Source organism: Cellulosimicrobium sp. CUA-896 (assembly GCF_001942335.1).
In the GTDB taxonomy this organism is placed as follows: domain Bacteria; phylum Actinomycetota; class Actinomycetes; order Actinomycetales; family Cellulomonadaceae; genus Cellulosimicrobium.
In genome coordinates this window covers 57,186-114,524 of the sequence record NZ_MKKH01000055.1, presented here as the reverse complement: position 1 = coordinate 114,524, position 57,339 = coordinate 57,186, and the positions used below count along the sequence as shown (strand labels likewise).

Below are 57,339 nucleotides of genomic sequence, written 5' to 3'. Positions count from 1 at the left end.
CCGGCCGACGTACTTCACCGTCAGCTACGAGATCAACCCGTGGATGGACCGCAGCAGCCCGGTCGACACGCCCCACGCCGTCGCGCAGTGGGAGCGCCTGCGCGACACGTTCCGCGACCTCGGGCACGTGGTCGAGACGATCACCCCGCTGCCCGGCCTGCCGGACATGGTGTACGCGGCGAACGGGGCCACCGTCGTCGACGGCCTGGTCTACTCCGCCCGTTTCCACCACGCTGAGCGCGGACCCGAGGGCCCGGCCTACCTCAAGTGGTTCGCCGACCACGGGTACGTCACGCACCTCGCCGAGCACGTCAACGAGGGCGAGGGGGACCTGCTCGTCGCGGGCGACGTCGTGCTCGCCGGCACCGGCTTCCGCACGACGCGCGCGGCGCACGCCGAGGCCGCGGCGCTCTGGGGCCGCGAGGTCGTCACGCTCGAGCTGGTCGACCCGCGCTTCTACCACCTCGACACCGCGCTCACCGTGCTGCGCGGCAACGGCCCGGGCGCCGCCACGTCAGGCACCGAGCGCCCCGAGGGGCGCCGCGGCGCACGCACGGGCGAGGCCCTCGGGGCCGGCGTCGACGTCGTCTACTACCCGGCCGCGTTCTCGGCGGCGTCGCAGGAGGTGCTCCGCGAGCGGTTCCCGGACGCGCTGCAGGCACGGGAGGAGGACGCCGTCGTGCTCGGCCTCAACGCCGTGAGCGACGGCCACCACGTCGTGCTCAACCCGCGGGCCGAGCATCTCGCCGGCGCCCTGCGCGAGCGCGGCTACGAGCCCGTGCCGGTGGACACCTCCGAGCTGCTGCGCGGCGGCGGCGGCGCGAAGTGCTGCACGCTCGAGATCCGACCTCCGCACCGCGGCGGTGCGTCATGACCGCGCAGGGGCTGCGGTCCGGGACGCCCCGGGCCGACAGCCTCGCGCACAACTACCACCCGCTGCCCGTCACGGTCGCGACGGCCGAGGGTGCATGGGTGACCGACGTCGCGGGCCGCCGCTACCTCGACCTGCTCGCCGGCTACTCCGCGCTGAACTTCGGGCACCGCCACCCCGCCCTCGTCGACGCCGCCGTCCGCCAGCTCGGCCGCGTCACCCTGACGTCGCGGGCGTTCGACCACGACCTGCTGCACCCGTTCGCGGACGCCCTCGCCCGGCTCGTCGGGCCGCTGACCGCCGGCGGCGGGCCCGAGGGGCGCGGCGCGATGGTCCTGCCGATGAACACGGGCGCCGAGGCCGTCGAGACCGCGATCAAGACCGCGCGCAAGTGGGGCTACGACGTGCGCGGCGTGCCGCCCGGCGAGGCGACGATCGTCGTCGCCACCGGAAACTTCCACGGCCGGACCACGACGATCGTGTCGTTCTCCGACGACCCCGACGCGCTGCGCGGCTTCGACCCGTACACGCCCGGCTTCCGCACGGTGCCCTACGGCGACGTCGACGCCGTGGCGGACGCGGTCGACGACACCACGGTGGCGGTGCTCATGGAGCCGGTCCAGGGCGAGTCGGGCGTCGTCGTGCCGCCGGACGGGTTCTGGCCCGCGCTGCGCGAGCTCACGGCGGCGCGGGACGTGCTGCTCGTCGCGGACGAGGTCCAGTCCGGGCTCGGCCGGACCGGCACCACCCTCGCGTGCGAGCTGTGGGGCGTGCGGCCGGACCTCGTGACGCTCGGCAAGGCGCTCGGCGGGGGCATCCTGCCGGTGTCCGCGGTCGTCGGGCGTCGCGACGTCCTCGAGGTCCTCACCCCGGGCACGCACGGCAGCACGTTCGGCGGCAACCCGCTCGCGTGCGCCGTCGGGCTCGCGGTCGTCGACCTGCTCGCCACGGGCGAGCCGCAGGCGCGCGCCCGCGCGCTCGGCGAGACCTTCCACGCCCGGCTCGCCGCGCTCGTGGGTGCCGGGCTGCTCGACGGCGCGCGCGGCGTCGGGCTCTGGGCGGGCCTCGACCTCGATCCGGCCCGCGGCACCGGCCGCGACCTGTGCGAGGCGCTGCTCGCGCGCGGCGTGCTCGCCAAGGACACGCACGGCTCGACCATCCGGATCGCCCCGCCGCTGACCGTCTCCGCCGAGGACCTCGACCTCGGGCTGTCCGCGCTCGAGGACGCCCTGACGTGGCTGGCGAGCCCTCGGTAGAGTCCTGGGGATGACCACCGCGCAGCCGTCCCAGCCCCACGTCCCCGCCGCCGCGCCGAGCGGGACGGGCGAGCGCCCGGAGCTCGCCGCGTCCCTCGACGACCTGCGCCGCGCCTACGCCGAGCTGCAGTCCCTCGGGCTGCGGCTCGACCTCACGCGCGGCAAGCCGTCGGCCGCGCAGCTCGACCTGTCCGAGGCGCTGCTCGCGCTGCCGGGCGAGGGCGTGCACACGGACGACACCGGGACGGACGTGCGCAACTACGGTGGCCTCGACGGCCTGCCGCAGCTGCGGCGGATCTTCGCCGAGCTCCTCGGGCTGCCCGTCGAGCAGCTCCTCGCGGGCGGCAACGCGAGCCTGACGCTCATGTACGACACGCTCGTGTACGCCATGCTCTTCGGCGTCCCGGGCTCCGAGTGGCCGTGGGGCCGCGAGGAGCGCGTGCGCTGGATCTGCCCCGTGCCGGGCTACGACCGCCACTTCACGGTGTGCGAGGAGCTCGGCATCGAGATGGTCCCGGTCCCGATGACGCCCGCCGGGCCCGACGTCGACGCCGTCGCCGCGCTCGTGGCGGACGACCCGAGCATCAAGGGCATGTGGGTCGTGCCCACCTACGCCAACCCCGACGGCTCCGTCGTCTCCGAGGACGTCGCGCGCCGCCTGGTGTCGATGCCGACGGCCGCGCCCGACTTCCGGATCCTGTGGGACAACGCGTACGCGCTGCACCACCTCACCGAGGAGGAGGTCACGAGCGCCGACGCGATCCGCATGGCCGCCGAGGCCGGGAACCCGGACCGCGTGGTGCTGTTCGCCTCGACGTCGAAGATCACGTTCGCCGGTGCCGGCGTCGCGTTCCTCGGCTCCTCCCCCGCGAACGTCGCCTGGTTCCGCAAGCACCTGTCCGCCCAGTCCATCGGCCCGGACAAGGTCAACCAGCTGCGCCACGCCCTGTTCTTCGGCGACGCCGACGGCGTGCGCGCCCACATGCGCGAGCACCGCCGCATCCTCGCGCCCAAGTTCCAGGCGGTCACCGACACGCTCGCCGAGCGCCTCGGGCCGTGGGACGTCGCGTCGTGGAACGCGCCCCGCGGCGGCTACTTCGTCAGCCTCGTCGTGCCGTCGGGGACGGCGTCGCGCGTCGTGGAGCTCGCGAAGGGCGCGGGCATCGCCCTGACCCCGGCCGGCGCCGCCTACCCGTACGGCAAGGACCCGGAGGACAAGGTGCTGCGCCTGGCGCCGTCGCTCCCGCCGCTGGAGGAGGTGCGGGTCGCGATGGACGGCGTCGCGACGTGCGTGCTGCTCGCCGCCGCGGAGCAGGCCGCGGCCCGGTGACCCGTCGGCGCCGCACGTCCTGAGAAAACTCACTGGTCCCGTGTCACCCCCGGGGAGCACGATGGGGTGCGGGCACCCCGATGAGTTCTCCGCCCCGTCGCGGTCGGAGCGTGGGTGTGCAGCCACGTGAGCGCGACGACCCGCGCTCCGCGACCAGAGGAGGGGACATGAGCTCATCGCCGAGCGGCGGCCTGGCGATCGAGGCCCGCGGGCTCGTCAAGCACTTCACGTCCGGCAAGTCGGTGACCAAGGCGGTCGACGGCGTCGACCTGGCCGTTCCGGAGGGCACGGTGCTCGGGGTGCTCGGGCCGAACGGCGCCGGGAAGACCACCGCGGTCCGCATGCTGGCCACGCTCCTGCAGCCCGACGCGGGCAGCGCGACCGTGCTCGGCCACGACGTGGTGCACGACGCCGACAAGGTGCGTTCCGTCGTCGGGCTGACCGGGCAGTACGCGTCCGTGGACGAGGACCTCACCGGTACCGAGAACCTCGTCATGCTCGCGCGGCTCTACGGGTTCCTCGGCGGCACCGCGCGGCGGCGGTCGCAGGAGCTCCTGGAGGCGTTCGGCCTCGGCGACGCGGGCGGCCGGCAGGTCAAGACGTACTCCGGCGGCATGCGCCGCCGCATCGACCTCGCGGCGAGCCTCGTCATGAGCCCGCGCGTGCTGTTCCTCGACGAGCCGACGACGGGCCTCGACCCCCGCAGCCGCAACCAGGTCTGGGACATCGTGCGCGTCCTCGTGGCCGACGGCGCCACGGTGCTCCTCACGACGCAGTACCTGGAGGAGGCCGACCAGCTCGCGGACAAGATCGCGGTCATCGACCACGGCAAGGTCATCGCGGAGGGCACCGCGACCGAGCTCAAGCGGTCCGTCGGGGAGGGGTCGGTGCAGCTGCGGCTCGCCGACTCCGCGCAGCGCGCCCGCGCCGCGGAGCTCGTCGGGGTGCTGCTCGGCACGGAGGTCGCCCTCGCGAACGACCCGTACGCGTTCTCGGCCCGCGTGCCGGACGACGGCGGCCCGGCCGTCGCGCGCATCCTGCCCGCGCTCGCGGACGAGGGCATCACGGTCCCGGAGTTCACCCTCGGCCAGCCGAGCCTCGACGAGGTGTTCCTGGCCCTCACCGGCCAGCCCGTCGAGGACGCCGACGAGACGATCGAGGAGGTGGCCTGATGGCGACCGAACCCACCACCGCCGCCGAGCTGCGCGCGCCCGAGGCGAGCGCGCTCCGCGAGGCCGTCGCGCTCGAGCACCGCCCGAGCCGGCCGTCGCCGGTCTCGGCGACCCTCACGTACACGTGGCGCGCGCTGCTGAAGATCAAGCACGTGCCCGAGCAGCTGTTCGACGTCACGGTGTCGCCGATCATCTTCACCCTGATGTTCACGTACCTGTTCGGCGGTGCGCTGGCCGGCGACGTGCAGAGCTACCTGCAGTTCCTCCTGCCCGGCATCCTCGTGCAGGCGGTGCTCTTCACGACGATCTACACCGGCTACACGATGAACACCGACATCTCGAAGGGCGTCTTCGACCGCTTCCGGTCGCTGCCCGTGTGGCGGCCCGCGCCGATCGTCGGCGCGCTCTTCGGCGACACGGTGCGCTACACCATCGCGTCGCTCGTCACCCTCGCACTCGGGCTGGTCCTCGGCTTCCGGCCGCCGGGCGGCGTCGTCGGCGTCGCGCTCGGGATCGTGCTGCTGCTCGTCTTCGCCTTCGCGCTCAGCTGGGTCTTCACGGCGCTCGGGCTCGTGCTGCGCTCCCCCAACGCCGTCATGGGCACGTCGATGCTCGTCCTCATGCCGCTGACGTTCGCGTCGAACATCTTCGTCGACCCGTCGACGATGCCGTGGTGCTCCAGCGCTTCGTCGACGTCAACCCGGTCACGCACCTGGTCACGGCCGTCCGCAGCCTCATGGGAGGCGACCCGGACCTCACCGGCATCATGTGGGTGCTCGTCGCGTCCGTGGTCCTCACAGCCGTGCTCGCACCGATCACCATGCGGCTGTACCGCAACCGGAGCTGACCCGGCCTCTCCTGCTCGGCGAGACGGTGCACCAGGCGGGCGGACCGGGGGCGGCGGCGGGTCGTGGCGGGTCTGGCGGGAGGACCCGAGGGACGAGGGTCCGGATGGTAGGCCCGCCGCCGCCCCGGTCCGCCCGCCGCCACGCCCGACCCGCGTCAGCTCGCCTGCGCCGACTCCTCCGCGTCGTCGTCGCACTTCTTCGTCACGACCATCACGGGGCACGCCGAGTGGTGCAGGACGGCCTGGCTCGTCGACCCGAGCAGCAGCCCGCGGAACCCGCCGCGGCCGCGCGAGCCGACCACGACGAGGTCGGACGCGATCGAGAACTCCGTGAGGAGCTCGGCCCCGGTGCCGTCGAGCACGATGCGCTTGATCGTCAGGCCGGGGTTGTCCGCCTCGTGCCGGTCGATGATGACGTTCAGCCCCTCGGTGACGTCGGCGAGGACCTGCTCGTGGTCGATCGACGCCGGGAGCCACGCGAGCAGCCCCGCGCCCGCCCCGACCGGGACGCCCGCGACGGCGACGAGCTCGGCGTCCCACGCCCGCGCCTGCCGGATCGCGTGGCGCACCGCGATCTCCGCGGACGGGGAGCCGTCGACGCCGACGACGATGCGCCGCAGCGGCCGCACCGGCGGCAGCTCCGCGCCCGCGTCGGCACCGGCGTCGGCACGAAACGGCACGACGACGGTGGGGCAGTGGGCGTGCGCGGGCAGGGCGGAGGAGACCGTGCCGAGCAGACGCTCGGTGAAGCCGCCGCGACCGCGCGTGCCGACCACCACGAGCGAGTGCTCGCGGGACATCTCGACCAGGACTCCGGCGGCGTCGCCCGTCGTCACCGTCGCCGTCGTGCGCACCCCGGCGGCCTCGGCACGCGCCCGCGCCTCCTCGAGCACGGCGCGCGCGCCCTCCTGGATCGCCGAGTCGTCGAGAGCGGCGTACCCACCGTCGAGGGAGGCAGCCGTGAACGACGGCAGCGAGTACGTGCACACCACGTGCAGCGGCCACCCGACCCGCCGGGCGTAGGCGGCCGCCCAGTCGAGGGCGTGCAGGCTGGGCGCCGACCCGTCCACACCGACGAGGACCGTTTCCGTGCGGGTCATCGTTGACTCTCCTCTCGACGGCCGGGTGCCGTCCGGCGACCAACCTAGCCGAGGTGTACACGGCGCCATGCCCACGGCAGGTCACGAACAAGTCAAGAATGCCACGGACCGCCCATCCGCGACGATGTCGCGGGGGACGGGGTCCGAGGTGAGCCGTGGTCGCGCGACCCGGAGGACGCGCGGCGTGGCGTGGATCAGGCGACGCGGATGAACGTCGGGTTGGACTGCCAGATCTGACGGAACTGGATGGTCTTGCCCGGACGCGGGGCGTCGATCTGCATGTTGTCGCCGGCGTAGATGGCGATGTGGCCGGGGGTCCAGATGAGGTCGCCGGGCTGCGCCTGCGAGCGCGGGACCTTCGTGCCGACCGAGCCCTGCGCACCCGAGGTGCGGGGCAGGTTGATGCCGACCTGGGCGTAGACGTAGCTCGTGAAGCCGGAGCAGTCGAAGCCGTCGGGGGTCGTGCCGCCGTAGACGTAGGGGACGCCGACGTAACGGGCGGCGATCGAGACGATCGTGCTGCCGTACGCCGAGGCGGGGACGGAGACCGGGGCCTCCTCCTGCGCGGGCGCCTCGGCCTGCGCGGGCGCCTCGGCCTGCGTCGCCTGGCGCTCCTGCGAGCGGCTGGTGCTCTGCGAGCGCTCGACCACGGGCTCCGGCTCGGGCTCCGGCTCGGGAGCCGGGGTCACCGTCACGGGGGCGGCCTCGATCGTGAAGGCGGCGTCCGCGGCGACCGTCACGGCCGGGGCGGCCTCGAGCGCCTGGCGCGCCTGCGCCGTCACGGCGCTGAGGTCGACGGAGTTGAGCTTGTTGGACTCGTTGTCGACGGGGGCGGCGTTCGCCGGGGCGGCCGCGCCGATCATCGAGACCACGAGGCCGGAGGACGCGGCGACGACGGCGGTCCGACGACCGACGGTCGACATCTGGTCCGACGCGGCCTGGGCGATGGTGCTGAGTGGCGTCACGGGACGCCGCGCCGCGCGGTGGCGGGCGCGAGTCGAGCTCACGGTCACTGTTTGCCTCTCCTGGACGCCTGCGAAGTCAGCTGTCGGGTTCGGGTGGGAGAAACACCCGGCCCCGCGGACCGAGGTCCGCCGGGCTTCACCCCGAGGACGCTGTCTCCAGCGCCCGGAAGTGGGTCCCCCGCCCCTGTCGTCGGGTCGTCGTGAACCTCGTGCGGTGACAGGGTTAGGCGTCCGCTCGAGGGCTCCACCGGACGGAAGTTCCGGTCGAGCAGCACTGACCGTACATGAGCCCTCGGCAAAAGTCACGTTCCCATTACGATCCGTGGCCCTCGGACGTGTCGCTGCAGGTCAGCCCGCGTTTTCCGGCTCGTGACCCGGGTCACGGCGCGCCACGAAGAGGTGCCGGGCGATGCCGTCCGGCAGGTCGAGGACCGCCGTCGCGTCTTGCTCGCGCACCGCGACGCCGCGCTCGGAGCGCCGCGCCACGAGCGTCCGCCCGGGCAGCACGCCGGCCCCGGCGAGCCGCGCGAGCAGCTCGTCGTCGACCTGCACCGGCTCGGCGATGCGGCACAGCACCACCTCGACCTCCTCCCCCGCCGCCGCGCCCGCCAGGTGTGCGGGCAGCGCGACGACCCCGTCCAGGAAGCCCACGCCGTCCTCCGGCTCCCCGAGCTCGGACAGGCCCGGGATCGGGTTGCCGTACGGGTCGGAGTGCGGGTGGTCGAGCAGCGCGACGAGCCGCTCCTCGACACGCTCGCTCATCACGTGCTCCCAGCGGCACGCCTCGTTGTGCACGTGCTCCCAGTCGAGCCGGACGACGTCCGTGAGGAGCCGTTCGGCGAGCCGATGCTTGCGCATGACCCGCATCGCCTTGTCGTGCCCGGCCTGCGTGAGCTCGAGGTGACGGTCGCCGGTGACGACGACGAGGCCGTCGCGCTCCATCCGCGCGACGGTCTGCGACACGGTCGGGCCCGAGTGCCCGAGCCGCTCCGCGATCCGGGCCCGCAGCGGGACGACGCCCTCCTCGACGAGCTCGTAGATCGTCTTCAGGTACATCTCGGTGGTGTCGATCAGGTCCGTCACGCCGCGCTCCTGCCCTCGTCGGCCAGCGGCGCCCCCGACGGCGGGCGCACCGGGGCGACCGCGCCTGCGCCGGCGGACCGCCGTCGGCCAGTCTATGGCGCTCGCGTGACGCGTTCCGGGGACGATCCCGGCGCGGGGCGGGCCCGCCCGTGACGCTCCGGCGCCGGCCGTGCGGCGGACGGGGCCTCTCGCGCGCGTCGCGCGCGTATGGTGACGGCGTGAGCGAGACCAACCCGACCCACCTGACGATCCCGGCCGACCTGCTGCCGTCCGACGGGCGCTTCGGCTCCGGACCGAGCAAGGTGCGCCCCGCGCAGGTGCGCGCCCTGGCGGACGCCGGCGTCTCGCTCCTCGGCACCTCGCACCGCCAGGCCCCGGTCCGGTCGCTCGTGCGCCGCACGCGCGAAGGGCTCACGGCGCTGTTCGACCTGCCCGACGGCTACGAGGTGGTGCTCGGCAACGGCGGCTCGACCGCGTTCTGGGACGTCGCGACCGCGTGCCTCGTGCGCCGCAGGGCGCAGCACGCGGCGTTCGGCGAGTTCGGCGCGAAGTTCGCCGCCGCGACCTCGGCGGCGCCGTTCCTCGAGCCGTCGCAGGTCCTCACGGCGCCGCCCGGGTCCGTCGCGCACCCCGAGCCGGCCGACGACGTCGACGTCCACGCCTGGCCGCACAACGAGACCTCGACCGGGGCCATGGCGCCCGTGCGCCGTGTCGCGGGCTCGCGCGAGCGCGGTGCGCTCACCCTCGTCGACGCGACGTCGGGCGCGGGGGCGCTGCCCGTCGACGTGTCCGAGACGGACGTCTACTACTTCGCCCCGCAGAAGGTCTTCGGGTCGGACGGCGGCCTGTGGCTCGCGCTGTGCTCGCCCGACGCGCTCGCCCGCGCCGACGAGGTCGAGTCGAGCGGCACGCGCTGGGTGCCGGAGTCGCTGTCGCTGCGCACGGCCGCCGCGAACTCGCGGCAGGACCAGACGCTCAACACGCCCGCGATCGCGACGCTCGTCATGCTCGCCCAGCAGGTCGAGTGGCTCCTGGAGAACGGCGGCCTGCCCTGGGCGTCGGCCCGCTCCGCCGAGTCCGCGGCGCACCTGTACGGCTGGGCGGAGGCGCGCGCGTGGGCGACGCCGTTCGTCGCCGACCCGGCGGACCGCTCGACCGTCGTCGGCACGATCGACCTCGACGCCTCCGTCGACGCGACGCAGGTCATCGCCGCGCTGCGCGCGAACGGCATCCGCGACGTGTTCCCGTACCGCAAGCTCGGCCGCAACCAGCTCCGCGTCGCGATGTTCCCCGCGATCGAGCCCGACGACGTCCGCGCCCTCACCGCCTGCGTCGACCACGTCGTCGACCGCCTGGCCTGAGCCGTACCGCGGTGCGCTCAGGCCGCGTGGTCAGATCCGCGTGCGGGGCGCCCCCGACCGCCTCCCTACCCGGCCACGGATCGTCGGCTCAGGCCGCGCGCGCGGCATCCTCCGCGTCGTCGGACCGCAGCCGGCGTCGCGTCTCGGCGCGCGCCTCGTCCTCGGCCGGCGTACCGGCGTCGAGGTACCGCACGAGCAGGTGGGGACGCTGCAGCACGCGGTACCGCACCTGCAAGTTCCAGCTCCGCACCGCCCACGCCGCGGCGCCCACGGCGACGAGCGCGGCGCTGATGGACCCGATCCCGATGGCCCACCGCGGTCCGAGCGCTCGGCGACCCAGCCGACGAGGGGCGACCCGACCGGCGTCGCGCCGAGGAAGACGATCATGTAGAGCGACATGACGCGGCCGCGCATGACGGGGTCGACGGACATCTGGATGGTGGAGTTCGCGGCGGTCATCATCGTCAGGGACGCGAGACCGACGGGGATGCACGCGACGGCGAAGCTCTCGTACGTCGGCATGAGCGCCATGACGCCGGTCGCGACGGCGAACCCGAACGCGGACCCGATGACGAGCCGCACGCGCGGGCGTTCGCGCCGGGCGGCGAGCAGGGCGCCGGTGAGCGAGCCGATCGCGAGGACGGACCCGAGGACGCCGTACTCCTCCGGGCCCTTGCCGTACTCGACCCGCGCCATCATCGCGGACGTCAGCTGGAAGTTGAGGCCGAACGTCGACACGACGCCGACGACGACCATGATGACGACGATGTCGGACCGCCGGCGCACGTACCGGATGCCCTCGCGGATCTGCCCCTTGCTCCGGGGCGCGCTGGGCATGGTGTGCAGCTCGCGCGCGCGCATGAACCCGAGCGCGGCGATGGTCGCGGCGAACGTCACGCCGTTGATGACGAAGATCCAGCCGGTGCCGACGACGGCGATGAGCAGGCCGGCGCGCCCGGGCCGATGAGCCGCGCGGCGTTGAACGACGCGCTGTTGAGCCCGACGGCGTTGGAGAGCCGGTCGGACGGCACCATCTCGGCGACGAACGTCTGGCGCACGGGGTTGTCGAACGCCGTCACGACGCCGAGGAGCGCGGCGAAGAGGTAGACGTGCCACAGCTGCACGTGCCCGGAGAGCACGAGCGCCCCGAGGCCGAGCGCGAGCAGGCCCATGGCGCCCTGCGTGACCATGAGGAGCCGGCGGCGCGGGAGCCGGTCGGCGAGCAGCCCCGCCCAGGCGGACAGCGCGATGACGGGGGCGAACTGAAGCGCGGTGACGACGCCGACGGCGATGCCCGAGTCGTCGGTGAGGTCGGTGAGGACGAGCCAGTCCTGGGCGATGCGCTGCATCCACGTGCCGATGTTGGCGACGAGGGCGGCACCGAACCAGACGCGGTAGTTGAAGTAGCGCAGGGAGGAGAAGGTCGCGCTCATCGGGCGGCGATCCTGATCATCAGCTCGCTGGCGCGGGCCAAGGTCTCCCTCTCGTCCGGGGTCAGGGCGGTCAGCTGCTGCGTGAGCCACGCGTCGCGGCGGCGCCGGGTCTCGGTCACCTCGTCCTCGCCGGCGGCGGTGAGCCGCACGACGACCTGGCGGCGGTCCGTCGCGTGCTCGACCTTCTCGACGAGGCCGAGCTCGACGAGCCGGTTGACGGCGCGCGTCATCGACGGCGGCCGGACGCGCTCGTGCGCGGCGAGCTCGCCGGGCGACATGGCGCCCTCCTTGTGCAGGACGGTGAGGACGCCGAACTGCCCCTCGGGCAGGTCGGCCTCGCCGCGCTGGGCACGCAGGCGGCGGGAGATCCGGGTGAGCGCGACGCGCAGCTCGCCGCCGAGCGTCGCGGGCCGGCACCGGTCACGATCGGGCGTGGGTTCCGCAACGGGCATGATGATTACCCTAACTCATTACCCGGGGTAATGAAGGGTCGGGATCGCCGCCGTCAGTGGTGCAGGGACAGCTTGAGCACGATCATCGCGACGCCCAGCAGCCCGGCGCCCGCCGTCGTCAGGACGCGCCGGGCGCCTCGCAGCCCACCCGCCGTGCTCATGCGCCACCCGACGACCACGAGCAGTCCGACGTTGACCGTCAGCGCGACGTCGACCGCGAGGGAGGGCTCGACCTGCAGCAGCGCCTCGACGAGCAGGACGACGACGGGTACGGCGCACGCCGCGACGAGCGGCAGCCCCCCGGTCGCGACCTCGCGGCGTTCCGTCCCGGTCAGCGCCCGGCCGGCCAGCGTCCGCGCGGCGATGAGGTGCGCGTAGGTCTCGGCGCACCAGTAGACGACGAGCGTGCCGCCCAGCAGCGCCGCGACCCGCACCAGCCCGAGCCCTGTGGGGGCGGCCGCGAGGACGGAGCCGGTGATCACGAGACCGTACAGGTAGGCCGAGCGCCGTCGGACGGTCTCGCTCGGGGCGTGGTGCAGGTCGCTGTGGTGCCCCGCGCTCCCGTCCGGCCTCCCGGTCGTCGCCTCCTGCGGCGTGCTCATCGTGCCTGCCCGCCGTCGGGGTCGACCGGACGCTCGCCGGGATCGACCGGACGCTCGCCGCCGGGCACCGCCGGTGTCGACGAGCGCTCCCAGGCCGTGGCGAGGAGCCGCGCCAGGTCGGCGCCCTCCACCGGTCCGGCGGACAGGGTCCCCGGGGTGGAGCGGCCGTCGCCGACGACCACGCCGCGGGCGAGGGCGCCGACGGGGCCGCGGACGAGGATCGCGACCTCGGGCGGGTCGCCGGCGTGCGCGGTGCGCAGCTCCAGGAGCTCCAGCCCGAGCGCGGAGAGGCGCTGGAGGAGGCCGTACAGGGCGGCCTGGTCGCGGACCGTCGTCTCGAGGAGGGTGCACGCGACCGTCCGGTGCACGCCCATCTCCGCGAGCTCGAGGTCGAGGGCGTCGACGGGCCCGAGGACCACCAGCTCGACCGCCGTCGTCCGAGCCACGCCGCCTCCCTCCGCCACGTCCGGACCGCCCGCTCCGGGCATCCCGCCCAGCATGCGCGGGCGGCGGGACCGGGAGATCACCCGGCGCGGGTAGCGTCCGCGGCTCGCACCGTCTACCGGTCGACGACCACCCGCGGCGGGTGAGGACCCGCCACGGCTCCGGGCCGACCGTGGAACCGTCACGGACGGCAGTGGCCCGAGACGGAGGTGCGCCCGATGGACTCGTTCTGGGAGTGGTTCTGGCTCGTGGTGTGGTGGTTCTTCGTCGTCGCGTACCTCGTCGTGCTGTTCCAGATCGTGGCCGACCTGTTCCGCGACAGGCAGCTGAACGGCTGGTGGAAGGCCGCGTGGGTGGTCGCTCTCGTCGTCGTGCCCTACCTCTCCGCCCTCGTGTACGTGATCGCCCGCGGTCGCGGCATGGCCGAGCGCCACGCCGTGGAGGCCCGCCAGCGGCGCGAGATCATGGACGACTACGTGCGCGCCACCGCCGGCGGCGGCCGGTCGCCCTCGTCCGAGATCGCGGACGCGAAGGCGCTCCACGACGCGGGGACGATCGACGCCGACGAGTTCCGCCGCCTCAAGGCGAGGGCGCTCGCCTAAGCATGCGGCGGTCGACACCTGCCTCGCACGGCTCGCCCCGCGCGCGTAGCCTGCCGCCATGGCCTCGGTCGAGGAGCGAGCCGAGCCGGAGGTGCTCGTCCGCGCGCCGGGTGCCCCCGCATCGGTCCACGCCCGGACGACGGTGCCGCGGATGCGCGGTCCGACGGTCGCGCGACCCGGGGTCGAGGCACTCCTCGCCGGGTCGGCCTCCCGGCGGCTCACGCTCGTGTCCGCCGGACCCGGGTGGGGCAAGACCACCGCGGTCGCGCGGTGGGCGCGGTCCTCGGCGGGACCGCGGACCGCGTGGCTGACTCTCGAGCCCTCCGACGAGCGCCCCGCCGTCTTCTGGTCCGACCTGGTGACGGCCCTGCGGGACGCCGGCGCCGTGCCCCGCGGTCACCCGCTGGACTCGATCCGCGTCTCGGGACGGCTCCAGCCGGGGGTGCTGCGTCGCGCCCTCGCGGCGCTCGAGGCGCTCCCCGCGCCGTCCGTCCTCGTGCTCGACGACGTCCACCACGTCGGGCCGGACGTCGCCGCGACGATCGACGACCTCCTGCGCTACCCGCTGCCCCTCCACCTCGTGGTGCTCACCCGCGCCGACCCCCCGCTCGCTCTCCACCGGCTCCGCGGACAGGGCGAGGTGGCCGAGATCGGAGCCGCCGAGCTCGCGTTCGACGCGACCGAGGTCGAGTCGCTCGCGACGGCGCACGGGCGGTCGCTGCACGGCGCGGAGCTGGGCCGGCTCCTCGACGAGACCGGCGGCTGGGCGGCCGGGGTCCGGCTCCGGATCGAGGCGGCGGCCGACCTGCTCGAGCGCGTCCGTGCGGACCGGTCCGCCGCGGAGTTCCTGCTCGCCGAGGTGCTCGACCTGCAGCCCCCGCCCGTGCGCCGGTTCCTGCTGCGCACGAGCGTCGTGCCGACGCTGTGCACCGGGCTCGCGTCCGCGCTGGACGCGGAGACCCCTGCCGCGCACCTGCTGCCGGCGCTCGCCGCCGCCGACGGGTTCGTGACGAGCTCGGGCGAGGACGGCGTCTGGTACCGCTACCACCCGCTGCTGCGCCAGATGCTCGAGGCGGAGCTCGGCGCGCAGGACCCCGTGGCGCTGCGCGAGGCGCACCGGGCGGCCGCACGGTGGTACGCCGCGCACGACGAGCCGCTGCAGGCGCTCGACCACGCCGCCACCGCCCGCGACTGGCACCTCGTCGGCGACGTGCTCGTCGAGGGTGCCGCGGCCGAGCTCGCGGGCCCGCACCGGGAGGCGATCGCCGCCGTCCTGGCGACGGTGCCCTACGAGCGCCTCGACGCGGACGTCCGGCTGCACCTGTGCGCCGGGGCGCTCGCGATCGTCGACGAGCGGTACGACGCGGCGCGCGAGCACGTCGCCCGGGCCCGGGCGCTCCTCACCGGGCACGACGGACGCACCCCCGACCGCGTGCTCCTTGAGCTGCTCGACGCGTCGGTCGCCCGCGCGACGGGCGACGTGGGGGCGCTGGCGACCGCCGCCGGCGCGGCGCTCGCCCTCGCCGACGGCGCCGCGTACCCGTTCCCCGCGCTCGGCGTGTACCGCGCGGTAGCCTCGGCGCAGCGCGCGACCGGGCTGGCCTGGTGCGACGCCGGGGCGGGCGACGGCGGCGGCGGGGCTTCCCCGGCCCGCGAGGTCCGCGCGAGCGCGACAGGTGCCGCGCTGGTCGACCTGGGCGCGCGGGCCGCGGCGGCGCTGCGCTCCGTCGCCGACGGCCGCCTCGACGGGGCCGCCGCATCGGCCCGGGACGTCGTCGCGCTCGCCGAGGCCCGCGGCTGGGACACGTACCCGCCCGCGCGCGCGGCTCACGCGGCTCTCGCCTGGGTGGACCACCTGCGCGCCACGGACGACGGTCCCGACCGTCGGCTCGCCCTGGCGCTCGCGGCCGACGCCGGTGGCCGGGAGCCGGCCGCGGAGGCCACCGTCCGGGTGCTGCAGGCGCACGCCGCGGCAGCCCGGGGGCACGCCCGCACGGCGGTCCGGGCGCTCGCGGCCGCGGACCGCGCGCTCGGCCCCGCCGGGGTGCCGCCCCTGCTCGCCGACCTCTGGCTCCGCGCGGCCACGGAGGTGCGGCTGCTCGGCGCCGCGGCGGACACCTCACCGACGCGTGCGGACCGGGAGCCGCTCGGGTCGCCCGCCGTCGTCGCGGTGCAGCGCGCCCGCGAGCTGCTCGCGGCCGACGACCGGGGCCGCGCTGCACGCCGTGGCGGGCTCGCGGCGGCGGGCGACGACGAGACCGACGACCTCGTGCGCGTCGAGGCGGCGCTCGTCGAGGCGTCCGCGTCCGCGCGGAGCGACGCCCGCCGCGTCGGCGCCCTCCTGGCGCGTGCACTCGACCTCGCGTCCGCCGAGCAGCTCGCGCGCCCGTTCCTCACGATCCCCGTCCCGGCGCTGCGGCCCGCCCTGGTGCGGGCGGTCGCCACCCGGGGCGACGCGATCGCCCTCCGGCTGCGCGCGCACCTCGAGGGAGCGGTCCCGTCCCCCGAGCCCGCGCCGCTCGTGGAGCCGCTCACCGACCGTGAGCTCGCCGTCCTCGCCGTCCTGCCGACCATGGAGAGCAACGCCGAGATCGCGGCGGACCTCTTCGTGTCGGTCAACACGGTCAAGGCGCACCTGAAGTCGGCCTACCGCAAGCTCGGCGTCGGGACGCGACGCGACGCGGTCCGGCGCGGGCGCGAGCTCGGCCTTCTCCCGTAGCGGGGGCCGCCGACGCGATCCTCACAGTCAACCGAGCGACGGCGCGGCCGCTCCCTGCGGCGGGTCCGGGAGCCGGCGCATCCTCAGGGCCTGCCCGACGCCGAGCAGCCCCGCGACGAGCGGCACGAGCAGCGCGACCTGGAGCGCCCGGGCGCGGACCTCGTCGTTGATCCGCAGGACCTCCGCACGCACGTCGGGCGGCTCGTCGACGAGCAGCGTCTCGAGCTGGGCGTCGCTCATCACCTCGGCGTCGTCCTCGAGGACCTCGCTCACCCGTGCCTTGTCCTCGGGCGGCAGGACCGTGCTGGCCTGCGCGTCCGCCGTGAAGCCGGCCGCGAGCGACGCGAGCATGACGGCGCCCGCGAGCGCCAGGCCGAACGACAGCCCGAACGACCCTGCCGCCGAGTTCACGCCCGCGGCCTCGCCCACCCGCTCCTCAGCGACCGGCGAGAGCGTGTACGCGTTGAGCTGGCTGACGAGAAGGCCCAGCCCGCACCCCGCGACGACGAGCGGTGCGGCGAGGTACCAGCCGGACGTCGCGCGCGGGACCACGGGCAGGAGCAGCAGCACGCCGACCACGAGGAGGGCGAAGCCCGCGAGCACGAGGGACGCGGGCCGCCGTCGGCCTGCCCGCCGTCCCGCGACGACCGCGGCGGCGAACATGCTCAGCGACAGCGGTGCGAGGGACAGGCCCGCGAGCATCGCGTCGTAGCCGAGCGCCATCTGGAGGTACACGGGCAGCGCGATCATCGCGCCCCCGAGCGCGACCTGCTGCAGCGTCTGCTGGGACACCCCGACGCGGAAGGGGGGCGAGCGGAACAGGTCGGGCTCGAGGAGACGCGCGGCACCGCGCCGCTCGCGCACGACGACCCAGCGTGCGAGGCCGACGAGCGCGACGACGCCGACCGCGACCGTCAGGCCCACGGCCTCGCCGCCCTCCTGCCACACGAGCACCCCCAGGACGACGCCGCCCATGCCGAGCACGGACAGCACCGCCCCGACGACGTCGACGGCGCGGTCCCCGGTGAAGGGCACGTCGCGCACGAGCCGTACCCCCAGGAGGACGACGAGGACCACCACGGCCTCCAGCCCGAACGCGACGCGCCAGGAGAGGGAGGTCGTGATGAACCCGCCGAGCAGCGGTCCGACGGCGGCCGCGACGGACGCGGACGCCCCGACGAGGGCGTAGACCTTGGTCCGCGCCGCGCCCTCGAAGCTGCCGTGGACGAGCGCCTGCATCGACGGCAGGAGCAGCGCCGCGCCGAGGCCCCCGACGACCGACCAGAGCACGACGACGGCGGCGAGGCTCTGCGCGAGCGTCATCGCGACGGCCCCCACGCCGTAGCCGAGCAGGCCGAGCACGTAGCCACGCCGCCGGCCGACGAGGTCGCTCACCCGGCTGCCGATGAGGATGAACGCCGCCGACACGAGCGCCTCGAGCGCGATCGCGGTCTGGACGCCGCTCACCGTGGTCCCGAGGTCCTGGACCACCGCCGAGATCGACACGTTCATGAACGACGTGTCGACCACGAGGACGAACATCGCCATCGCGAGGAGCACCGCGAGGCGGCGGTCGACGCCCGCCGGCGCGTCACCGTGGGCGCCGCCCGCCGCGGTGCCGGCCGCTCCGCGGCGCGCCACGGTCAGGCTCGCGGGTCGTGCGCGGTGTCGTGCTCGTCGGCGGACCACCGCGCCGGGAGGTGGCGCAGGAGGAGCTTGCCGAGCTCGACGAGCACGAGGAACGCGAGCGCGACGAGCGCGCACACGCCCCACTGCGGGCCGTCGAGGCTCACCGTGCCGAAGATCCGCTCGAGCCCGTCGAGGGTCGTGACGAGGAACGTCAGGCCCAGCGAGGCGAGGAGGAGCACGACGAACCGCCCGTTCGCGAGCGTCTCGTACGACAGGACGCTCGCCCGCGGGTCGCGCCACTCGAGCGCGGCGACGACGTGCAGCAGGGACATCGTCGTGAGACCCATCGTCGTCGCGACGACGAGGTCGGCGTTCGCCTCGCCCCACGCGACGGCCACGAGGGTCCCGACGGCGATGAGCACGCCGCCGACCGCGAGCCGGACCCCGAGGGCACGCCCGATCACCGGCTGCGACGGCGGCCGGGGCCGCCGGCGCATGAGCCCGGCTGTGGCGGCGTCGAACCCGAGCCCGATCGCGAGCAGCACGTCGATCGCGAAGTTGATCCACAGGATCTGCAGCGGCGTGAGCGGCGTCCCGGCCGCGATCATGAAGACCCCCGCGCCGACGAACGTGAGGACGAAGCCGACGAGCACCACCATCTGGAAGCGGATGTACTTCATGAGGTTGTCGTAGAGCCCGCGGCCGCCCTCGACGGCGGCCACGATCGTCGCGAAGTTGTCGTCCGTGAGGATCATCTCGGCGGCGTCCTTGGTGACCTCGGTCCCGGTGATCCCCATGGCGACACCGATGTCGGCGCGCGCGAGGGCGGGTGCGTCGTTGACGCCGTCACCCGTCATCGCGACGATCTCGCCCCGCCGCTTGAGCACGTCGACGAGGCGCACCTTGTCCTCGGGGGCCACGCGCGCGACGACGCCGATGCCGTCGACCTCCGCCTCGAGCTGCTCGTCGGGCATCGCGGCGAACTCCGCGCCGGTGAGCGCCCGGCCCTCGATCCCGAGCTGCCCGGCGATCGCGGCCGCCGTCGTCACGTGGTCGCCCGTGATCATGCGCACCCGGATGCCGGCCTCCTTGCACTCGGCGATCGCGTCCCGCGCCTCGCGCCTCGGCGGGTCCACGATGCCGACGAGCGCCAGCAGCTCGAGGTCGCGCACGAGCGCCAGGAGGTCGCCCCCGAGGTCGGCGCGCGCCACGTCGCGCTGCGCGACCGCGAGGACGCGCATCCCCTCCCCCGCGAGCGCGTCGTTCTCCCGCGCGACGAGCGCCCGCGCGTCGTCGTCGAGCGGGGCGGGGTGGCCGTCGGCCGTGCGGTACGACGTCGACCGGGCGAGCAGGACGTCGGGCGCACCCTTGACGTAGCAACGGACCACGCCGTCGATCTCGTGGAACGTCGCCATGAGCTTGTACTCGGCGTCGAACGGCACCTCGGCGACGCGCGGGTGCTCCCGTCGCGTCTCCTCGACGTCGAGCCCGGCCTTGGCGGCGAGCACGACGAGAGCGCCCTCGGTCGGGTCTCCGAGGCACTCGCCGTCGCGCACCACGGCGTCGCTCGCGAGGGCCATGGGCAGCGCGAACGGTGCGAGCGGGATGTCGGTCGAGCCCGCGGCGGCGAGGACCCGGCCCGTCGTCGAGTAGCCCTCGCCGTCGACCGAGAACCTCCGGCCCGCGAGCACGAGGCGCCGCGCCGTCATCTGGTTGAGCGTGAGGGTCCCGGTCTTGTCCGAGCAGATCGCGGACGTCGAGCCGAGCGTCTCGACCGACTTCAGGCGCTTGACGATCGCGCCCTCGTCGGCGAGCCGGCGCGTGCCGAGAGAGAGCAGCATCGTCACGACCGCGGGCAGGCCCGTCGGGATGGCGGCGATCGCGAGGCTGATGCCGACGACGAACAGGCTGTCGAAGTCCTCGCCGCGCGCGAGGCCGAGCACCACGACGACGACGAGCGCGACCGCCGCCATCACCGTGATGATCACGGTGATGCGGTCGAGCTGGCGCGTGAGCGGCGTCCTGTCCTGCTCGACGCCGCTGAGCATGCCCGAGATGCGTCCGACCTCGGTCGTCATGCCGGTCGCGGTGACCACCATCTCGCCGCGCCCGCGCGTGACCTGCGAGTTCATGTAGGCCATGTCGGTGCGGTCGCCGAGCGGGGCGTCGTCGGCCGCGACCGCCTCGACGCTCTTCGCCACGGGCGTGCTCTCGCCCGTCAGGCCCGCCTCCTCGATCTCGAGCGACGCCGCGACGAGCAGACGGCCGTCGGCCGGGATCTTGTCGCCCGCCTCGAAGCCCACGACGTCGCCCGGGACGAGCTCCTCCGCCGGCACCTGCACCTCGCGGCCGTCGCGCCGCACGCGCGCCGTCATGACGAGCATCTCCCGCAGCGCCGCGACGCTCTGCGCCGCCTTGCCCTCCTGGTGCAGGCCCATCAGCGCGTTGAGCACCGTCAGCGCGAGCACGACGACGCCCGTCGTCACGTCGCCCAACGCGACGATGCTCACGACCGCCGCCCCGACGAGCACGAGCTGCATGAGGTCCCGGTACTGCCGCAGGAACGCCTGCCAGGGCCGCTCCGTGCGCTCCTCGGCGAGCGCGTTCGGCCCGTACCGGGCGAGCCGCTGCGCCACCTCCTGCGACGTCAGCCCGACGTCCGGGTCGACCCCCAGCCCCGCGCACACCGCCCCTGCCGTCGCCGTGTGCCACGCCCCGGCGTCGGGAGGGACCTGCTGCCGTGCGACCTGCGCAGCCGTCATCGTGGGCTCCTCTCCGGTGCTCCCGCTCCACGGTCACAGCCCGAGAGGCCAGTGGCCTCACCCCCGGCGGGTGAGGGTCACGGCACGTACGCCACGACGACGTGCCCGTCGCCCCGCGCGGACAACGGCCCCGCCGCGTGCGGGACGAACACCGACTCGCCCTGCTGCAGCCGCACCTCGCCGTCGGCGCCGGCGGCGAGCACGAGCCGACCGGTCCGGCACAGCACGACGCGGGGGCCGACGTCGGGCAGGTCCACCGCCGCGCCGGGCCGCACGTCCCCGGCCCGCAGCGCGAACTCGGCGACGGGGGGCCGGTACGTCGTCAGCCCGGACGCGGGGTCGACCGTGACGCGCGGGCGCGCCGCCGGCCCCGGCGTGCACGTCGCGCACTCGAGCAGCGCGTCGACGTCGACGAGCTTGCTCGTCAGGCCCGCGCGCAGCACGTTGTCCGAGCTGGCCATGACCTCGACCGCGCACCCCGACAGGTAGGCGTGCACGTGCCCCGACGGGACGAACATGGCCTCGCCGGGCTCGAGCGTCACGCGGTTGAGCATGAGCGAGACGACGGCGCCCGGGTCGCCCGGGTGCTGCTCCGCGAGGGCGAGGACGGTCGCGTCGGCGCGACGGGACCGGGCGCCCGGGCCTGCGGCAGCCCCCGCGCCGTGGCGAGCGCGCACCGACGCGACGGTCCGCGCGAGGTCCGCCGCGACGTCGGGCTCGGTGCGGGCGTGGAGCACGAGCGTCAACGCCTCGCGCACGCCCGCCTCGGTGGGGCTCGCGGCGAGCACGGCGCGCACGCGGGCGACCAGGTCGCCGTCGAGGCCGTCCAGGAGCTCGAGGACCCGCGCCGGGCGCGGAAGCCGGACAGCCCCTCGAACCGCGAGACGGCGACGACCATCTCCGGCTTGTGTTGGTCGTCGTGGAAGCTGCGCAGCGGCGAGTCGCGCGGCACACCCTCCCGGTTCTCGCGGTTGAAGCCCGCGCGGGCGCGGTGCGGGTGCGGGTGCACCTGCAGCGAGAGCGCCCGCTCGGCCGCGAGCACCTTGAGCAGGAACGGCAGCCGCGGCCCGTACGCGTCGAGCACCCGCGCGCCCAGCACGGCCTCGGGCTCGGACCGGACGAGGTCGAGGAGCGTGCCCGACGGCGCGTCCGCACCGTCCGGGGCGCCGTCGACGGGCACGACGACGGAGGGCGCGAGCGGGTGGGCACCCATCCACAGCTCGGCCGCCGGGCGTCCGTCCGCCTCCACGCCCAGGAGCTCCTGGATGGCCGACGTCGAGCCCCAGTCGTAGCGCTGGACGGTGTTGCGCAGGCGGAAGAAGGCCGCCGCCGCCCCGACCGTCGTCATCCCCGTGCCGCGCGCGGCCCTACAGGCCGAGCGCCTCCTGGATCGGGCCGAGCAGGAAGTACACGACGAACATCGCCGAGGCGACCCACATGAGCGGGTGGATCGCGCGCACCTTGCCCAGCGCGAGCTTGATGAGGACGAACGCGAGGAACCCGGCGCCGATGCCGTCGGCGATCGAGTACGTGAACGGCATGACGACGATCGTGAGGAAGGCCGGGATCGAGATCTCCACGTCGCGCCACGAGATGCCCGCGATCTGCGTCATCATGAGGAACCCGACGAACACGAGCGCGGGCGCGGCCGCCTCGTACGGCACGAGCGCGACGAGCGGCGACAGGAACGTGGCGAGCAGGAACGCCACACCGGTCACCACGGACGCGAGGCCCGTGCGGGCGCCCTCGCCGGCTCCCGTCGTCGACTCCACGAAGCTCGTGTTCGACGAGACCGAGCCCGCACCACCGGCGGCGGCGGCGATCGAGTCGACGACGAGGATCGCGCGCGAGCGCGGCGGGGTGCCCTCGGCGTCGAGCAGCCGGGCCTCTGCGCCGACGGCGACCATCGTGCCCATCGTGTCGAAGAAGTCGGCGAGCAGCAGCGAGAACACGAGCAGGACCACGGTGACGGTCGCGATGCTCTCGAACGAGCCCAGCAGCGAGAACTGCCCGATCAGGCCGAAGTCCGGCACCTGCGCGACGCCGTCGAACGTCGGCGCGTTGAGGTTGAAGCCGTTCGGGTTCGAGCCGTCGGGCGCCTTGGCGCCGATGTTCAGCGTGTTCTCCAGCACGACGGCGAGCGCCGTGGCCGTGAGGATCGCGATGAGGAGCGCGCCCTTGATCTTGCGCACCCACAGCACGATCGTCAGCACGAGACCGACGACGAACACGAGGATCGGCCACGTGCCGAGGTTGCCGAGCGCGAGGAGCGTGCCGCTGCCGGCGGTGACGAAGCCGGCGTTGACGAGGCCGATGAGCGCGATGAACAGGCCGATGCCGACGCTGATCGCCGTCTTGAGCTCGACCGGGACCGCGCGGAACACGGCCTCGCGGAAGCCGGTGAGCACGAGGACGAGGATGATGAGGCCCTCGATGACGACGAGGCCCATCGCGTCGGCCCAGGTGACGCCGGGCAGCGACGCGATCGAGTACGCGACGACGGCGTTGAGCCCCAGCCCCGCCGCGAGGCCGAGCGGGAAGTTGGCGAACACGCCCATCGCGATCGTCATGACCCCGGCCACGAGCGCCGTCGCCGCGGCGACCTTGCCGAAGTCCGGCTCGGCGCCGCCCCCGAGGAACGCGCCCGTGCCGTCCTGGACCGTGCCGATGATCAGCGGGTTCAGCACGACGATGTACGCCATCGCGAAGAACGTGACGAGGCCGCCGCGGACCTCGGTGCCGATCGTCGAGCCACGCTCGGTGATCTTGAAGAAGCGGTCGATCGCGTTCGGGGCGGGCGAGGACGCGCGCGTGTCCTGGACCGAGCTCGGGGAGGCCATGGGGAGAATGCTGCCAGAGACGCGTGTCGGCGACGTAACGCGGTCCACCTCAGGCGACCCCGGCGGTCGCGACGGAACGGCCGGCAGTGCCGGCACCGGGCGACGGGAGCGGCGGCGCGGCGGCGCCGCCGAGGCGCTCGGCGGTCGCGAGGTCCGTCGTCGTCCGGGGCGTACCCGCCGCGAGCTGGACGACGTGCAGGGCGTCGAGGATCCCCGTCGCCCGCTCGCCGCGCTCCCCCGCGGGCACGCCGTAGAGGAGGCGCGCGGGACGCAGGGTGTCGAGGACGGCGTGGCCCGGACGGTGCTCGTCCGGCACCCAGACGAGGCCCGCCGGCACGCCGTCGGCGGCGAGCGTCGCCGCGAGCCACGCCGCCGTCCCGGGCGAGACGCGCTCGCGTCCCACGACGAGGTCGCCGGGACCGAGGTGCGGCGCGAGGGCGTCCAGCGCCGCGAGGAGCGCCTGCGACCGCAGGGCGTCCCGCACCTCGGCGTCGGCGGCCGTCCGGCGGACCCCCGGGTCCGTGAGGCCGTCGCCCGCGCGGGCGGCGCCCGCGGCGTGGCGCACGGCGCCGCGGCCCGTGCACAGCAGGTGGACGCGCGCGCCGGCGGCGGCGGTGCGGTCGCCCGTGACCCGTAGGCGGCCGCTCACGAGCGCGAGCGCGAGCAGGCGACGCAGGCGCGGCTCACCGGTGGTGGCGGCACCAGCGCGCAGGGCCCGGCGCACCTCGGCGTCCGACTCGATCGCGACGACCTCGTGCCCCGCGGCCGCGAGGCACGCCGCCTGCACGACGCCGCGGCGTCCGCACCCGACGACACACACGCGCACGGGGCACCACCTCGCGACCTCAGTACGCGCCGTGGCCGGAGAAGACGGCTCGCGCGGTGCGGGCGAGGATGAGGAAGTCGCCGAAGAGCGTCCAGTTCTCGACGTAGTACACGTCGAGGCGCACGCTCTCCTCCCACGACAGGTCGGAGCGCCCGCCCACCTGCCACAGCCCCGTGAGGCCGGGCTTGACGAGGAGCCGGCGCCGCACCTTCTGCTCGTACTTCGCGACCTCGCGCGGGAGCGGCGGGCGCGGCCCCACGAGGCTCATGTCCCCGCGGAGCACGTTGAGCAGCTGCGGCAGCTCGTCGAGCGAGTAGCGGCGCAGCACGCGCCCGACGGCGGTCACGCGCGGGTCCTCGCGCATCTTGAACAGGGGACCCGCGCCGTCGTTCTGCTCGACGAGCGTGGCCACCTCGCGGTCGGCGCCCGCGCGCATCGAGCGGAACTTGAACATGGGGAACGTGCGGCCGTTGCGCCCCACGCGCTCCTGCGTGTAGAAGATGCCGCCGCGGCTCGTGAGCAGGACGGCGAGCGAGACGAGCACGAGCACGGGCAGCAGGAAGAGCGTGAGCAGGGCGGCACCGAGCCAGTCCGTCGCCGACTTCACGACGAACCGCGGCCCGGTGAACCGCGGCGCGTCCACGTGCAGGAGCGAGACGCTCTCGGCGGGCGTGATGGTGATGCGGGGGCCCGCGACGTCGGCGAGCTCGGCGGTGAGCATCAGGTCGACGCCGAACGGCTCGAGCTCCCAGCCGAGCCGCCGCACGACCTCGGCGGTGATCGCGTCCGAGCCGGAGACGGCCACGATGTCCGCGCCCACGCGCGTCGCGACCTCGCCGGCCTGGCGCAGCTCGCCCAGCACGGGGACTCCGCGGATCTCCTCGCCGCTCGCGACGACCCCCGACGGCACGCAGACCCCGACCACGCGGTAACCGGACTCGTCGCGCCCGTTGAGGTCGCGGATGAGGCGCTCCGCCTGGTCGCGGTGGCCGATGGCGAGCACGGCGGACCGCGCCCGGCCGAGGGCGCGCTCGCGGTGCAGCCACTGCCGCCAGCCGTACCGGCCGAGCAGCAGCCCACCGAGCCCGATGGGGAAGGCGAAGGCGAGGTAGCCGCGCGCCTCGGGGAAGCGCAGCAGGAAGGCCAGCACGGCGAGCACGGCGAACAGCCGCCAGGAGGCGTCGAAGACCCGGTGGTACTCCGTCGGGCCGCTGCCGACGACGCGCAGGTCGCGCGAGCGCGACACGACGAGGGAGACCGACCAGGCCGCACCGACGAGGAGCGACAGGACGACGTACGGGACGTGCACGTCCGCGCGGACGGGCTCCTCGGCGAACTGCTCCCAGCGCAGGAAGTAGGCGACGAGCACGGCGACGACGACGGCCAGCGTGTCCGTCAGGACGAGGCGCCGTCGGTACTCGGCCTCCCAGCGGTGGTCGCCGAACGCGGCGCGGACGGCGCGGACACGGGCGGCCGGGGAGGTGGAGAGGAGCGAGCGGAAACCCCGTCGCGTCTCCTCGGTGGCGCTGTGGGACATGCGTCCACCTCCGGTCTGATCAATCCCGTGCATGGCGACTCATCCTAGGGGCCAGCAAGGGGCGGCAATAGATGGTTGAACGCGCTTTCACCCGGGTGAGACGACGGGTGGCGCTTTCCCGCGCACCCGCGCCTGATCCGCCGATTTTCAACGATCTTCGGCCGCCGAGCCGGCACAAGGGAATGTGCTGGACGGATGTCCAGACTGCGTGCTGTCCAAGGATTTGCGAGAGGAGTTCCGCGCCGCGCGGAGGGCGCACCGGCCGCCCGTCGTCGGGCCGCCCGGGGCGCAAGAACCGCGCCACACCGGGCCTGCGGGCCGCTGTGGCATGGTAGCGCGCTGCTTGCGCGCCGGTGTCCCCGCTGCCCACAGCAGGGGGGACGGCCGCCGCGACATCGCTGTGACACGGGTCACCGGGTGAAAAGCGCGGGCGCTACGATGCGCACGTGCCCTCGACCGTCGCGCTCCTGCTCCACCCCGAGCGTCGCCGCCCGGACCCGACGCCCCTGCGCGTCGACCTCCGTGTCGTGATCCTCGCCGGGATGGCCCTGTGGGCCGTGGCGCTCGTCGTGTGCGCCGTGCTCCTGGTGACCGGCACGATCGGACCCCGTGCGGTCGCGACGTGCGCCGCCGGCCTCGTGCTCGGCGTCGCCGGCCTGTGGTGGGAGAAGAGGCACCGCGACACCGCGTCCTCCGTGTCCTGACAGGCCCCCGCGGTCGGGTCCGCGACACGTGGTGAGCGGTCGTCCGTCAGCGGTCGTCCGTCAGCGGTCGGCCCAGACGGCGCGCGCGAGCACTGCCTCCACGGCGTCCGGGTCGCGCAGCACCTCGCCGACCACGTGCCGCAGCGCGAACCTCCCGGCCGCGGCGGCGAGCGCGCTCGCCAGTCCGTGCTCGTCCGTCGCGTGCGGCCTCGCGTCCTCGCCCGCACCGACCACCCACCACGGCACGGCGACCCCGCCGACCCGCAGGTCGGCGTGCTGCCACCACGTCGACGGCAGCCCGGGCGCCGTCCTGCGCACGGGCTCGGGGACCGCGCGACGCACGCCCCCGCCGTCGGGCTCCCGGTCCCCGGGCGCCACGTCGAGGTCGAGGAGGTCCGCCACGTCCTCGACGAGACCGGCCGGTGCCGGGACCACGCGGTGCAGCGGCGCCCACATGGGGTCGGCGGCGACGACGACCTCCGCGGCGTCCGCCACGACGACCGCCGCGCTCCCCGGGCCGAGGGCCGGGACGCGCTCCGGCGGCGGTTCGAGCGTCTCCCCCCGCGTCGCGAGGACCGCGAGCGCCCGCCAGACCGCGACGGCGTCCTCGGCCGGGAGCGGCGTCCCGACGGGCGGCAGGTGCTCGAGGAGGTCCGGCCACTCGTCGGCGGCGAGAGCGGCCAGGTCCCGCACCCCGCCGAGCGCGACCAGGACCGCCTCGTCCAGCCCGCGCACCTCGTCGGGCACCTCGCGCAGCACGGGGACGCCGCCGAGGGCGAACGGGCCGCCGAGCTCCTCGCGCAGCCACCACGCGGTGTACGACGCCGCGCGCGACGCGCCGGGGCCCCGCACGGGCTCCAGGAGCGCGGCACGTGTCTCCGGGTCGGCGGCGAGCGTCCCCAGCACGTCGCGCCAGGCGTCGTCCACGACGCGTCCAGGTCGGCGACGGCGGGGAGGTCCCCCAGGTGGACGCCCGGACCGAGCACGTCCGCGAGGTGCTCGACGTAGCCCGACCAGTCCGACAGCCACCCCTCGGGCGCGTGCGGGTCGAGCTCGGGCTCCTCGCCGGGCTGGGGCGTGAGGACGTCCCGCACCTGGAGCACCGCCGGCCCGGCGGCGACGCCGACCGCTCGCAGGACGCTCTCGCCCCAGCGGTCCGCCAGCGCCGGGTCGACGACCGCGAGGTCGAGCACGCGCGCCGCCCACGACCCCGGGACGGCGAGGGACCGGGCCGCCGACGTCGCGCCGTCGGCGGTCGGCAGCGGCAGCTCGCCCCACCAGAACGGCGCCTCGTCGAGCCCGTCCGCGACCGCCGCCGCGACGAGCACGAGCAGGCGTTCGACGAGGCTCTCGTCCCGGTCGGCGTCGCCGTCCTCGGCCGCGCGCGCGGCGTCGAGGACGCGCTCCCGCACGACCGCGTCCGCCGCGATGGCGCGCGGCCCGCCCCGGCGGGCACCGAGGCGCTCGAGCACCTGGTGGTCGGCCGCGGGGTGGACGACGCGCAGGCCGAGACCCGCGACGACGTCGGCCGTGAGCACCGGGCGGGGGCCCGCCGCGTCGCCCCGCGCGGGCACGCCGTCGAGGACCAGGAGCCCACGGGCGCCACGGGCGGTGCCGCCGTCGGCGAGCGGGACCGGGACGGCGGCGAGCGCCTCGAGCACACGGCGGTCGCCCGTGTACGGGGCGAGCGCGTCGTACAGCTCGCGGCGGCGCTCCGGAGCGCCGGCGGCCGGCAGGGACTCGACCGCGTCCGCGAGCTCGACCGGCTCGACCCCGAGCGAGCGCGCGACGCCGAGCAGGCGGCTCGGCACGACGACCAGGTCCGCGGCACCGAGCGCGTCGCGCACGCGCGGGTCCGCACCGGCGTCGCCGACGAGGACGCGCGCGCGGTCGGGGCGGATCCGCCGGCGCGCGTCCGGCACCGCGTCCGGCACCGCGTCGGGACCCCCGGGGACGCCGTCCGGCGCGGGCAGGAGCGGCGTGCGGCGCAGCGCCTCGGCCGCGGCGTCGCGCACGAGGGCGTCGACCGTCCCGCCGGGCAGGCCGGTCGGCACCAGGTCCAGGACCTCGACCCCGCGGGCGGGGGCGACCGACGCGAGCAGCTCCGCGTACGCCTCCCCCGCGCGTCGCGCGACGTGCTCCGTCAGCGCGCCCGGGACGACGTGGCGGCGCGACGGTTCGAGCGGGAACGACGCGAGCAGCAGGGCGGGGAAGGTCGACGGCTCGTCGGTCGGCGTCGGCGCGTGCACCACGCGACGGTCCGCGCCGGCCCGCTCCGCGTCGTCGGGCACCGCGCCCGCGCGCGGCAGGGCCCACGCCACCGACCACCGGTCCCGGCCACGCTCCTCGACCGGCCTGTCCGCGAGCAGCAGCGGGTCGAGCCGCCCGTCGCGACGCACGACGGCCCACCGGTCGCAGAGGTCCGCCACGCGCCGCACGGACCCGGCGTCGTCGACGACGACCTCCGCGAGCGCGGGCAGGGCGAGCAGCACCGCGTCGCCCACCCCGGCGAGCTCGGCGCGCACCGCCGCGAGCGCCGCGTCGTCGCGCAGCTCCGCCTCGACCACGGTGTCGAACCCGTCCGGGACCGGCACCGTGGCCGGGAACGGCAGGCGCAGGACGGGCAGGCGGTCGCCGCGCCGCGCGACCTCCGCGGCGAGCGCGGGGACGTCGCGGACGACGGCGTCGAGGGCGGCGCGCGTGCGCGCGAGCGAGAACCCGACGGCTCGGTCGCCGGCGCCGATGCGGATGTCGTCGGCGACGGAGCGCAGCGCGGCGAACCCCACGCCGAACCGTCCGACCGGCCCGCCGTGGCCCGGGCCGGGGCCGTCGTCGCCGGCTCCCGCGCCCGTGGCTCGACGGCCGGCGGCGCGTCGGCCGTCGCGGACGCGCGCATCGCCGCCAGGGACGCGACACCGGCGGCGTCGAGCGGCGCCCCCGTGCTCGCCGCGCGCAGGAGCCACCGCTCCCCCGGCCCGGACGGCGCGTGCAGGCTCAGGAGCAGGCGGCCCGGCACGCCCGCGCGCGCCGCGGCGTCGGCGGCGTTCTGCGCGAGCTCGACGACCGCACGGCCCCGGTAGGACCCGTGGGCGTGGTCCTCCTCCGTGTTGGCGTCCTCGCGCAGCCGCGTGGGCGAGGACCGCCACGCCTCGAGGACCGCGCCGCGCAGCGCGGCCGTCCCGAGGGGGTCCAGGGTCACGCCCCGGGCTCGTCCGCGGGGTCGCCGGCGGACGAGGCCGCCTCGAGGATCGACACGACCTCGACGTGCAGCTCGTCGATGAGCGGCTCGGCGTCGGGCCACTCGCTCGGCACCTGCTCCACGTCGGTCTCCGAGTGCGCGCCGCAGCCGTGGTCGAGGCTGACGACCTTGCCGTCGTCGGGCGACCACTCGTTCGCGCACACGCCGAACACCTGGCCGAGCGCGCCCTGCAGCAGCACGAGGAAGCCGCACGAGCCGCAGTCCGCGCTCGACGCGACGGCGCCCCGCGACGTCGGGCCCCGCGAGCCGCGGTACCAGCGCTCGGCCGCCTCGTCGCGGCCCCGCGGCGACAGCACGCGGGCGCGGGCGAGCGCGAGCTCCTCGATCGCGACGGCGTCCTGCTCCTCGTCGCCCGACGGCGTCCAGCCGGGCTCGAGGCGCGGGTCGTCGGCGCGGAACGGCAGCACGTCACCCGGGCCGACGTCGCCCGGCCGCAGGCGCTCGGACCACGGCAGCCACTCCGGCGGGAGCAGCGCGCCGTCGCCGGGCAGGAGCGCGACCTCGCACACCGTCGCCGTGCGGCCGCGCGGCACGCGCGCGAGCGTCACGGTCCACTGCCAGCCCGTGTAGCCGCGCAGCGTGCACGCGAACCGGTGCGAGATGAGGCGGTCGGCCTCGGCGACGGTGCCCAGGTGCTCCCCGACGTCCTGCGGGCGGTCGGCCACCTCCTCCGCCGCCGCGCGGGCGAGGTCGACGGCGCCCGTGAGGACGGCGTCGCGCGCCGCGCGGGCGGAGACCCCGCGCGCGCGTCCCTCAGCGGCTGCGACGGTCATGCTCAGGCCTCGATCTCGTCCGCGACCGCGCGCAGCACGGCGGCCACCTTCGTGGCCTTGCCCTTCTCCGGGTAGCGGCCGCGGCGCAGGCCGCCGCCCATCCCGTCGAGCTCCTTGATGAGGTCCTCGACGATCACGGCCATCTGCTCCGCGGGGCGGCGCTTGGCCTTCGCGACCGAGGGCGCCGGGTCCAGGACCGTGACGGCGAGCGCCTGCGGTCCGCGGCGGCCGTCGGCGACGCCGAAGTCGACGCGCGCCCCGGGCTTGGGCGCGGGCGCGCCCGCGGGGAGCGCGGACGCGTGCAGGAAGACCTCGCCGCCGTCGTCCGCGGCGATGAAGCCGAAGCCGCGCTCGGTGTCGAACCACTTGACCTTGCCGGTGGGCACGTGGACCTCGTTCGTGCTCGTAGGGACCAGAACCCCCAGGTTACCGGCCGCCCAGGCCGGGCGTCGCATCCGGCTCCCCCGGCAGGGTCGCGCTCAGCGCGGGTCGGCGTGCGCGCCGGGGGGACGGCCGACGACGCCGAGGTCCGCGCCGACCCGTCGCGCGACGGCGTCGAACCAGCGCGCGTGGTCGGCGACGGTCCGCTCGAGGTGGCCGAAGAGCTCGAAGGAGACCGTGCCGAACAGCGTCGTCCAGGCCATGAGCGTCCGTGCGACGCTCTCCGTGGGTGCGTCCGGCTCGATCAGCCCGTGGGCCGCGACGTAGGCGCGCGCAGGCGCGACGAGCGCGGTCGCGTCGTCCGCACCCGGTGGCGCGGGGACCGGTCGCGCGCCCTGGCTGCGGCGTCCGCGACGACACGCACGAGGGCGCGCACGACGCGCGTCGCGGGCTCGACGGTGTCGCGCGGGGCCGCGTACCCGGGCACGGGCGTGCCGTAGAGCAGCGCGAAGTCGCCCGGCCGTCCGACGCACCATGTCCGCAGAGCGCGGCACGCGGCGAGCCAGCGCCCCTCGACGTCGTCGCGCACGACGGCCGCCTCGGCCTGCTCGACGGCGGCGCCGAGCTCGTCGTAGCACTCGACCAGCAGCGCGGTGAGGAGGGCGTCACGGCTCGGGAAGTAGCGGTAGACGGCGGACGAGACCATGCCGACGTCGCGAGCGACCGCGCGCAGGGACAGCTCGGCCGGCCCCGTGCTCGCGAGCCGCGCCCGAGCGGCGTCGAGGATCTCGCGCGTCAGCGTCTCGCGCGCGAGGGCGCGGGCCGTGCGGGGTGCGGGCATGCCCTCAGGGTGCCAGTCGAGATCGCCGCCCACAAACGAGAGCACCGCTCTTGTCATCGTCGGGTCGACGTGCGACGCTGCTGCTCGACGAGAGCACCGCTCTCGGAAATGGAGGAGCGCCATGCCCAGCACGTCCCACGACCACCACCTCGTCGTCGGCGCCGGCCCCGTCGGCCGTGCCGTCGCCGCACTGCTCGCCGCCCGGGGGTCCTCGGTCACCGTCGCCACGCGCAGCGGCCGTGACACGGGTGTCGCCGGGGCGCGTCACGTCGCGCTCGACGCGTCCGACGCCGACGCCCTCACCCGGGCCGCGGACGGCGCCGCCGCCCTGTACAACTGCGCCAACCCGGGCGACTACACGCAGTGGGAACGCGTGTGGCCGCCGCTCGCCGCGTCGCTGCTCACCGCCGCCGCGCGCACGGGAGCCGCGTACGCGATCACCGGCAACCTCTACCCGTACGGCCCGGTGGACGACCCCATGACGGAGGACCTGCCCGACGCGGCGACCGACCACAAGGGCGTCCTGCGGGCCCGCCTCTGGGCCGACGCCCTCGCGGCGCACCGAGCCGGGCGCGTGCGCGCGGTCGAGGTCCGCGCGTCCGACTACGTGGGCCCGGGCGTCGGGGCGAACGGGCACGTCTCGCGCGTCGTGCCCGCCGCGGCGCGCGGACGGGGCGTGTGGATGATCGGCCGCACCGACCAGCCCCACACCTTCACCGACGTGCAGGACGTCGCACGGACCCTCGTCGCCGCCGCCGACGACCCCGGCGCCCACGGCCGCACGTGGCACGTGCCGAGCAACCCGCCGCGCACGCAGGCGCAGGCGCTCACGGACGTGCTCACGAGCGTCGGCCTGCCGCCCGTGCGCGTGCGGTCGCTGCGCGGGCCGGCTCTGGCCGCCGCGGCGCTCGGGTCACCGCTGCTGCGGGAGCTCCGCGACCTGGCGTACCAGTGGGATCGCCCCTACGTCCTCGACGACACCGCCGCGCGCGCCCGGTTCGGGATCGAGCCGACGCCGTGGGACGAGGTGTGCCGCCGGACGGCGGAGAACCGGGAGCCCGCGCCCGCGCCGGGGCTCCGGCCCGCCCGTGAGCCCGAGGGGCGCCGGGCCCCGCGTAGCATCGAACGGATGGCCACCTCCCCCTCCGGACGGTCCGCGTCCTTCGGCGACACGCTGCGGTCGCGCGACGACGCGCGGCTCGTCGCGCTCCTCGCGCGCCGCCCCGACCTGGCCACGCCGTCACCGTCGACGCTGCTGTCGCTCGCCGCGCGCGCGTCGAGCCGCACGAGCCTCGAGCGCGCGCTGGCCACGCTGACCGCGTTCGAGCTCGAGGTGCTCGAGGCCGTGCTGGTGCTCGACAGCGTGGGGTCGTCGCCCGCGGCGCCCGACGTCGCCGACGCACTCGGGCTCGGTGCCGCGCGCACCCGGCCCGGGGTCCCGGAGCAGGAGAGGGCCGCGGGCACCGCCGGGCCCGACGTGGTCGCCGCGGCGCTCGCCGGGCTCGAGGAGGCGGCGCTCGTCTGGGCGCCGGACGAGGCGGCACCCGGCGGGCTGCGCCCGGCCCCCGGCGTCGCGGACATCCTCGGCCCGTACCCCGCCGGGCTCGGTCCCGCGACGGGCACGGACCCCGCCGCGGTCGCCGTGCCGCTCGCCGCGAGCGCACCGCCCGGTGCCGCCGCGATCCTCGACGCGCTCACGTGGGGGCCGCCGGTCGGCGTCGCGCCCCGCGCGGACCCGGCGGCGCGCCGCGCGGTCACGTGGCTCCTCGAGCAGAGGCTGCTGCAGGCGACGGACGACCGCCACGTCGTCCTGCCGCGGGAGGTCGGGCTCGCCCTGCGCGGCGGTCGCACGCACCGGGACGTGCACCCCGCCGCACCCGTCCCCGACGTCCCCACGGTCCCGGCCGCGACCGTCGACGCCGAGGCCGCGGCCGCCGGGCTCGAGACGGTACGGCTCGTCGCACGGCTGCTCACGGCATGGCAGGAGACCGCGCCCGGCGTCCTGCGCGCGGGCGGGCTCGGCGTGCGGGACCTGCGGCGGGCCGCGACGACGCTGGAGGTCGACGACGCGACGGCCGCCGCGGTCGTCGAGCTGGCCGCGGCCGCCGGGCTCGTGTCCGACGACGGGGACGACCCGCCGTCGTTCACGCCGACGTCCGCGGCCGAGGACTGGCTGGACGACGGCCTCGGCGACCGGTGGGCGGCGCTCGCCCGCGGGTGGTGGCGCTCGCGCCGCACGCCCTGGCTCGTCGGCAGCCGGGACGAGAAGGGGGCGTTGCGCGCCGCGCTGGACCCGGAGCTGTGGCGGCCGTGGGTGCCGCGCCTGCGCGCCGCGGTGCTCGACGTGCTGGGCTCGGTCGAGGGCCGCGGCCCCGGCGCGGACGGCGTCGTCGAGGTGCTGCGCTGGCGCACCCCGCGCTCGGTGCCGCCGGAGCAGGCGGTCGCGGGGCTGCTGCGCGAGGCGGCGCTGCTCGGCGTCACGGGGGCGGGCGCGCTGTCCGGCCCGGGGCGCGCGCTGCTCGACGCCGCGGACGAACCGCTCACGGCCACGGACCGCACGGACCTGGGATCGGCCTTCGTGGCGGTGCTGCCGCCCGAGGTCGACGAGGTGCTGCTGCAGGGCGACCTGACGGGGATCGTCCCGGGCCGCGCGTCGTCCGCCCTCGAACGACTCCTCGAGGTCTCCGCGGACGTCGAGTCGCGGGGCGCGGCCACGACGGTGCGGTTCACCGCGGCGTCGGTGGTCCGCGCGCTCGACCACGGGCGCACGGCCGACGAGCTGCTGGCGGAGCTCGCCGCGCACTCGCGCACGCCGGTGCCGCAGCCGCTGGAGTACCTGGTGCGCGACGCCGCGCGCCGGCACGGTCGGGTCCGGGTGGGCGCGGCGTCGAGCTACGTCCGCGCCGAGGACCCGGCGCTGCTCGCCGGCCTCGCCGAGGCGCCGGCCCTGCGCCACCTCGGCCTGGTGCGGCTCGCACCGACGGTCCTCGTCGCGACCGTGCCGGCGGGCGAGCTGCAGGCGGCGCTGCGCGAGCGCGGCGTGGTCTCGGCGGTCGAGGGTCCGGACGGCCGGGTGCTCGTCGCGGACGGCGCGGGACGGCGCGGCACGGTGACCGGCGGGCGCACGGTCGGGGGACGACGACGCGCACGGGGCGTGGCCGGCGTCGGCCCCGACGACTCCGCGCCCGCCTCGTGGGAGCGCGGCGCGACGGGACGTGCCGGTCGCCACGCCGAGCTCGTCGCCCGTCTGCGGGCCGCCGACGCGGCCGGCGGGACGAGCGGGGCGGGCACGGCCCGCGCCGTCGGCACGGACGGGCCGCGGGACGGCGCGCAGGGACGAACGGTCCCGGACGAGGAACGCCCCGAGCCGGCGGCGACCGGAACAACCGACCCCGGCGCGGCGTTGGGGCTGCTGCGCGAGGCGATCGCCGACGCGTCGATGGTCTGGCTCGAGGTCGTCGGCCCGGCCGGGTCGCCGACGCGGCGGCTCGTCCGCCCGCTCACCCTCGACGGCGGCAGGCTGCGTGCCCAGGACCCGGCACGGGACGCAGAGCTGACCGTGGCGGTGCACCGCATCGCGTCCGTCAGCCCGGCACCGACCGGGTAGGCGGCGAGCCGTTCCACGCGACGAGACGCCCCGACGAGCAGCTCGCGACCAGGGACTCCCCCGGCGAAGAAGGAGACGCATGACCGACGGCCCTCTCATCGTGCAGAGCGACAAGTCGCTCCTGCTCGAGGTCGACCACCCCCGCGCGGACGACGCGCGCCGTGCCATCGCGCCGTTCGCGGAGCTCGAGCGCGCTCCCGAGCACGTGCACACCTACCGCCTGACGCCGCTCGGGCTGTGGAACGCGCGCGCCGCGGGCCACGATGCCGAGCAGGTCGTCAACACGCTCATCGAGTACTCGCGGTACCCGGTCCCGCACGCGCTGCTCATCGACGTCGCGGAGACGATGTCGCGCTACGGACGGCTCACGCTCGCGCAGCACCCGACGCACGGCCTCGTGCTCGAGGCGACCGACCGCGCGGTGCTCGCCGAGGTGCTCAAGTCCAAGCGCACCGCCGGACTGGTGGGCGAGCGGGTCGACGACACGACGGTGCTCGTGCACCCGTCCGAGCGCGGCCACCTCAAGCAGGTCCTCGTCAAGCTCGGGTGGCCGGCGGAGGACCTCGCCGGGTACGTCGACGGCGAGAAGCACCCGATCGCGCTCAGCCCGACGACGCCGCCCCGCGCCGAGGGCGACGAGCCGAAGCCGTGGGAGATGCGCCCCTACCAGGCGCAGGCGGTGGACGGGTTCTGGCACGGCGGCAGCGGCGTCGTCGTGCTGCCCTGCGGCGCCGGCAAGACGATCGTCGGCGCGGGCGCGATGGCCCGGTCCGGCACGACGACCCTCATCCTCGTGACGAACACCGTCAGCGCGCGGCAGTGGCGCGACGAGCTCGTGCGCCGCACGACGCTCACCGAGGACGAGATCGGCGAGTACTCGGGCGCGCGCAAGGAGATCAAGCCGGTCACCATCGCGACGTACCAGGTGCTGACGACGAAGCGGAAGGGCGTGTACCCGCACCTCGAGCTCCTCGACGCGCGCGACTGGGGCCTCGTCGTCTACGACGAGGTCCACCTTTTGCCCGCGCCCATCTTCCGCATGACGGCGGACCTCCAGGCGCGTCGGCGCCTCGGGCTCACCGCGACGCTCGTGCGCGAGGACGGCCGGGAGGACGAGGTGTTCTCGCTCATCGGCCCCAAGCGCTACGACGCGCCGTGGAAGGACATCGAGGCGCAGGGGTACATCGCGCCGGCCGACTGCGTCGAGGTGCGTCTCACGCTCCCCGAGTCGGAGCGCATGACGTACGCCGTCGCCGAGCCGGAGGACCGCTACCGCCTCGCGGCGACCGCGTCGGGCAAGAACCGGGTCGTCGAGGAGATCGTCGCGCAGCACCCCGACGACCAGGTGCTCGTCATCGGGCAGTACCTCGACCAGCTCGAGGAGCTGTCCGAGCACCTCGACGCGCCCCTCATCACGGGTGCGACGACCGTCCGCGAGCGCCAGCGCCTGTTCGACGCGTTCCGCTCCGGCGACATCTCCCGCCTCGTCGTGTCGAAGGTCGCGAACTTCTCCATCGACCTGCCCGAGGCGTCGGTCGCCATCCAGGTGTCGGGCTCGTTCGGCTCGCGCCAGGAGGAGGCGCAGCGCCTGGGACGCGTCATGCGCCCCAAGGCGGACGGCCGGACGGCGCACTTCTACGCCGTGGTGGCGCGCGACACGGTCGACCAGGACTTCGCCGCCCACCGGCAGCGTTTCCTGGCGGAGCAGGGGTACGCCTACCGCATCGTCGACGCGGAGGACCTGGGGGTCGTGAAGTAGAGGGTGGGCGTCCCGCGACGCAGGAGCGCGGCGTCCGCCCGGCACGCAACGCCCCCCGGGTCCGACCAGGAGCACGGAGGACCTGGGGGTCGTGAAGTAGAGGGTGGGGGTCGCCCCGGCCTGACGCCCCTGCGACCGCCGAGAAGTGCATCCCTGCCCCGGAACTCGCCGGATCCGGGGCGCGGATCCACTTCTCGGCGCTGCTGGGTAGGCTCGGGTCGCCCGGCTCGATCGGTGCGCAGCCCGATCAGCGGGCAGGAGTGCGCTCGCGCAGCGCCGCTCGCACCCTCTGGACGAGCCGCTCCGGATACCGGTACACGTCGTCCGCCGTCACGACGAACACCCGCCAGCCGAGCGCCTCGAGCGCCTGCTTGCGCGCGATGTCCCGGAGCCATGTGCGACGGTCGGTGCGGTGCACGTCGCCGTCGTACTCGACGGCGATCCGCTGCTCGCGGTACGTCATGTCCGGCATCGCGACGAACCGGCCCCGCGCGTCGAGGACGGGCACGTTGACCCCGGGCGACGGCAGACCGGCGTGGACCAGGAGAAGGCGTGCACGGGTCTCCATGCAGGAGTCCGTGCCCGCGCGAGCGAGCGTCAACGCGATGCGCATGCCGGCGAGGCCACGCGTACCCCTGGGCGTCCCGGTGACGGTACGCCGCAGCTCCTCGAGGGTCGACAACGGCCGTCTGCGACGCAGCAGCGCGTCCGCGAGCACGACCACCTCGTCCGGCGGCAGGGTGCCCGCGAGCTGTTGCCACGTGTGCTCGGGCGTCACGACTGGCAGCCCGTCGACACGGCAGACCGGCAGCACGGGTGCCGCGTAGGTGTGGCTCACGATGCCGGCTCGTCGGGGGACGACTGCGCGTACCGGCACGGTGAGGTGGACCTGGTCGTCCGCGTCGAGCCGTGCCGGCAGATCGGCACCGTGCGCGCGCAGGGCGGTCGAGTGGCTCAGCGCGGACCCGGCGGGCGCCACGAGCAGGGCGGCCTCCGCCCGCGCGCGCAGGTCCGTGGCGAGGTGCGCCGGTAGCCGTACGCCCGGCGTCGGGATCGCGAACCGCGGATGTCGCATGGCCTTCGGGGACAGTCCCGCCTGCCGTCCTCGCGCGGTCGTGAACGCCCGGTCGACGGGGAGCGGACGAGGGGACGTCGCCGGGTGGGATGCTGCTTCTCGCGCGTCGTGGCCGTCGCGCCGGGTGATGTCGTCGAGCACGCGCCGAGCATCCGACCTCCGAGGTCTCGTCGGATCTCCGAGCTGGCACCGCTGTGGACGACGGTCGACCGCCCGCCGCCTGTGGACGCGCACACGCCCTCGGCGCGGTGGGGGCGGCACGAGTCGGGTCGCGAGATGCCGCACCCCGCCGACACGTGGATCCGCGCCCCGATCTCGCGCACGATCGGCGCGGATCCACGTGTCGGCGGGTAGGGCGCGCCCAAACCCGGTGTCGTCGCGTTGCAGGGCCCGGGCGGCTGGGACAGGATCGCGGCGTGAGCCAGCAACACCGCTCGACCTCTTGCCGTGCCCGCGCCGCCGCGGGGCGGTTCTCCCGGGCGGTGCTGGTCGCCGTCGTCGCGTTCGCGGCGGCCGTCGGACTGGTGGTGCCCGGGGGCGCCGCACACGCGGTCCCCCCGACCGACGTCGACGGCGAGATCACGGACCCGGAGGGCGTGCTGGGCGACCGCACGGACGAGGTCCGGCAGGCGCTGGACCGGCTCGCGCAGGACACGGACCTGCAGCTCTTCGTCGTGTACGTGCCCGACCTGGACGGCATGGACGGCATCGACTGGGCCAACGCGACGGCGACGGCGTCGGGCCTGGGCGTGGACGACCTGCTGCTGGCCGTCGGCACGGAGGACCGGCGCTACGGGCTGTCGTACGACAACAACGTCGGATTGAGCGACGCCGAGCTGGACCGGATGGTCACGACGGTCGAGGACCACCTGCGGGACGACGACTGGGCCGGTGCCGCGATCGCCGCCGCCGACACCGCGCACGACGCGGCCGCGGGGGGCGGGGGCGTGAGCGGGTTCCTCCTGCTCGTCGTCGCCGGTGTGCTCGTCCTCGTCGTGGTGCTGGTGGTCCGGGCTTTCGTGAACCGGCGTCGTGGCACGGCGGGCGCTCCGGCCGGGGCGGGCGCGTCGCCGTCGGGCCTGGAGGCGCTCCCCACCGAGGAGCTGGACCGGCGGGCCAGCGCAGCGCTCGTGTCGATCCACGACGCCATCACGACGTCCGAGCAGGAGCTCGGCTTCGCGCAGGCGCAGTTCGGCGTCGAGGCGACGCGCGAGTTCGCGGCGGCGCTGGCGGACGGCCAGCGCCGGGTCGCCGAGGCGTTCGCGCTGCGCCAGCAGCTCGACGACGACCGCCCCGAGACGCCGGCCGAGGCACGCCGGCTGATGGCGCGCATCGTCGCGGTGTGCGACGAGGTCGCCGACGACCTCGACGCCCGCACGGCGACGTTCGACCAGCTCCGGGAGCTGCACGCCCGCGTCCCCGAGGTCCTCGACGAGACGGAGCAGCGCGCGGACGAGGTGCTGGCCCGGGTGGGCGCCGCGCGGGCGACGCTCGACACCCTCGCGCGCACCTACCCCGCGACGGCGCTCGCCTCCGTCGCCGACAACCCGGACCAGGCGGAGGCGCTCGTCGCGGGCGCCGTCGAGTCGGTGGGCCGCGGGCGCGAGGCGCTCGGGTCGCGCGACCGCACGTCGGCGGTGGCGCTCGCCCGCGCGGCGCAGAACGCCGTCGGGCAGGCCGTCACCCTGCTCGATGCGGTGGACCGTGCCGGGACCGACCTCGCGGAGGCGGGCGTGCGTCTCGAGCGCGGGCTCGCGTCGATCCGCGCGGACGTGGCCGACGCCGCCCGGCTCGCGCCCGACGACCCGGCCGTCGCCCCGGCGCTCGCGGAGGCCCGGTCCGCCGCGCAGGAGGCGGCGTCGGTGGGCGACGGCGGCGACCCGCTGGCCGCGCTGCGTCGTCTGACCGAGGCGGAGGCCGCGCTCGACGCCGCCCTCGCGCCGTCGCGGCAGCACGCGGAGCAGGCGGCCCGGGCCAACGCCCTGCTGCGCGACACGCTCGGGCGCGTGGACTCCCAGGTGCGCGCGACGAGCGACTTCGTCAGCACGCGCCGCGGTGCGGTCGGGCCGGAGGCCCGGACGCGGCTCTCGGAGGCGCTCCGCCTGCTCGGCGAGGCGCGTGCCCTCCAGCCGACGGACCCGGTGGCGGCCCTGCAGCGTGCGCAGCAGGCGGACGCCCTGGCCCAGGACGCCGCCCGTCTCGCGCAGCAGGACGCGTCGCGCTGGGACGCCCAGCAGGTGGGGCGCGGCGGGTACGGGGGCGGGTACGGCTCGCGCTCCCCCGACGTCGGCGGGATGGTGCTCGGGGGGATCCTCCTCGACTCGATCCTGCGCGGCGGTGGCCGCGGCGGGCGCAGCGGCGGTTTCGGGGGCGGCTCCTTCGGCGGAGGCTTCGGCGGCGGAGGCTTCGGCGGCGGTCGGGCCGGGGGCCGTCCAGGCGGACGGTCGGGACGCGGCAGGCGCTTCTAGGCAGGATCCCCAGCACGACGGCACGAGGACGACGGACGACGGACGACGGGAGAGGACCACGATGGCGGAGAAGCAGACCATCTTCGGGCGCGTCACCCAGCTCGCGCGGGCGAACATCAACGCGCTGCTCGACGACGCGGAGGACCCCCAGAAGATGCTGGACCAGCTCGTGCGGGACTACACGAACAACATCGCCGAGGCGGAGCAGGCCGTCGCGCAGACGATCGGCAACCTGCGCCTCGCGGAGCAGGACCACGACGAGGACGTCGCGGCGGTGCAGGAGTGGGGCCAGAAGGCGGCCGCGGCGTCGGCCCAGGCCGACCGCTACCGGCAGGCCGGCGACGCCGAGAGCGCGGACAAGTTCGACGCCCTCGCCAAGGTGGCGCTCGGTCGCCAGATCAGCGCGGAGCAGGAGGTGCGCCAGGCGGAGCCGCTCATCGCGTCCCAGCGCGAGACCGTGGAGAAGCTCAAGTCGGGCCTCGCCGCGATGAAGGGCAAGCTCGGCGAGCTGCGGTCGCGGCGCGACTCCCTCGTCGCACGGCAGAAGAGCGCGCAGGCCCAGCAGACGGTGCAGGGCGCGCTCAGCTCCATCAACGTGCTCGACCCGACGAGCGAGCTCTCCCGTTTCGAGGAGAAGGTGCGCCGCGAGGAGGCGATGGCCATGGGCCAGGCCGAGGTCGCGGCGTCGAGCATCGACGCGCAGTTCGCCGAGCTCGAGTCGTCCGGCGAGGCCGTCGAGATCGAGGCGCGTCTCGCCGCTCTCAAGCAGGGCTCCGCCCCCGCGTCGCAGGTCTCGCGACGCGTGTCACGCCGGAGATCGGCACCGGCACGCAGGACGCGCCCAGCTCGGGCCGGTGACTCGGGTCCGGTCCGCGGCGGGGGCGTCGCCGGCGCTCGGGCTGCCGCGCCCTCACCCCGGTCGGTCGATCGTCGGTTCGCGCGCGCGGCTCTGACGCCCTTCGCCCCCGACGTCGCCCCCACCGCTCAGCGGTCGGCTCGCCCGCGTCCGGCCGGGACACGACGTGGCGCGTCAGGCCGAGACGGACCCGCGGACGACGGCGGCACGCACCTCGGCGACGAACGACTCGACGAGGCGGCGGCCGCCGTCGGCGATCTCGGCGGCGTGCGCGTCGAAGCCCGCCAGCACCTCGGCGGTGTCGACGTCGTCGTGGCGGTCGCACCACCCGGCGAGCGACGCCCAGGACGCCTCCGGCCGGAACTGGACGCCGAGCGCCGAGCCCAGGCGGAACGCCTGGTACGGGTACATGTTCGACGACGCGAGCCACACGGCCGACGGCGGCAGGTCGACGATGGCGTCGCCGTGCGCGCTCGCCACGCGCTCGACCGGGGCGTCGCCGCCGGCGAGGGCGCCGAGGACCGGGTCCTCGAGGGCCTCACGGCGCCAGAAGACCCTCGTCACGCCGACCTCGCGCCCGGGCGGCGCCGCGACCTCGACGTGGCCGCCGCCGGCGACGGCGAGGAGCTGGGCCCCGAGGCAGATCGCGAGCGTCGGGACGCCGGAGGTCGCCGCGGCGAGGAGCAGGTCGCGCAGGGCGGGCAGCCACGGTGCGCGGGCGTCGTCGTGGGCGGACAGGTGCCCGCCGAGGACGAGGAGGCCGTCGCCGACCTCGTCGAGCGCGGGGAGGGGGTCGCCGTCGAACGCGCGCACGACGCTCAGGTCGGCGCCGAGGAGGTCGGCCCAGGTGTCGAGCGAGACGTCCGGAGAGCTCTGGACGACCGTCAGCCGCGCCCCGCCGGGGGCGCCCGTCGTGGTGTCGAACGTGATCACGAAGGAGGACCGTACCCAGTGGTCCCCGGTGCGGCGCAAACCGCGCGCGCCGTCCACCACCGTCCAGCGCCGTCGCGTCCCCCGTCGTGGACGGCGGCGCGGAGGGCTGTCGACGGATCTGCGGAGATCACCCATCCGTCCGGAGGAGGGCGCCGAACCCCTTCTACGGCCGCGAGAGTCGCGGCCGTGGAAGGGAGCACGAACCATGCGCACGCGAGCACGCACGGCACTGGCAGTCCCCGCCCTCTCCTTGGCCGCGGCCCTCGCCGTGGCCGCCCCGGCGGCCGCCGCCGACACCACGCAGGGCGAGCTCACGCCCGTCCCGCTCAACGGCGTCGAGGGCAGCGGCACCGCCATGGTGTGGGTCGACGGCACGACGCTGAACGTCGAGGTCGAGGCCACCGGCCTGCTGGCCGACAGCCCGCACGCGGCCCACATCCACTTCGCGCCGGACGCCCGGCACGAGTGCCCCGCGGCGAGCGACGACGCCGACGGCAGCGGGACGCTCACGACGAGCGAGGGCGTCCCGGCCTACGGGTCGGTCCAGGTCTCGCTCACCACCGAGGGCGACACGTCGGCCGACTCCGCCCTCGCGGTCGACCGGTTCGACACCGCCTCCGGCGGCGACATCATGTACGAGCGCGGCTCGATCGAGGTCTCGCAGGAGGTGGCCGACGCGATCGCCGGCGGCGAGGCGGCGGTCGTGCTGCACGGCGTCGACTACGACGCAGCGGCGCCTACGACGGCGACACGATGTCCGACCTGGACCCGTCGCTGCCGGCCGAGGCCACCGACCCCGCGCTGTGCGGGATCATGACCGTCTCGCAGATGTCCGAGATGCCGCAGGGCGGCGTCCAGACCGGCACCGGCTCGACCGCTGGCGTCGAGAACGCCGGCCTCATCGCGGGCGGCGCGGCGGCGCTCCTCGCGGGCGGCGCGCTCGTCCTGCGTCGTCGTCACGCGGCGGCCCAGGACTGATGTCCCGCGACGTCCGACGCGGCGTCGTCTCGGCCGCCGCCGCCGTGCTCCTCCTCGGAGGGGGCGCGGCGGTGGCGGTCGGGATCGCCGGCCAGGAGCCGGCGCCGCCGCAGGTGCCCACGACGACGTCTGCCGCCCCCTCCCCGGAACCCGAGCCCTCGTCGTCCGCCCCGGAGCGCACGGGCGGGCTGCCGGCGCCGGAGAGCCCGAGCCCGGCACCGTCCGCGGAGGCGGAGCAGCCGCTGCCCACGACGGTGCGCATCCCGGCGCTCGGCGTCGAGTCGGACCTCATCACGCTCGGCCTGCAGGCCGACGGCACGATGGCGGTCCCGGAAGGGGCGGACGTCGACCGCGCGGCGTGGTTCGACGGCTCACCGCGGCCCGGGGCGACCGGGCCCGCCGTCATCGAGGGCCACGTCGACACCCAGAACGGCCCGTCGGTCTTCCACGAGCTCGCCCGCATGGCCCCCGGCGACGAGATCGCGGTCGACCGCGCAGACGGGTCCACCGTGACGTTCGTCGTCGAGGAGGTCGAGCAGTTCCGCAAGGACGCGTTCCCCACGCTCACGGTGTACGGGAACACCGACGGGCCGGAGCTGCGCCTCATCACGTGCGGCGGCGCCGTCGACCCCGCGACCGGGCACTACACCGACAACACGGTCGTCTCCGCGCGTCTGGCGTGAGCGGCCGCGACTAGGCTGAGCGCCATGTCCGACCCCCAGAGCGCCGCCGCCCTCGCGCCCCCGCGGCGCACGTACCTCGTCGTCGACGGGGAGAACATCGACGCGACGCTCGGCATGAACGTCCTCGGGCACCGCCCGGCGCCCGAGGAACGACCGCGGTGGGACCGGATCGTCGACTTCGCGCGGCAGGCGTGGAGCCAGGACGTGACGCCGCTGTTCTTCCTCAACGCGTCGTCCGGCCAGATGCCGATGTCGTTCGTCCAGGCCCTGCTCGCGATGGGCTACCGCCCCATCCCGCTCGCGGGCTCGGCCCACGAGAAGGTCGTCGACATCGGCATCCAGCGCACGCTCGACGCGCTGCGCGACCGCCCGGGCGACGTGCTCCTCGCGAGCCACGACGGCGACTTCCTCCCGCAGGTGGAGGCGCTGCTCGGCGACGAGGACCGCCGCGTGGGCGTGCTCGCGTTCCGCGAGTTCGTCAACGTGCGCCTGTCCGAGCTCACGGCGCGCGGCCTCGAGATCTTCGACCTCGAGGACCACGCCGGCGCCTTCACCGCGGTGCTGCCGCGCGTACGGATCATCCCGCTCGAGGAGTTCGACCCGCTGCGCTACCTGTGACCGCCGCCGCGGGCTGCGCGCTCACGCGTGCAGCTCGCGGTACAGCGGGGTGGGGAACGAGGCGGTGGTGCCGTCCCCGCCGAGCAGGCCCGCGATCCGCGCGGCCTCGGTCGCGACGGCCGCCCCGGCGTCCGCGCCGACATCCTCGAGCAGCCGGTGGACGGGCTCGCCCCCGCGGCGCACGGTCCACGCCCCGACGATCCGCCCCTGCAACCAGACCGTCGCGCCCGCGTTGCCGATCGTGTCGAAGATCCAGGGCCGGTGCGGCCCGAGGTACCAGTCCCGCGCGGCCCAGCCCATCGTCGTCGGGTCGAGGGAGGGCAGCAGCGCCAGGTGCCCCTCGACCGTGCCGGCGGGCAGGTCGAGCGACCCGTCGTCGAGGGCCGCGGGCAGCACGACGCCGGGCACGACGGCGACGTCCCCCGACCCGTCCGCGGCGCCGACCTCGAGCTCGACCTCCCGGACGCCGACGGCCGCGAGCGCCGCGCGCGTGTGCCCGAGGTTCCACCCCGTCCACCACTGCAGGTCCTTCTCCGTCGCGGGCCCGAACGCCGCGAGCCAGGCGCGGGCGAGCTCCGCGCGCGCCGTCGGCTCGTCGACGGCCGGGACGCCGTCGGGGAACCAGTCGTCCATCGGCGACCAGACGTGCCGGTTGGACGACCACGAGCCGCGCGGCTCGCCGCGGACGATCGTGCCCTCCGCGGAGAGCATCGACAGCAGCTGGCTCGTCGCCGTGCGCCGCACGTCCCACGACCTGTCCGTCGTCGGGAGGAACGCCGTGCGCAGCGCGGGCGCGGCGCGGGACAGGCTCGCGCCGTCGAGCGGGCCGTGCTCGAGCAGCGCCGCGTGCACCTGCCGCTCCGCCTCGGCGAGGAACGCCGCCGCGTCCCCGACCGGCGGGTCCGTCGGCAGGGTCGCGAGCTCCTTGAGCAGGCGCGCGCGCAGCCGGCGCCCCACCGCCGCGCTCGCCGCGGCGTGCACGACGGGCACGAGCTCGCGGCGCACCACGAACATGGTGCGGCGCATCGCGAGGACCTTGACGAGGGTGCGCCGGCCGTAGAGCGCGTCGCGCACGTCGGGGACCGTCAGCCCGGGGTGCCGCGCCAGCACCGAGAGGTACACGCTCGGCGCGTCCGTCGCGTGCAGCGCGAGCACCCGGTCGACGACGTCCTCGACGGTGCGCGCGGCCGGCGTCCCCGGCCGTTCGGCCGTGACGGCGAGCTGGCGCGCGACGAGCAGGCGACGACGCTGGTCCACCGTGATCCGCACGCCGCCATCCTCCCCTGCACCGCCCACGGCGCGGCCCCGCGGCGCGGTCTAGATGGAGTCGCCTCCCAGGCGGCTCCCAGAGGACGCGCGCACACTGGTGGCATGAGCACCCCCGAGGCACGTCTCGTGGTCGTCGACGACGAGCCGAACATCCGCGAGCTCCTGGCGACGTCCCTGCGCTTCGCCGGGTTCGAGGTGCACGCCGCGGCGGACGGGCAAAGCGCGCTGAAGCTCGTGCGCGACGTCGACCCGGACCTCGTCGTGCTCGACGTCATGCTCCCCGACATGGACGGGTTCACCGTCACGCGCCGCCTGCGCGAGAAGGGGCAGCACACGCCCGTCGTGTTCCTCACCGCGAAGGACGACACGCGCGACAAGATCACGGGCCTGACCGTCGGCGGCGACGACTACGTCACCAAGCCGTTCAGCCTCGAGGAGGTCGTCGCGCGCATCCGGGCCGTGCTGCGCCGCACGCACGCCGAGCCCGTCGACGAGGCCGTGCTGCGCTTCGCCGACCTCGAGATGGACGAGGACTCCCACGAGGTGCGCCGCGCCGGGATCGACGTCGACCTGTCCCCCACCGAGTTCAAGCTGCTGCGCTACCTCATGCTCAACGCCGGCCGGGTGCTGTCCAAGGCGCAGATCCTCGACCACGTGTGGCAGTACGACTGGGGCGGCGACGCGAACATCGTCGAGTCGTACATCTCCTACCTGCGCCGCAAGATCGACAACCTCACCGTGCCCGGGCCCGACGGCGAGCCGGTCGCCCTCCCGCCGCTGATCCACACCAAGCGCGGCGTCGGCTACCTCCTGCGTCAGCCGCCCCCGGCGGAGACGACCCGGTCCTCATGACCTCGGGCCCCGACCGCACGACGGCGGCGCCCGCCCGGACGCCCCTCCCGCTCCCCCCTCTCCCGAGGACGACCACGCCCCGGCCGACGACGCGCCGTCGGGCACGCCGGTCCCGCCCGCGCACCCCGGCGCGCGGGACGGCGACCAGGGCCTGACGGCGCCCCGACCCTTCGGCCGCCACGTCCCCACGGGCGACTGGGGCTGGTTCGCGCGCGTGCCGCTGCGCGCGCGGCTCGTCACGATCATCGCGCTCCTGCTCGCCGCGGGGCTCGGGATCGCCGCGCTCGCCACGACCACGGTGGTATCGCGGTACCTCGTGGACCAGGTCGACGACCAGCTCAAGCGGTCGGCCGGCGACGTCGCCACGGCGTCGATCATGGGCCGCGACTCCGGCAGCAGCGTGCTCCCCAGCGACTACTACGTCCTGGGCCGCGACCTCGAGGGCAACGAGTTCCCGGTGAGCTGGTCGGCGACCGTCTCCCTCTACGGCGAGCCCCAGATCCCGGCCTACTCGAACCAGGAGATCGAGCGCATGGCCGGGGAGCCCTTCACCGTGCGCTCCGCGGGAGGCACCGAGCCGGCGCAGTGGCGCGTCGTCTCCGGGTTCGTCAACCTGCGCGGGCAGACGGTCGGCACGGCGTTCGTCGCGCTGCCGCTCACCGGCATCCACGAGACGGTGAAGATCCTCGGTCGCACGCTCGCCCTGTCGGCGCTCGGGATCGCGCTGCTCGGCGGCGCGGTGGCCTACATGGCCGTGCAGCGCGCCCTGCGGCCGCTGCGGGAGATCGAGGAAACCGCCGCGGGCATCGCGGCAGGCGACCTCGCGCGGCGCGTGCGCCCCGCTCCCCCGACGACGGAGGTGGGCTCGCTCGCCGCCTCCCTCAACGCGATGCTCGCGCAGATCGAGGAGGCGTTCGCGGCGCAGGAGGCGTCCGAGGCCCGCATGCGACGCTTCGTGTCCGACGCCAGCCACGAGCTGCGCACGCCCCTCGCCACCATCCGCGGCTACGGCGAGCTGTACCGGATGGGGGCGCTCGACAGCCCGGACAAGGTCGAGGACACGATGGTGCGCATCGAGGACTCCGCGACCCGGATGGGCGCGCTCGTCAACGACCTCCTCGCGCTCGCGCGGCTCGACGAGGGACGCCCGCTGCGGCACGAGCCCGTCGATCTCGCCGCACTGGCCCGGGACTCCGCGCAGGACCTCCACGCGCTCGACCCGTCCCGCGCCGTCGACGTCGTGGGGCTCACGACGGGTTCCGACGCACCGGCCGGGCTGCGCGTGGTGGGCGACGAGGACCGGCTGCGCCAGGTGCTCGCCAACCTCATCGGCAACGTCGCGCGGCACACCCCGGCGGGCACGCCCGCGCAGATCGCGCTCGGGGTGGTGGACGCGCCACCACCCCCGGGACCCGCGGCGGGCGACGGCGCGGGCGGCACCGCCCGGGCCGCCGGGCAGGGCGCGACGGCCGTGCTCGAGGTCCGCGACCACGGGCCGGGGGTCCCGGCAGGTCAGGAGGGCCGCGTGTTCGAGCGGTTCTACCGCGCCGACTCGTCGCGCAACCGCGCCTCGGGCGGGTCGGGGCTCGGCCTGGCGATCGTCGCGGCGATCGTCGCCGCGCACCGCGGCCACGTCGCCGTGCGCGCGACCGAGGGCGGCGGCCTGACCGTGCGCGTGGAGCTCCCGCTGGCACCGTGAGCCGGTGGAGCGGTGAGCGCCGCGGAGAGCAGCAGACCCGACCGCGGCCGTGCCGTGATGCCTTCGTGACCGTACCGTGACGCCGAGGCGGCTAGCATGACGCGTCGTCGTCGGCGGACCGTCCTAGGCTGGGACCGAGGTCCCGGCACGGAACGCTGACGACGTCGGGCCTCCCGCCGGGACCCCCGGCCGGCCCGCACTCCTCCGTCGTCGAAGAAGGCTGAGTTCATGGGCGTCACCAGTGTCGACGCACCGCAGTGGTTCCTCTCGTCGTTCGTCCGCAGCGCCCGGGGCGCCGGCGCGACCGCGTCGGACGACGACCTCCGCGCCGTCGGGCAGGGACTGCTCGACCGCTGGGACACCCCCGGCCGCCACTTCCACAACCTCCGGCACCTCGCGACGTCCTCGGTCGCGTCGACGAGCTGTCGCAGGAGACCCACGACCCCGACCTCGTGCGGCTCGCGGCCTGGTACCACGGCGCCGTCTTCGACGCGAAGGACGGCGCCGCGTACGCGCGCAAGGGCGGTGAGGACGAGTCGGCGAGCGCGGCGCTCGCGCTCGGGGAGCTCTCCGCGCTCGGCGTGCCCGACGACGCGGCGCGGCGCGTGGCGCAGCTCGTCAACGCCCTCGTGCGGCACGCGCCCGACCCGGCGGACTTCGACTGCGCCGTGCTCTGCGACGCCGACCTCGCGATGCTCGCCGCCGAGCCGCAGCGCTACAAGGAGTACCTCAAGGACGTCCGGGACGAGTACGCGCACATCCCGACGGAGGACTACGTCCGGGCCGCATCGCGATCCTCGGCAAGCTCCTCGAGCGCCCGTCCCTCTTCTCGAGCCCGCTCGGGGCTGCCTGGGAGGAGGCCGCGCGCCAGAACCTCGACGCCGAGCTCCAGCGGCTGCGCAAGCAGCAGAGCAAGCTGGCGCAGGCGTCCTCGGCGTCCACAGCCCAGCCGGTCTGACCGCTCGTCCACAGGCATCTCGACGTCCGGGGCCGACGGCGCGCGCCGCCGCTAGCGTCTCGCCGAACCCCGGCGACCGGTCCGGGACCGCGCGGGCCCGGCAGGGTCCGGACACGACGGAGGTCGAGATGAGCAGGTACGAGGTCGACAGCGCACGCGTCGCCCAGGCGAGCACGGCGGTCAACGGGTCGGTCACCGCGATCCGCGGGGAGGTCGCGGCGATGATGCGGCACCTGACCGACCTCCAGGCGTCCTGGCGGGGCGGCGCCGCGACGGCGTTCACCGGCGTCATGGCGCAGTGGCAGGGCACGCAGACGCAGGTCGAGACCGCGCTGGACGCCATCACCGCCGCGCTCGGCTCCGCCGCGCAGACGTACGCCGACGCGGAGTCGCAGGCGTCGCGCCTCTTCGCCACGCGCTGACCCGGAGGTCCGACGGCGAGCGCCGCGCGCGACAGAGCGCTCGCCGCCCGCTCGACGACGACCTCGGGCGAAGCACCGGCGTGCACGTGGAGGGCGGCACGGGCTCGACCGGTCCCGGGTCCGGCTGCGGCGGCTCGGTCCGCAGCCGGACCCACCGGGAGTGCTCAGCCACGAGCGCGTCGGTGTCGTACCCCAGGCGTACGCGGCCTCGCGCGGGGAAGGCGCGCCGCGCTCGGGCGCGGCCCCGGAGCGCCGGCCGTCCCCAGCCGGGTGCGTCACACCGCCATCGCGGCGCGGACCCCCGCCTCCGCTGCCTCGCCCCCGGCACCGCGGCTGGTCACGTGCCCCGACTGCAGCACGACGTAGGCGCTCGCCGCACCGAGCGCGAACCCGACGTGCTGCTCGACGAGGAGGACGGACAGTCCCCCGCTGCCCGAGAGCTCGAGGATCGCGTCCTCGATCTCGGTGACGACGGACGGCTGGATCCCCTCCGTCGGCTCGTCGAGCACCAGGACGCGCGGCCCCGTGATCAGCGCACGGGCGATCGCGAGCTGCTGCCGCTGGCCGCCCGAGAGCAGGCCCGCGCGACGGCCGAGCAGACCGCGGAGCGCCGGGAACACGTCGAGCGCCTCGTCCATGCGACGGGTGCCCTCGCGGCTCGTGTCGGCGACCAGGAGCAAATTCTCCCGGGCTGTGAGGTCGCCGAACGACTGCTGCCCCTGCGGCACGTACGCGAGCCCGCGCCGCACCCGCTGGTGCGTCGGCAGCCGGGTCACGTCCTCACCGTCGAGCAGCACCGTCCCCGACCGCGGGCGGATCAGTCCCAGCGCGGTCCGCAGGAGGGTCGTCTTGCCCGCGCCGTTGTGCCCCAGGACGGCCGCGACACCGCCCGCAGGAACCGTGAGCTCGACGCCGTGCAGCACGAGCGTCCGGCCGTAACCGGCGTGCAGGTCCTTGAGCTCGAGCATCACGCCTCCTCGTCGTCCGTCGTCGTGGGCCGCCGGGTCCCCCTGGTCGCGCCCGCGCTGCCGAGGTAGACCTCCTGCACGCGCGGGTCCGCCTGCACCTCTGCGTAGGTTCCCTCGGCCAGCACCTGGCCGAGGTGCAGGACCGTCACGGAGGAGGCGAACGCCCGCAGGAACTCCATGTCGTGCTCGACGACGACGACGGTGCGCTGGGCGCCGATGCGCTGCAGCAGCTCCCCGGTGGCCTCGCGCTCGGACTGGCTCATGCCCGCGACGGGCTCGTCGAGCAGCAGCAGACGCGCGTCCTGGACGAGCAGCATCCCGATCTCGAGCCACTGCTTCTGCCCGTGGGCGAGGACGCCCGCCGAGGTGTCCCGCAGGTGTGAGAGGCCGACCGTCTCCATCGCGTGCTCCACGGCCTCGGACGTGCGCCCGCGCCGGCGCAGGAGTGCCAGCGGGCCGCGGGAGGCGCCGGCCGCGATGTCGAGGTTCTGCAGGACGGTCAGCTCCTCGAACACGCTCGCGGTCTGGAAGGTACGGCCCACCCCGGCGCGCGCGATGCGGTGCGTCCGCATCCCGAGGAGCTCGACACCGCCGAACTGCACGGAGCCGGAGGCCCTCGCAAGACCGGTGATCGCGTCGACGATCGTCGTCTTGCCGGCCCCGTTCGGCCCGATGAGGAAGCGCAGGTCGCCGGCCGTGACGGTGAGGTCGACGCCCTGGACGGCGACGAAGCCGTCGAACTCGACGCGGAGCCCACGGATCTCGAGGTAGTCGTGGCGGAACCGTGCATCGTCGGCGCCGAGGGCGGCGCCCGCCGCGCGGAGGTCGAGCCCGTCGCCGACGACGCCCTCCTCGAGCGTCGCCCCGTCTGCGGTGTGCTGCTCGGTCATGAGATCCTCCCCGAGGGTGCGGGCTCGGTGCCGACGGTCGGCCCGTCGTCCGTCACGACGTCGTTCCTCGCGACGTCGCCGCCCGTCGGTGCGCCGTCGTCGGTGGACGAGGCACGCGCACGCCGCCAGCGTGTGACGAGCTCGGCGAGACCGCCGGGCAGGAACGCGACGACGAGGATGAAGAGCGCGCCCTGCGCGTAGATCCAGCCGGACGGGAACTGCTCGGACAGGCTCGTCTGCGCCCAGCTCACCGCGACCGACCCGAGCACCGGGCCCAGGAGGGTCGCGCGGCCACCGATCGCGACACCGATGAGGAAGCCGATCGAGGGGACGACACCGACGTCGGCCGGCGAGACGATGCCGACGATCGGGACGAAGAGCGCGCCCCCGACCGACGCCATGAGCGCGGCGACGGCGAACGCGACGACCTTGATCCTCGCCGGGTCGTAGCCGAGGAACCGCACGCGGTTCTCCTGGTCGCGCACCGCGACGAGCAGCTCGCCGTAGCGGGACACCATGAGCTGGCGAGCGACGGCGACCATGACGAGCAGCGTCCCGGCGGCGATGAAGAACAGCATGCGCTTGTTGACGGGGTCGGCCAGGTCGTAGCCGAAGAACGACCGGAAGCCGTTGAGCCCGTTGGTGCCGCCGGTCGTCGCCTGCTGCCCGACGAGGAAGATCGCGAAGGCCGCCGCGAGCGCCTGCGACAGGATGGCGAAGTACGCGCCCCGGACGCGGCGCGTGAAGACGGCCCAGCCGAGGAGCGCCGCCAGCCCGGCAGGGAGCAGGAGGATGGCGAGCACGGTCATGACCGGTGAGCGGAACGGTTCCCACCACCCCGGCACCACGCCGGAGCCGTAGAGCATCATGAAGTCGGGCACACCGCCCGGGCCGGACGACTGCTCGGCGTCGGCGAGCTTGAGGTGCATCGCCATCATGTACGCGCCGAGGCCGAAGAACACGCCCTGGCCGAGGGTGAGCATCCCGCCGCGGCCCCAGGCGAGCCCGATGCCGATCGCGACCATCGCGAGGCACAGGAACTTGCCGAGAAGGCCGAGACGGAACGTGGAGAGCGTCGCCGGCGCGACGGCGAAGAGGAGCACTGCCGCGACGGCGAACCCGATGACGACGCGGGCGCGCGACGAGCGGTAGAGGTCGCCGGCCCGAGCGGCGACGGCGCTCACGCGAGGCTCCTCGTCCGGACCGACACGAGGCCCTGGGGGCGCACCTGGAGGAACGCGACGACCGCGACGAAGACGAGCACCTTGGCGACGCTGGCCGTCGTGGAGTACTCGAAGGTGGCCTGGAGCAGACCGAGCGTGAACGCCGCGATCACGGTGCCCTTGATCTGCCCGATCCCGCCGGCGACGACGACGAGGAACGCGTCGACGATGTAGCTCGTGCCGAGCGTGGGGCCGATCGAGCCGAGCAGGGTGAGCGCCACGCCGGCGATGCCCGCGAGGCCGGAGCCGATGAAGAAGGTCAGACGGTCCGTCGCACGGGTGGAGACCCCGCTCGCCTCCGCGAGGTCCCGGTTCTGGACGACGGCGCGGATCCGCCGCCCCAGCGGCGTCGCCTTCAGCACGACCCCCAGCGCGACGACGGCGACGACCGCGAGCGCGAGGATGAACAGCCGCGTCTTCGGCACCGCGAGCCCGAACACGTCGACGGCCCCGCTCAGCCAGGCCGGCGCGCGGACGTCGACGTTCGGCGCGCCGAAGACGTCGCGTGCGACCTGCTGCAGCACGAGCGCGACGCCCCAGGTGACGAGGAGCGTGTCCAGCGGACGTCGGTACATCCGGTGGATGAGCGTCGCCTCGAGCAGGAGCCCGAGGAGCCCTCCGACGAGGAAGCCGAGCGGCAGCGCCACGAGCAGCGAGACGCCGGCGTTCCCGACGAGCGCCTGCGCGACGAACGCGGTGTAGGCGCCCGCCATCATGAACTCGCCGTGCGCCATGTTGATGACGCCCATCTGGCCGAACGTGAGGGCCAGACCGAGGGCGGCGAGCAGCAGGACGGAGCCGAGGCTCAGCCCCGCGAACAGCTGGGAGAAGAGCACATCCATGGGCGGTACGCCTTCCGGTCGGTGCGTGCGAGATGGGCAGGAACGCTGAGCACGAGGCCTCGTGACGCCACGGGAGAGGTGGGGGCCGGGGGGTGTGGGCGCGCGCACCCCCGGCTCCCGCCGGACCCGACCTCGGCAGGCGGCTAGGACAGGCCCTCGGCCCAGTCGTAGCCCTCGAGGAACGGGTCGGGCTCGATGGGCTCCGTCGGAGCTCCACTCGGTGTGGATGAGGCCGTCGCTGCCGATCCGGCCGACGAGCGCCGTCTTGGCGATGTGGTGGTTCTCGCCGTCCACGGTCACGGACCCTCGGGGCGTCGAAGCTCACGCCGTCGGCGGCCTCCTGGACGTCGGCGACATCGAAGGACTCAGCCTTCTCGACCATGCCCTTCCACAGGTACAGCGAGGTGTACGCGGCCTCCATCGGGTCGGACGTCACGCGGTCCGCGCCGTACTCCGCCTGGAACGCCTCGACGAACGTCGCGTTCTGGGGGCTGTCGATGGTCTGGTAGTAGTTCCAGGCGGTGAGCTGGCCCTCGACGTTCTCGACGCCGATGCCGCCGACCTCCTCCTCGGCGATGGACACGGACACGACGGGCATCGTGTCGGGGCCGAGCCCGGCGTCTTGTACTCCTTGAAGAACGCGACGTTGGAGTCGCCGTTGAGCGTGTTGAACACCGCGTCGGCGCCGGCGGACCGCACCTTGTTGACGATGGTGGAGAAGTCGGTGTGGCCGAGCGGCGCGTACTCCTCGCCGAGGACCTCCATGTCGTTCGCCTCGGCGTAGGCGTTGATGATCTTGTTCGCCGTGCGGGGGAAGACGTAGTCGGAACCGACGAGGAAGATCGTCTCGGTCCCCTGCTCCTTGAGGTAGTCGAGTGCGGGGACGATCTGCTGGTTCGTCGTCGCGCCCGTGTAGAAGATGTTGGGCGACGCCTCGAGACCCTCGTACTGGACCGGGTAGAACAGCAGGGAGTCCTGTGCCTCGAAGACGGGCAGCATGGCTTTGCGGGAGGCGGAGGTCCAGCCGCCGAAGACGGCGGCGACGCAGTCGCTCGTGATGAGCTTCTCGGCCTTCTCGGCGAAGACGGTGGGTTCGGACTGGCCGTCCTCGGCGACGATCTCGAGCTGCTTGCCGAGCACGCCGCCGTCGGCGTTGATTTCCTGCGCGGCGAGCTGGAGGGAGTCGTGGACCGTCTGCTCGGAGATGGCCATCGTCCCGGACAGGGAGTTGAGGAAGCCGACCTTGACGGTGTCGCCGGAGGTGTCGACGCAGCTCTCGGCGGCGCTCGTCTGCCCGCCGGTCGTCTCGCCCGAGTCGGTCCGGGCGCCGCACGCGCCGAGCGTGAGGGCGAGGGCGACGAGGGCGGCGGCCGGGGCGAACCGGGTCGTGGCGCGGGTAGGTGTCACCGGGAGGTCCTTTCAGCGGGTTCGGCGCGGTGCCGGCAGGCGGCGGCCGCGGGCCGCAGGCGCCGGGTGCACGGGTGTCCCTGGTCGTGCGCCCTGGGCGGCGCCCGCTGGCGAGGACGCTACGGATGGCGTGTTTCGCGGAGGTTCTCCGTTCTGTGAACGGCGCGTGTCCGAGGGTCACGGTCCGGTCACGCCGGGACCGCGGCGGTCTTCGACGAGGACGTCGTCGGCTCGCGCGCAGCACGCACCGCGCCGGCCCATCCCGCGGCGACGGCGGCGAGCCCGCTGTCGTGCGTGCCCGCGCCGAGGTGCCGGGCCACGGCGCCGGGTCCGTCGAGGTCGAGCCGCAGAGGGTCCGAGCCGGCCGCCGCACCCGCCGGGGAACCGTCGCCGGGATCCGGCGGCCGTGCGCCGACGAGGAGCACGGAGTCGACGACGCGCGCAGTCCCGAGGATCCCGGGGAGCGATCGGTCGCGGCCCAGGTCGAGGTCCTCGACGAAGAGCTCGCCGTCGTGTGCCCGCTCCGCGCGCGTGCGGGTGCGGACCCGACCGCCGGTCTCGCCCGTGCGACCGAGGACGATCGTCTCGCGCAGCAGCGCCGCGGCGTCCCGCCCGAGCTCGACGTCCGTGCGGCGGTCGACGTCGGCCTCCTGCGCGACGACGAACGGCAGCGCGTCCCACACGAGGAGCCCGCCGTCGGCGACACGCACGTCGACGTGCCACGACGCCGCGCGACCGCGACCGGGATAGGCGACCGTGCCGGAGACCTCGACGAGCTCGAGCTCGACGCCCTCCCCCACGCAGACCTCGACGCGCACGTGGTCGCCGCCGAGCAGCAGGGCGCGCGTCGCGACCAGGGCGACGCGCGCGACGCCCGGGCCGGTGGACAGCACGCGCGGGCTCAGCGGGCCGAGGTGCAGGTCGCAGCGCACGCGTCCCGCCGACGCGCGCACCGCGACCCGCGTGACGTCTCCCGCGCCGGCGGCCCTCAGGCCCGGCTCCGCGGCGTCCCGCCGGCCGCGGCGCCCGCGTCCTCGCCGTGGCGCGCGCCGTCGCCGTCGTCGCCGTGGTCGTGGTCGTGAGCCGCGTCGCCGTCGCCGTGCGTGTGGAGGTAGCCGGTGCCGTCCTCGTCCGCGTGGAAGTGCGGCGCCATCGGGCCCGGGTCCTGCGGCACGTGCGCCCCGGAGCGGTGCGCGGCGAGGATGGTGTGGAGCCATGTCGTCAGGGCGCCGATCGCCTCGCGGTCGTCCCGGGACAGCGCCAGCACGGGGGCGCCGTCCCGGGCCGCCGTCGCGTCGGCGACCATCTGCGGCACGTCGACGCCGACGTGGGGCGCGAGGTCGGTCTTGTTGACCACGAGGAGGTCCGCCCGGGCGATGCCCGGCCCGCCCTTACGGGCGACGTCTCCGCCGCCGGCCACGTCGAGCACGAAGATCTGCGCGTCGACGAGCGCCGGGGAGAAGGTCGCCGTGAGGTTGTCCCCGCCGGACTCGACGAGCACGACGTCGAGGGGCGCGAAGTCCTCCTCGAGGTCCTCGACGGCCAGGAGGTTCGCCGTGACGTCGTCGCGGATGGCGGTGTGCGGGCAGGCGCCCGTCTCGACGGCGCGGATGCGCTCGGGATCGAGCACGCCCGCGGAGCGCAGGAAGCGGGCGTCCTCGTCGGTGTAGATGTCGTTCGTGATGACGCCGAGCCGCAGCTCGGCGGACAGCTCGCGGCACAGCAGCGCGATGAGCGAGCTCTTGCCCGTGCCGACAGGGCCGGCGACGCCGAGGCGCAGCGAACGGGTGGACGCGGGCGCCGTGGTCGCGGCGGGTGCGGGGGTCGTCTGGTCAGGCACTGAACAGCCTCTCGGTGGTGCGGGCATGGGTCTCGGCCCACCGCTCGACGAGCGGTGCGCCGTGCGCGGGGATCGCGCGGGGGTCGGTGAGCCCGGCGACGTCGCGGGCGAGCGCGTCGATGCGGCCGTGGGCGGCGATCACCCACGCGGTGGCGACGACGGGGTCGACGGGCTCGAGCTTGAGCGTCGCCGCGGCGACGGTC

Annotated in this window: 49 protein-coding genes, 4 pseudogenes and 1 riboswitch (2 of these 54 running past the window's edge); of the genes and pseudogenes, 22 read left to right on the top strand and 31 right to left on the bottom strand. The window is 75.4% G+C overall.

The genetic code is table 11. The annotated features are described in order from the left end of the window. From ddaH to BJF88_RS15035, 5 genes and pseudogenes are all read left to right on the top strand, one after another. A protein-coding gene (gene ddaH, locus BJF88_RS15055) for a dimethylargininase (RefSeq protein ID WP_075829387.1) crosses the window boundary here: on the top strand, positions 1-874 show its 3' portion. Its footprint begins 26 nt before the window's first position; 874 of the gene's 900 nt are visible here — the last part of the coding sequence; its start codon lies beyond the left edge, outside the window; the stop codon is at positions 872-874. Next, positions 871-2,127, top strand: coding sequence for an ornithine--oxo-acid transaminase (gene rocD, locus BJF88_RS15050; RefSeq protein ID WP_075829386.1), 1,257 nt, complete (start codon positions 871-873; stop codon positions 2,125-2,127). Before ddaH ends, rocD begins: the two co-directional genes overlap by 4 nt. Positions 2,128-2,137: 10 nt before the next feature. After that, complete coding sequence (locus tag BJF88_RS15045) at positions 2,138-3,457, top strand: aminotransferase class I/II-fold pyridoxal phosphate-dependent enzyme (RefSeq protein WP_075829385.1); 1,320 nt, start codon at positions 2,138-2,140, stop codon at positions 3,455-3,457. Positions 3,458-3,624: 167 nt separating this feature from the next. Then, positions 3,625-4,629, top strand: a complete 1,005-nt coding sequence (locus tag BJF88_RS15040) for an ATP-binding cassette domain-containing protein (RefSeq protein ID WP_075829384.1) — start codon at positions 3,625-3,627, stop codon at positions 4,627-4,629. Beyond that, a pseudogene (locus tag BJF88_RS15035) lies at positions 4,629-5,249 on the top strand (ABC transporter permease); the annotation flags it as partial. The gene BJF88_RS15040 and the pseudogene BJF88_RS15035, both read left to right, overlap by 1 nt. Positions 5,250-5,631: 382 nt before the next feature. Here the strand turns inward: BJF88_RS15035 and BJF88_RS15030 are convergent. The 3 genes from BJF88_RS15030 to BJF88_RS15020 form a co-directional block, all read right to left on the bottom strand. Next, entirely contained in the window at positions 5,632-6,576 is a 945-nt protein-coding gene (locus BJF88_RS15030; protein WP_075829383.1) for a universal stress protein, read from the bottom strand. A 194-nt stretch (positions 6,577-6,770) separates the two neighbouring features. Further along, positions 6,771-7,541 carry a C40 family peptidase gene (locus BJF88_RS15025; RefSeq protein ID WP_255372070.1) on the bottom strand — a complete coding sequence of 257 codons (771 nt, stop codon included), beginning with the start codon at positions 7,539-7,541 and terminating at the stop codon, positions 6,771-6,773. A 50-nt stretch (positions 7,542-7,591) separates the two neighbouring features. Then, a riboswitch (cyclic di-AMP (ydaO/yuaA leader) is annotated at positions 7,592-7,752 on the bottom strand. A 137-nt stretch (positions 7,753-7,889) separates the two neighbouring features. Beyond that, positions 7,890-8,624 carry a metal-dependent transcriptional regulator gene (locus BJF88_RS15020; protein WP_075829381.1) on the bottom strand — a complete coding sequence of 245 codons (735 nt, stop codon included), beginning with the start codon at positions 8,622-8,624 and terminating at the stop codon, positions 7,890-7,892. Between the two features lie 218 nt (positions 8,625-8,842). Here BJF88_RS15020 and serC point away from each other — a divergent pair, with 218 nt between their 5' ends. Then, positions 8,843-9,985, top strand: coding sequence for a phosphoserine transaminase (serC, locus tag BJF88_RS15015; RefSeq protein ID WP_075829421.1), 1,143 nt, complete (start codon positions 8,843-8,845; stop codon positions 9,983-9,985). 88 nt (positions 9,986-10,073) lie between these two features. Here serC and BJF88_RS15010 read toward each other — a convergent pair. The 4 genes and pseudogenes from BJF88_RS15010 to BJF88_RS14995 all read right to left on the bottom strand — a co-directional run bounded on the left by BJF88_RS15010 (position 10,074) and on the right by BJF88_RS14995 (position 12,918). Further along, positions 10,074-11,418: pseudogene (locus BJF88_RS15010) on the bottom strand (MFS transporter). Further along, positions 11,415-11,870 carry a MarR family winged helix-turn-helix transcriptional regulator gene (locus tag BJF88_RS15005; protein WP_075829380.1) on the bottom strand — a complete coding sequence of 152 codons (456 nt, stop codon included), beginning with the start codon at positions 11,868-11,870 and terminating at the stop codon, positions 11,415-11,417. The pseudogene BJF88_RS15010 and the gene BJF88_RS15005 overlap by 4 nt, the downstream one beginning before the upstream one ends. A gap of 53 nt (positions 11,871-11,923) precedes the next feature. Further along, on the bottom strand, positions 11,924-12,472 hold the full coding sequence (locus BJF88_RS15000) for a hypothetical protein (RefSeq protein WP_075829379.1): 549 nt from the start codon (positions 12,470-12,472) through the stop codon (positions 11,924-11,926). After that, entirely contained in the window at positions 12,469-12,918 is a 450-nt protein-coding gene (locus tag BJF88_RS14995) for a hypothetical protein (protein ID WP_139316100.1), read from the bottom strand. Before BJF88_RS14995 ends, BJF88_RS15000 begins: the two co-directional genes overlap by 4 nt. A gap of 216 nt (positions 12,919-13,134) precedes the next feature. Between BJF88_RS14995 and BJF88_RS14990 the strand changes: the two genes are divergently transcribed. Further along, positions 13,135-13,518, top strand: a complete 384-nt coding sequence (locus BJF88_RS14990; RefSeq protein WP_075829377.1) for an SHOCT domain-containing protein — start codon at positions 13,135-13,137, stop codon at positions 13,516-13,518. A 151-nt stretch (positions 13,519-13,669) separates the two neighbouring features. Then, on the top strand, positions 13,670-16,237 hold the full coding sequence (locus BJF88_RS14985) for a LuxR C-terminal-related transcriptional regulator (RefSeq protein WP_139316099.1): 2,568 nt from the start codon (positions 13,670-13,672) through the stop codon (positions 16,235-16,237). Positions 16,238-16,264: 27 nt separating this feature from the next. On the opposite strand, the gene BJF88_RS14980 is transcribed toward BJF88_RS14985, so the two are convergent. From BJF88_RS14980 to BJF88_RS14955, 7 genes are all read right to left on the bottom strand, one after another. After that, positions 16,265-17,785, bottom strand: coding sequence for an MFS transporter (locus tag BJF88_RS14980; protein WP_083649184.1), 1,521 nt, complete (start codon positions 17,783-17,785; stop codon positions 16,265-16,267). Between the two features lie 95 nt (positions 17,786-17,880). Then, positions 17,881-20,628, bottom strand: coding sequence for an HAD-IC family P-type ATPase (locus tag BJF88_RS14975; protein WP_075829374.1), 2,748 nt, complete (start codon positions 20,626-20,628; stop codon positions 17,881-17,883). A gap of 77 nt (positions 20,629-20,705) precedes the next feature. After that, on the bottom strand, positions 20,706-21,425 hold the full coding sequence (locus BJF88_RS22445; protein WP_255372069.1) for a hypothetical protein: 720 nt from the start codon (positions 21,423-21,425) through the stop codon (positions 20,706-20,708). Next, positions 21,371-21,976, bottom strand: coding sequence for a mannose-6-phosphate isomerase, class I (gene manA, locus BJF88_RS22440; protein WP_255372068.1), 606 nt, complete (start codon positions 21,974-21,976; stop codon positions 21,371-21,373). The genes BJF88_RS22445 and manA overlap by 55 nt, the downstream gene beginning before the upstream one ends. 19 nt (positions 21,977-21,995) lie before the next feature. After that, positions 21,996-23,468: an NCS2 family permease gene (locus BJF88_RS14965; RefSeq protein ID WP_075829373.1), complete on the bottom strand. Its 1,473-nt coding sequence runs from the start codon at positions 23,466-23,468 to the stop codon at positions 21,996-21,998. Between the two features lie 49 nt (positions 23,469-23,517). Next, positions 23,518-24,294 carry a hypothetical protein gene (locus BJF88_RS14960; RefSeq protein ID WP_075829372.1) on the bottom strand — a complete coding sequence of 259 codons (777 nt, stop codon included), beginning with the start codon at positions 24,292-24,294 and terminating at the stop codon, positions 23,518-23,520. A gap of 19 nt (positions 24,295-24,313) precedes the next feature. Beyond that, positions 24,314-25,831, bottom strand: a complete 1,518-nt coding sequence (locus tag BJF88_RS14955; protein ID WP_083649176.1) for a sugar transferase — start codon at positions 25,829-25,831, stop codon at positions 24,314-24,316. 446 nt (positions 25,832-26,277) lie between these two features. Between BJF88_RS14955 and BJF88_RS14950 the strand changes: the two genes are divergently transcribed. Continuing rightward, positions 26,278-26,535, top strand: coding sequence for a DUF2530 domain-containing protein (locus BJF88_RS14950; protein WP_075829371.1), 258 nt, complete (start codon positions 26,278-26,280; stop codon positions 26,533-26,535). A gap of 60 nt (positions 26,536-26,595) precedes the next feature. Here the strand turns inward: BJF88_RS14950 and BJF88_RS18555 are convergent, their stop codons facing one another. Then, positions 26,596-27,462 carry a hypothetical protein gene (locus BJF88_RS18555; protein WP_083649175.1) on the bottom strand — a complete coding sequence of 289 codons (867 nt, stop codon included), beginning with the start codon at positions 27,460-27,462 and terminating at the stop codon, positions 26,596-26,598. 113 nt (positions 27,463-27,575) lie between these two features. Between BJF88_RS18555 and BJF88_RS18550 the strand changes: the two genes are divergently transcribed. Continuing rightward, positions 27,576-29,615: a hypothetical protein gene (locus BJF88_RS18550; protein WP_139316098.1), complete on the top strand. Its 2,040-nt coding sequence runs from the start codon at positions 27,576-27,578 to the stop codon at positions 29,613-29,615. 115 nt (positions 29,616-29,730) lie between these two features. Here the strand turns inward: BJF88_RS18550 and BJF88_RS14940 are convergent, their stop codons facing one another. From BJF88_RS14940 to BJF88_RS23835, 4 genes are all read right to left on the bottom strand, one after another. Then, positions 29,731-30,567, bottom strand: coding sequence for a DUF3027 domain-containing protein (locus BJF88_RS14940; RefSeq protein WP_075829370.1), 837 nt, complete (start codon positions 30,565-30,567; stop codon positions 29,731-29,733). A gap of 2 nt (positions 30,568-30,569) precedes the next feature. After that, a complete protein-coding gene (locus BJF88_RS14935) occupies positions 30,570-30,953 on the bottom strand; it encodes a cold-shock protein (protein WP_075829369.1) in 384 nt (127 codons plus the stop codon). A 93-nt stretch (positions 30,954-31,046) separates the two neighbouring features. Further along, entirely contained in the window at positions 31,047-31,211 is a 165-nt protein-coding gene (locus BJF88_RS23840) for a hypothetical protein (protein WP_158068954.1), read from the bottom strand. A 41-nt stretch (positions 31,212-31,252) separates the two neighbouring features. Continuing rightward, complete coding sequence (locus tag BJF88_RS23835) at positions 31,253-31,789, bottom strand: TetR/AcrR family transcriptional regulator (protein WP_083649183.1); 537 nt, start codon at positions 31,787-31,789, stop codon at positions 31,253-31,255. 121 nt (positions 31,790-31,910) lie between these two features. Between BJF88_RS23835 and BJF88_RS14920 the strand changes: the two genes are divergently transcribed. Together BJF88_RS14920 and BJF88_RS14915 are read left to right on the top strand one after the other, a co-directional pair. Further along, positions 31,911-35,396 carry a helicase-associated domain-containing protein gene (locus BJF88_RS14920; RefSeq protein WP_255372067.1) on the top strand — a complete coding sequence of 1,162 codons (3,486 nt, stop codon included), beginning with the start codon at positions 31,911-31,913 and terminating at the stop codon, positions 35,394-35,396. 79 nt (positions 35,397-35,475) lie between these two features. Further along, entirely contained in the window at positions 35,476-37,155 is a 1,680-nt protein-coding gene (locus BJF88_RS14915) for a DNA repair helicase XPB (RefSeq protein ID WP_075829368.1), read from the top strand. 247 nt (positions 37,156-37,402) lie between these two features. Here the strand turns inward: BJF88_RS14915 and BJF88_RS14910 are convergent, their stop codons facing one another. Further along, complete coding sequence (locus BJF88_RS14910) at positions 37,403-38,371, bottom strand: endonuclease domain-containing protein (protein ID WP_083649173.1); 969 nt, start codon at positions 38,369-38,371, stop codon at positions 37,403-37,405. 275 nt (positions 38,372-38,646) lie between these two features. Between BJF88_RS14910 and BJF88_RS22725 the strand changes: the two genes are divergently transcribed. Continuing rightward, positions 38,647-40,698, top strand: coding sequence for a TPM domain-containing protein (locus tag BJF88_RS22725; RefSeq protein ID WP_083649172.1), 2,052 nt, complete (start codon positions 38,647-38,649; stop codon positions 40,696-40,698). Positions 40,699-40,759: 61 nt separating this feature from the next. Continuing rightward, a pseudogene (locus BJF88_RS14900) lies at positions 40,760-41,488 on the top strand (PspA/IM30 family protein); the annotation flags it as partial. 240 nt (positions 41,489-41,728) lie between these two features. Here BJF88_RS14900 and BJF88_RS14895 read toward each other — a convergent pair. Further along, a complete protein-coding gene (locus BJF88_RS14895) occupies positions 41,729-42,487 on the bottom strand; it encodes a type 1 glutamine amidotransferase (RefSeq protein WP_255372066.1) in 759 nt (252 codons plus the stop codon). A 205-nt stretch (positions 42,488-42,692) separates the two neighbouring features. Here BJF88_RS14895 and BJF88_RS14890 point away from each other — a divergent pair, with 205 nt between their 5' ends. The 4 genes from BJF88_RS14890 to BJF88_RS14880 are packed head-to-tail and all read left to right on the top strand — an operon-like array spanning position 42,693 to position 44,766. Further along, on the top strand, positions 42,693-43,304 hold the full coding sequence (locus tag BJF88_RS14890; RefSeq protein ID WP_255372065.1) for a CHRD domain-containing protein: 612 nt from the start codon (positions 42,693-42,695) through the stop codon (positions 43,302-43,304). After that, positions 43,301-43,465, top strand: a complete 165-nt coding sequence (locus tag BJF88_RS22420; protein ID WP_255372080.1) for a hypothetical protein — start codon at positions 43,301-43,303, stop codon at positions 43,463-43,465. The genes BJF88_RS14890 and BJF88_RS22420 overlap by 4 nt, the downstream gene beginning before the upstream one ends. Continuing rightward, the gene (locus tag BJF88_RS14885; protein ID WP_075829417.1) at positions 43,465-44,148 is read left to right on the top strand and encodes a class F sortase; all 684 of its coding nucleotides are present in this window, start codon (positions 43,465-43,467) and stop codon (positions 44,146-44,148) included. The genes BJF88_RS22420 and BJF88_RS14885 overlap by 1 nt, the downstream gene beginning before the upstream one ends. Before the next feature lie 24 nt (positions 44,149-44,172). Beyond that, the gene (locus tag BJF88_RS14880; protein ID WP_075829366.1) at positions 44,173-44,766 is read left to right on the top strand and encodes an NYN domain-containing protein; all 594 of its coding nucleotides are present in this window, start codon (positions 44,173-44,175) and stop codon (positions 44,764-44,766) included. A 21-nt stretch (positions 44,767-44,787) separates the two neighbouring features. Here the strand turns inward: BJF88_RS14880 and BJF88_RS14875 are convergent, their stop codons facing one another. Beyond that, positions 44,788-46,035, bottom strand: coding sequence for a winged helix DNA-binding domain-containing protein (locus BJF88_RS14875; protein WP_075829365.1), 1,248 nt, complete (start codon positions 46,033-46,035; stop codon positions 44,788-44,790). Between the two features lie 102 nt (positions 46,036-46,137). On the opposite strand from BJF88_RS14875, the gene BJF88_RS14870 reads away from it, so the two are divergent. From BJF88_RS14870 to BJF88_RS14855, 4 genes are all read left to right on the top strand, one after another. Next, positions 46,138-46,887 carry a response regulator transcription factor gene (locus tag BJF88_RS14870; RefSeq protein WP_075829364.1) on the top strand — a complete coding sequence of 250 codons (750 nt, stop codon included), beginning with the start codon at positions 46,138-46,140 and terminating at the stop codon, positions 46,885-46,887. Between the two features lie 214 nt (positions 46,888-47,101). Beyond that, entirely contained in the window at positions 47,102-48,586 is a 1,485-nt protein-coding gene (locus tag BJF88_RS14865; RefSeq protein WP_255372064.1) for a HAMP domain-containing sensor histidine kinase, read from the top strand. Positions 48,587-49,038: 452 nt separating this feature from the next. After that, positions 49,039-49,599 carry a hypothetical protein gene (locus tag BJF88_RS14860; protein ID WP_369824635.1) on the top strand — a complete coding sequence of 187 codons (561 nt, stop codon included), beginning with the start codon at positions 49,039-49,041 and terminating at the stop codon, positions 49,597-49,599. A 73-nt stretch (positions 49,600-49,672) separates the two neighbouring features. Further along, on the top strand, positions 49,673-49,966 hold the full coding sequence (locus BJF88_RS14855) for a WXG100 family type VII secretion target (protein WP_075829362.1): 294 nt from the start codon (positions 49,673-49,675) through the stop codon (positions 49,964-49,966). Positions 49,967-50,241: 275 nt separating this feature from the next. On the opposite strand, the gene urtE is transcribed toward BJF88_RS14855, so the two are convergent. From urtE to BJF88_RS14815, 9 genes and pseudogenes are all read right to left on the bottom strand, one after another. Then, positions 50,242-50,934 (bottom strand): urea ABC transporter ATP-binding subunit UrtE, encoded by a 693-nt coding sequence (urtE, locus tag BJF88_RS14850; protein WP_075829416.1) that lies wholly within the window; start codon positions 50,932-50,934, stop codon positions 50,242-50,244. Next, on the bottom strand, positions 50,934-51,824 hold the full coding sequence (gene urtD / locus BJF88_RS14845) for an urea ABC transporter ATP-binding protein UrtD (protein ID WP_083649170.1): 891 nt from the start codon (positions 51,822-51,824) through the stop codon (positions 50,934-50,936). Before urtD ends, urtE begins: the two co-directional genes overlap by 1 nt. Continuing rightward, positions 51,821-53,008: an urea ABC transporter permease subunit UrtC gene (urtC, locus tag BJF88_RS14840; protein WP_075829361.1), complete on the bottom strand. Its 1,188-nt coding sequence runs from the start codon at positions 53,006-53,008 to the stop codon at positions 51,821-51,823. Before urtC ends, urtD begins: the two co-directional genes overlap by 4 nt. After that, positions 53,005-53,889, bottom strand: a complete 885-nt coding sequence (gene urtB / locus BJF88_RS14835; RefSeq protein WP_075829360.1) for an urea ABC transporter permease subunit UrtB — start codon at positions 53,887-53,889, stop codon at positions 53,005-53,007. The genes urtC and urtB overlap by 4 nt, the downstream gene beginning before the upstream one ends. 358 nt (positions 53,890-54,247) lie before the next feature. Beyond that, a pseudogene (locus BJF88_RS14830) lies at positions 54,248-55,101 on the bottom strand (transporter substrate-binding protein); the annotation flags it as partial. Positions 55,102-55,484: 383 nt separating this feature from the next. Further along, positions 55,485-56,249: an urease accessory protein UreD gene (locus tag BJF88_RS14825; protein WP_222844019.1), complete on the bottom strand. Its 765-nt coding sequence runs from the start codon at positions 56,247-56,249 to the stop codon at positions 55,485-55,487. A 35-nt stretch (positions 56,250-56,284) separates the two neighbouring features. After that, positions 56,285-57,163 (bottom strand): urease accessory protein UreG, encoded by an 879-nt coding sequence (ureG, locus tag BJF88_RS14820; RefSeq protein WP_083649169.1) that lies wholly within the window; start codon positions 57,161-57,163, stop codon positions 56,285-56,287. Continuing rightward, complete coding sequence (locus BJF88_RS22415) at positions 57,129-57,278, bottom strand: hypothetical protein (protein ID WP_255372063.1); 150 nt, start codon at positions 57,276-57,278, stop codon at positions 57,129-57,131. The genes ureG and BJF88_RS22415 overlap by 35 nt, the downstream gene beginning before the upstream one ends. Continuing rightward, positions 57,275-57,339, bottom strand: the final stretch of a protein-coding gene (locus BJF88_RS14815; protein WP_255372062.1) for an urease accessory UreF family protein. The gene runs 568 nt beyond the window's last position; 65 of the gene's 633 nt are visible here — the last part of the coding sequence; its start codon lies beyond the right edge, outside the window; its stop codon occupies positions 57,275-57,277. Before BJF88_RS14815 ends, BJF88_RS22415 begins: the two co-directional genes overlap by 4 nt.

Bases quoted from the DNA above. Each gene is read 5' to 3' on its own strand.
- rocD (WP_075829386.1), top strand. From the start codon at position 871: ATGACCGCGCAGGGGCTGCGGTCCGGGACGCCCCGGGCCGACAGCCTC.
- BJF88_RS15045 (WP_075829385.1), top strand. From the start codon at position 2,138: ATGACCACCGCGCAGCCGTCCCAGCCCCACGTCCCCGCCGCCGCGCCG.
- BJF88_RS15040 (WP_075829384.1), top strand. From the start codon at position 3,625: ATGAGCTCATCGCCGAGCGGCGGCCTGGCGATCGAGGCCCGCGGGCTC.
- BJF88_RS15030 (WP_075829383.1), bottom strand. From the start codon at position 6,576: ATGACCCGCACGGAAACGGTCCTCGTCGGTGTGGACGGGTCGGCGCCC.
- BJF88_RS15005 (WP_075829380.1), bottom strand. From the start codon at position 11,870: ATGCCCGTTGCGGAACCCACGCCCGATCGTGACCGGTGCCGGCCCGCG.
- BJF88_RS15000 (WP_075829379.1), bottom strand. From the start codon at position 12,472: ATGAGCACGCCGCAGGAGGCGACGACCGGGAGGCCGGACGGGAGCGCG.
- BJF88_RS14990 (WP_075829377.1), top strand. From the start codon at position 13,135: ATGGACTCGTTCTGGGAGTGGTTCTGGCTCGTGGTGTGGTGGTTCTTC.
- BJF88_RS14985 (WP_139316099.1), top strand. From the start codon at position 13,670: ATGCGCGGTCCGACGGTCGCGCGACCCGGGGTCGAGGCACTCCTCGCC.
- BJF88_RS14980 (WP_083649184.1), bottom strand. From the start codon at position 17,785: ATGGCGATGTTCGTCCTCGTGGTCGACACGTCGTTCATGAACGTGTCG.
- BJF88_RS14975 (WP_075829374.1), bottom strand. From the start codon at position 20,628: ATGACGGCTGCGCAGGTCGCACGGCAGCAGGTCCCTCCCGACGCCGGG.
- manA (WP_255372068.1), bottom strand. From the start codon at position 21,976: ATGACGACGGTCGGGGCGGCGGCGGCCTTCTTCCGCCTGCGCAACACC.
- BJF88_RS14965 (WP_075829373.1), bottom strand. From the start codon at position 23,468: ATGGCCTCCCCGAGCTCGGTCCAGGACACGCGCGCGTCCTCGCCCGCC.
- BJF88_RS14955 (WP_083649176.1), bottom strand. From the start codon at position 25,831: ATGTCCCACAGCGCCACCGAGGAGACGCGACGGGGTTTCCGCTCGCTC.
- BJF88_RS14940 (WP_075829370.1), bottom strand. From the start codon at position 30,567: ATGACCGTCGCAGCCGCTGAGGGACGCGCGCGCGGGGTCTCCGCCCGC.
- BJF88_RS23840 (WP_158068954.1), bottom strand. From the start codon at position 31,211: ATGGCCTGGACGACGCTGTTCGGCACGGTCTCCTTCGAGCTCTTCGGC.
- BJF88_RS23835 (WP_083649183.1), bottom strand. From the start codon at position 31,789: ATGCCCGCACCCCGCACGGCCCGCGCCCTCGCGCGCGAGACGCTGACG.
- BJF88_RS14920 (WP_255372067.1), top strand. From the start codon at position 31,911: ATGCCCAGCACGTCCCACGACCACCACCTCGTCGTCGGCGCCGGCCCC.
- BJF88_RS14915 (WP_075829368.1), top strand. From the start codon at position 35,476: ATGACCGACGGCCCTCTCATCGTGCAGAGCGACAAGTCGCTCCTGCTC.
- BJF88_RS14890 (WP_255372065.1), top strand. From the start codon at position 42,693: ATGCGCACGCGAGCACGCACGGCACTGGCAGTCCCCGCCCTCTCCTTG.
- BJF88_RS22420 (WP_255372080.1), top strand. From the start codon at position 43,301: ATGACCGTCTCGCAGATGTCCGAGATGCCGCAGGGCGGCGTCCAGACC.
- BJF88_RS14885 (WP_075829417.1), top strand. From the start codon at position 43,465: ATGTCCCGCGACGTCCGACGCGGCGTCGTCTCGGCCGCCGCCGCCGTG.
- BJF88_RS14880 (WP_075829366.1), top strand. From the start codon at position 44,173: ATGTCCGACCCCCAGAGCGCCGCCGCCCTCGCGCCCCCGCGGCGCACG.
- BJF88_RS14870 (WP_075829364.1), top strand. From the start codon at position 46,138: ATGAGCACCCCCGAGGCACGTCTCGTGGTCGTCGACGACGAGCCGAAC.
- BJF88_RS14855 (WP_075829362.1), top strand. From the start codon at position 49,673: ATGAGCAGGTACGAGGTCGACAGCGCACGCGTCGCCCAGGCGAGCACG.
- urtE (WP_075829416.1), bottom strand. From the start codon at position 50,934: ATGCTCGAGCTCAAGGACCTGCACGCCGGTTACGGCCGGACGCTCGTG.
- urtD (WP_083649170.1), bottom strand. From the start codon at position 51,824: ATGACCGAGCAGCACACCGCAGACGGGGCGACGCTCGAGGAGGGCGTC.
- urtB (WP_075829360.1), bottom strand. From the start codon at position 53,889: ATGGATGTGCTCTTCTCCCAGCTGTTCGCGGGGCTGAGCCTCGGCTCC.
- ureG (WP_083649169.1), bottom strand. From the start codon at position 57,163: ATGCCCGCACCACCGAGAGGCTGTTCAGTGCCTGACCAGACGACCCCC.